General features: G+C 56.4%; 46 protein-coding genes and 1 pseudogene (2 of these 47 only partly in view). 31 read left to right on the forward strand and 16 right to left on the reverse strand.

From position 1 onward, the window contains the following. Together AC4LF3_RS16690 and AC4LF3_RS16695 are read left to right on the forward strand one after the other, a co-directional pair. Positions 1–679 carry the end of a M13 family metallopeptidase gene (locus tag AC4LF3_RS16690; RefSeq protein WP_491835899.1) on the forward strand. 1,367 nt of this gene lie to the left of the window's left edge, so only the last 679 of its 2,046 coding nucleotides appear in the window; the start codon falls outside the window, past its left edge; it ends in the stop codon at positions 677–679. Positions 680–745: 66 nt separating this feature from the next. Then, the gene (locus AC4LF3_RS16695; protein ID WP_491835901.1) at positions 746–1,399 is read left to right on the forward strand and encodes an HAD family hydrolase; all 654 of its coding nucleotides are present in this window, start codon (positions 746–748) and stop codon (positions 1,397–1,399) included. Here the strand turns inward: AC4LF3_RS16695 and AC4LF3_RS16700 are convergent, their stop codons facing one another. Beyond that, on the reverse strand, positions 1,400–1,582 hold the full coding sequence (locus AC4LF3_RS16700) for a hypothetical protein (protein ID WP_010795736.1): 183 nt from the start codon (positions 1,580–1,582) through the stop codon (positions 1,400–1,402). A gap of 122 nt (positions 1,583–1,704) precedes the next feature. On the opposite strand from AC4LF3_RS16700, the gene AC4LF3_RS16705 reads away from it, so the two are divergent. Further along, the gene (locus tag AC4LF3_RS16705; protein ID WP_491835903.1) at positions 1,705–2,187 is read left to right on the forward strand and encodes a GNAT family N-acetyltransferase; all 483 of its coding nucleotides are present in this window, start codon (positions 1,705–1,707) and stop codon (positions 2,185–2,187) included. Between the two features lie 325 nt (positions 2,188–2,512). Beyond that, positions 2,513–3,328, forward strand: a complete 816-nt coding sequence (locus AC4LF3_RS16710; protein ID WP_434154318.1) for a DUF1206 domain-containing protein — start codon at positions 2,513–2,515, stop codon at positions 3,326–3,328. Between the two features lie 39 nt (positions 3,329–3,367). On the opposite strand, the gene AC4LF3_RS16715 is transcribed toward AC4LF3_RS16710, so the two are convergent. The 3 genes from AC4LF3_RS16715 to AC4LF3_RS16725 all read right to left on the reverse strand — a co-directional run bounded on the left by AC4LF3_RS16715 (position 3,368) and on the right by AC4LF3_RS16725 (position 6,036). After that, the gene (locus AC4LF3_RS16715; protein ID WP_010795739.1) at positions 3,368–3,901 is read right to left on the reverse strand and encodes a 2,4'-dihydroxyacetophenone dioxygenase family protein; all 534 of its coding nucleotides are present in this window, start codon (positions 3,899–3,901) and stop codon (positions 3,368–3,370) included. A gap of 90 nt (positions 3,902–3,991) precedes the next feature. After that, positions 3,992–5,017: a UV DNA damage repair endonuclease UvsE gene (gene uvsE, locus AC4LF3_RS16720; protein WP_219651076.1), complete on the reverse strand. Its 1,026-nt coding sequence runs from the start codon at positions 5,015–5,017 to the stop codon at positions 3,992–3,994. A 125-nt stretch (positions 5,018–5,142) separates the two neighbouring features. Beyond that, on the reverse strand, positions 5,143–6,036 hold the full coding sequence (locus AC4LF3_RS16725; RefSeq protein ID WP_150346631.1) for a LysR substrate-binding domain-containing protein: 894 nt from the start codon (positions 6,034–6,036) through the stop codon (positions 5,143–5,145). Positions 6,037–6,178: 142 nt separating this feature from the next. On the opposite strand from AC4LF3_RS16725, the gene AC4LF3_RS16730 reads away from it, so the two are divergent. The 4 genes from AC4LF3_RS16730 (at position 6,179) to AC4LF3_RS16745 (ending at position 13,879) form a co-directional block, all read left to right on the forward strand. Next, positions 6,179–6,763 (forward strand): NAD(P)H-dependent oxidoreductase, encoded by a 585-nt coding sequence (locus AC4LF3_RS16730; RefSeq protein WP_010795742.1) that lies wholly within the window; start codon positions 6,179–6,181, stop codon positions 6,761–6,763. A 183-nt stretch (positions 6,764–6,946) separates the two neighbouring features. Further along, a complete protein-coding gene (locus AC4LF3_RS16735) occupies positions 6,947–10,027 on the forward strand; it encodes an autotransporter domain-containing protein (protein WP_491835907.1) in 3,081 nt (1,026 codons plus the stop codon). Between the two features lie 320 nt (positions 10,028–10,347). Beyond that, on the forward strand, positions 10,348–13,011 hold the full coding sequence (locus AC4LF3_RS16740; RefSeq protein WP_491835909.1) for a GAF domain-containing protein: 2,664 nt from the start codon (positions 10,348–10,350) through the stop codon (positions 13,009–13,011). A gap of 106 nt (positions 13,012–13,117) precedes the next feature. Beyond that, the gene (locus AC4LF3_RS16745; RefSeq protein ID WP_010795745.1) at positions 13,118–13,879 is read left to right on the forward strand and encodes a YkgJ family cysteine cluster protein; all 762 of its coding nucleotides are present in this window, start codon (positions 13,118–13,120) and stop codon (positions 13,877–13,879) included. A gap of 70 nt (positions 13,880–13,949) precedes the next feature. Here AC4LF3_RS16745 and gltP read toward each other — a convergent pair whose 3' ends face one another. Both gltP and AC4LF3_RS16755 read right to left on the reverse strand, forming a co-directional pair. Then, positions 13,950–15,296, reverse strand: a complete 1,347-nt coding sequence (gene gltP / locus AC4LF3_RS16750) for a glutamate/aspartate:proton symporter GltP (RefSeq protein ID WP_010795746.1) — start codon at positions 15,294–15,296, stop codon at positions 13,950–13,952. A 333-nt stretch (positions 15,297–15,629) separates the two neighbouring features. Further along, a complete protein-coding gene (locus AC4LF3_RS16755) occupies positions 15,630–16,007 on the reverse strand; it encodes a DUF6970 domain-containing protein (RefSeq protein WP_010795747.1) in 378 nt (125 codons plus the stop codon). 122 nt (positions 16,008–16,129) lie between these two features. Here AC4LF3_RS16755 and AC4LF3_RS16760 point away from each other — a divergent pair, with 122 nt between their 5' ends. From AC4LF3_RS16760 to AC4LF3_RS16770, 3 genes are all read left to right on the forward strand, one after another. Continuing rightward, entirely contained in the window at positions 16,130–16,333 is a 204-nt protein-coding gene (locus AC4LF3_RS16760; protein ID WP_010795748.1) for a hypothetical protein, read from the forward strand. Positions 16,334–16,691: 358 nt separating this feature from the next. Continuing rightward, positions 16,692–17,636 carry an extracellular solute-binding protein gene (locus AC4LF3_RS16765; protein WP_491835911.1) on the forward strand — a complete coding sequence of 315 codons (945 nt, stop codon included), beginning with the start codon at positions 16,692–16,694 and terminating at the stop codon, positions 17,634–17,636. Next, positions 17,608–18,393, forward strand: a complete 786-nt coding sequence (locus AC4LF3_RS16770) for a molybdate ABC transporter permease subunit (protein ID WP_173869037.1) — start codon at positions 17,608–17,610, stop codon at positions 18,391–18,393. Before AC4LF3_RS16765 ends, AC4LF3_RS16770 begins: the two co-directional genes overlap by 29 nt. A 188-nt stretch (positions 18,394–18,581) precedes the next feature. Here AC4LF3_RS16770 and AC4LF3_RS16775 read toward each other — a convergent pair whose 3' ends face one another. Together AC4LF3_RS16775 and AC4LF3_RS16780 are read right to left on the reverse strand one after the other, a co-directional pair. Then, positions 18,582–19,037 (reverse strand): DUF2267 domain-containing protein, encoded by a 456-nt coding sequence (locus AC4LF3_RS16775; protein ID WP_122041647.1) that lies wholly within the window; start codon positions 19,035–19,037, stop codon positions 18,582–18,584. 1 nt (position 19,038) lies between these two features. Further along, a complete protein-coding gene (locus tag AC4LF3_RS16780; protein ID WP_122041646.1) occupies positions 19,039–19,500 on the reverse strand; it encodes a DUF2267 domain-containing protein in 462 nt (153 codons plus the stop codon). Positions 19,501–19,717: 217 nt separating this feature from the next. Between AC4LF3_RS16780 and AC4LF3_RS16785 the strand changes: the two genes are divergently transcribed. Next, positions 19,718–21,076 carry an erythromycin esterase family protein gene (locus AC4LF3_RS16785; protein ID WP_491835914.1) on the forward strand — a complete coding sequence of 453 codons (1,359 nt, stop codon included), beginning with the start codon at positions 19,718–19,720 and terminating at the stop codon, positions 21,074–21,076. A 52-nt stretch (positions 21,077–21,128) separates the two neighbouring features. On the opposite strand, the gene AC4LF3_RS16790 is transcribed toward AC4LF3_RS16785, so the two are convergent. Next, complete coding sequence (locus AC4LF3_RS16790) at positions 21,129–22,199, reverse strand: SMP-30/gluconolactonase/LRE family protein (RefSeq protein WP_491835916.1); 1,071 nt, start codon at positions 22,197–22,199, stop codon at positions 21,129–21,131. A 303-nt stretch (positions 22,200–22,502) separates the two neighbouring features. On the opposite strand from AC4LF3_RS16790, the pseudogene AC4LF3_RS16795 reads away from it, so the two are divergent. The 3 genes and pseudogenes from AC4LF3_RS16795 to AC4LF3_RS16805 form a co-directional block, all read left to right on the forward strand. After that, positions 22,503–23,285 (forward strand): annotated as a pseudogene (locus AC4LF3_RS16795) (MCP four helix bundle domain-containing protein); the annotation flags it as partial. Continuing rightward, positions 23,280–24,143 carry a methyl-accepting chemotaxis protein gene (locus AC4LF3_RS16800; RefSeq protein ID WP_409438611.1) on the forward strand — a complete coding sequence of 288 codons (864 nt, stop codon included), beginning with the start codon at positions 23,280–23,282 and terminating at the stop codon, positions 24,141–24,143. The pseudogene AC4LF3_RS16795 and the gene AC4LF3_RS16800, both read left to right, overlap by 6 nt. A 349-nt stretch (positions 24,144–24,492) precedes the next feature. Next, entirely contained in the window at positions 24,493–24,819 is a 327-nt protein-coding gene (locus tag AC4LF3_RS16805; RefSeq protein ID WP_491836317.1) for a thioredoxin family protein, read from the forward strand. A 41-nt stretch (positions 24,820–24,860) separates the two neighbouring features. Here the strand turns inward: AC4LF3_RS16805 and AC4LF3_RS16810 are convergent, their stop codons facing one another. Continuing rightward, positions 24,861–25,904 carry a DUF748 domain-containing protein gene (locus AC4LF3_RS16810; RefSeq protein ID WP_010795759.1) on the reverse strand — a complete coding sequence of 348 codons (1,044 nt, stop codon included), beginning with the start codon at positions 25,902–25,904 and terminating at the stop codon, positions 24,861–24,863. Between the two features lie 253 nt (positions 25,905–26,157). Here AC4LF3_RS16810 and AC4LF3_RS16815 point away from each other — a divergent pair, with 253 nt between their 5' ends. The 15 genes from AC4LF3_RS16815 to AC4LF3_RS16885 all read left to right on the forward strand — a co-directional run bounded on the left by AC4LF3_RS16815 (position 26,158) and on the right by AC4LF3_RS16885 (position 48,205). Next, on the forward strand, positions 26,158–27,093 hold the full coding sequence (locus AC4LF3_RS16815) for an NADP-dependent oxidoreductase (RefSeq protein ID WP_491835918.1): 936 nt from the start codon (positions 26,158–26,160) through the stop codon (positions 27,091–27,093). A 333-nt stretch (positions 27,094–27,426) separates the two neighbouring features. Next, complete coding sequence (locus AC4LF3_RS16820) at positions 27,427–28,869, forward strand: TldD/PmbA family protein (RefSeq protein ID WP_491835920.1); 1,443 nt, start codon at positions 27,427–27,429, stop codon at positions 28,867–28,869. Further along, positions 28,869–30,221 (forward strand): TldD/PmbA family protein, encoded by a 1,353-nt coding sequence (locus AC4LF3_RS16825; protein ID WP_491835922.1) that lies wholly within the window; start codon positions 28,869–28,871, stop codon positions 30,219–30,221. The genes AC4LF3_RS16820 and AC4LF3_RS16825 overlap by 1 nt, the downstream gene beginning before the upstream one ends. Before the next feature lie 99 nt (positions 30,222–30,320). Next, positions 30,321–32,147, forward strand: coding sequence for an ABC transporter ATP-binding protein (locus tag AC4LF3_RS16830; RefSeq protein ID WP_491835924.1), 1,827 nt, complete (start codon positions 30,321–30,323; stop codon positions 32,145–32,147). Positions 32,148–32,790: 643 nt separating this feature from the next. Beyond that, positions 32,791–33,621: an energy transducer TonB gene (locus AC4LF3_RS16835; protein ID WP_150346617.1), complete on the forward strand. Its 831-nt coding sequence runs from the start codon at positions 32,791–32,793 to the stop codon at positions 33,619–33,621. Between the two features lie 45 nt (positions 33,622–33,666). Beyond that, entirely contained in the window at positions 33,667–34,371 is a 705-nt protein-coding gene (locus AC4LF3_RS16840) for a MotA/TolQ/ExbB proton channel family protein (RefSeq protein WP_019367444.1), read from the forward strand. After that, a complete protein-coding gene (locus AC4LF3_RS16845; protein ID WP_010795766.1) occupies positions 34,371–34,772 on the forward strand; it encodes an ExbD/TolR family protein in 402 nt (133 codons plus the stop codon). Before AC4LF3_RS16840 ends, AC4LF3_RS16845 begins: the two co-directional genes overlap by 1 nt. A gap of 159 nt (positions 34,773–34,931) precedes the next feature. Beyond that, a complete protein-coding gene (locus AC4LF3_RS16850) occupies positions 34,932–37,661 on the forward strand; it encodes a TonB-dependent receptor (protein WP_491835926.1) in 2,730 nt (909 codons plus the stop codon). 196 nt (positions 37,662–37,857) lie between these two features. Continuing rightward, complete coding sequence (locus AC4LF3_RS16855; RefSeq protein ID WP_491836318.1) at positions 37,858–39,693, forward strand: extracellular solute-binding protein; 1,836 nt, start codon at positions 37,858–37,860, stop codon at positions 39,691–39,693. Next, positions 39,693–40,766, forward strand: a complete 1,074-nt coding sequence (locus AC4LF3_RS16860) for a microcin C ABC transporter permease YejB (RefSeq protein WP_491835928.1) — start codon at positions 39,693–39,695, stop codon at positions 40,764–40,766. The genes AC4LF3_RS16855 and AC4LF3_RS16860 overlap by 1 nt, the downstream gene beginning before the upstream one ends. Beyond that, entirely contained in the window at positions 40,766–41,791 is a 1,026-nt protein-coding gene (locus tag AC4LF3_RS16865; RefSeq protein WP_491835930.1) for an ABC transporter permease, read from the forward strand. The genes AC4LF3_RS16860 and AC4LF3_RS16865 overlap by 1 nt, the downstream gene beginning before the upstream one ends. Then, on the forward strand, positions 41,791–43,407 hold the full coding sequence (locus AC4LF3_RS16870) for an ABC transporter ATP-binding protein (RefSeq protein WP_491835931.1): 1,617 nt from the start codon (positions 41,791–41,793) through the stop codon (positions 43,405–43,407). The genes AC4LF3_RS16865 and AC4LF3_RS16870 overlap by 1 nt, the downstream gene beginning before the upstream one ends. 14 nt (positions 43,408–43,421) lie before the next feature. After that, positions 43,422–43,910, forward strand: a complete 489-nt coding sequence (locus tag AC4LF3_RS16875) for a GNAT family N-acetyltransferase (protein WP_010795772.1) — start codon at positions 43,422–43,424, stop codon at positions 43,908–43,910. Beyond that, positions 43,907–45,049 carry an efflux RND transporter periplasmic adaptor subunit gene (locus AC4LF3_RS16880; protein ID WP_491835934.1) on the forward strand — a complete coding sequence of 381 codons (1,143 nt, stop codon included), beginning with the start codon at positions 43,907–43,909 and terminating at the stop codon, positions 45,047–45,049. The genes AC4LF3_RS16875 and AC4LF3_RS16880 overlap by 4 nt, the downstream gene beginning before the upstream one ends. Positions 45,050–45,058: 9 nt before the next feature. Further along, positions 45,059–48,205: a multidrug efflux RND transporter permease subunit gene (locus tag AC4LF3_RS16885; RefSeq protein ID WP_491835936.1), complete on the forward strand. Its 3,147-nt coding sequence runs from the start codon at positions 45,059–45,061 to the stop codon at positions 48,203–48,205. Between the two features lie 99 nt (positions 48,206–48,304). On the opposite strand, the gene AC4LF3_RS16890 is transcribed toward AC4LF3_RS16885, so the two are convergent. From AC4LF3_RS16890 to AC4LF3_RS16910, 5 genes are all read right to left on the reverse strand, one after another. Then, positions 48,305–48,778: a GNAT family N-acetyltransferase gene (locus tag AC4LF3_RS16890; protein ID WP_289926931.1), complete on the reverse strand. Its 474-nt coding sequence runs from the start codon at positions 48,776–48,778 to the stop codon at positions 48,305–48,307. Between the two features lie 15 nt (positions 48,779–48,793). Next, positions 48,794–49,348, reverse strand: a complete 555-nt coding sequence (locus tag AC4LF3_RS16895) for a LysE family translocator (protein WP_491835938.1) — start codon at positions 49,346–49,348, stop codon at positions 48,794–48,796. A 305-nt stretch (positions 49,349–49,653) separates the two neighbouring features. Beyond that, positions 49,654–52,203, reverse strand: a complete 2,550-nt coding sequence (locus AC4LF3_RS16900; protein WP_491835940.1) for a bifunctional diguanylate cyclase/phosphodiesterase — start codon at positions 52,201–52,203, stop codon at positions 49,654–49,656. A 963-nt stretch (positions 52,204–53,166) separates the two neighbouring features. After that, positions 53,167–53,883, reverse strand: a complete 717-nt coding sequence (locus AC4LF3_RS16905) for a class I SAM-dependent methyltransferase (RefSeq protein WP_491836319.1) — start codon at positions 53,881–53,883, stop codon at positions 53,167–53,169. A gap of 222 nt (positions 53,884–54,105) precedes the next feature. Continuing rightward, a complete protein-coding gene (locus AC4LF3_RS16910; protein WP_491835942.1) occupies positions 54,106–56,388 on the reverse strand; it encodes an MHYT domain-containing protein in 2,283 nt (760 codons plus the stop codon). 534 nt (positions 56,389–56,922) lie between these two features. On the opposite strand from AC4LF3_RS16910, the gene AC4LF3_RS16915 reads away from it, so the two are divergent. After that, complete coding sequence (locus AC4LF3_RS16915) at positions 56,923–57,453, forward strand: AAA family ATPase (protein WP_491835944.1); 531 nt, start codon at positions 56,923–56,925, stop codon at positions 57,451–57,453. A gap of 38 nt (positions 57,454–57,491) precedes the next feature. On the opposite strand, the gene AC4LF3_RS16920 is transcribed toward AC4LF3_RS16915, so the two are convergent. Next, positions 57,492–57,671: the 3' end of an NAD(P)-dependent alcohol dehydrogenase gene (locus AC4LF3_RS16920; protein ID WP_491835946.1), read on the reverse strand. The gene runs 888 nt beyond the window's last position; only the last 180 of its 1,068 coding nucleotides appear in the window; its start codon lies beyond the right edge, outside the window — the gene reads right to left on this strand; it ends in the stop codon at positions 57,492–57,494.

Raw genomic sequence — 57,671 nt, forward strand, 5'->3', positions numbered from 1 at the left:
CCTTGCCAAACTCGGCAAGCCGGTCGATCCAGATGAGTGGGCCATGACGCCACAAACAGTTAACGCCTATTACAACCCGCTGCGTAACGAGATCGTATTCCCGGCCGCCATCCTGCAACCGCCCTTCTTCAACATGCAGGCAGAAGATGCTGTCAATTACGGTGGTATCGGTGCAGTCATCGGCCACGAAATCAGTCATGGTTTCGATGATCAGGGCTCGCAGTTCGATGGCGACGGCAATCTGCGAGAATGGTGGACCAAGATAGACCGCGAGCGCTTCGCAAAGCGTGCGACAGCGCTGGCTGAACAGTACTCGGCCTATGAGCCGGTACCGGGCTATCACATCAATGGCCGCTTTACCCTGGGTGAAAATATTGCCGACCTGGGTGGCGTAACGATCTCCTACTCGGCGTATCACCTGTCATTGAATGGCAAACCTGCCCCTGTCATTGACGGCATGACGGCCGAACAGCGCTTCTTTACGGGATGGGCGCAGGTCTGGTGCACCAAGTACACACAACAGAACCTGCTCAACCGTCTGAAAACCGACCCGCACTCACCGGCGCAATACCGCACCAATGGTGTGCTGAGCAACGTGCCTGGTTTCTACGAGGCCTATGACGTCAAGCCAGACGACCAGATGTACCTGCCCCCGGACAAGCGCATCAAGATCTGGTAAGCCCCTTCCCTACCGGTGAGCCTGAGTCCTTTCAGGTTCACCCTTGGAGCCATTCAGGACATGCTGATGCTCAATACACTGATATTCGATCTCGACGGGACTCTGACTGATACCGATCCGGTTCATTACCAGGCCTGGAAGCAACTCCTGGCCCGCGAGGGACGCAACTTGAGTGAAGAGGACTTCAGGCGTCACATTTCGGGTCGCGCCAACGACGCAGTTTGCAAAGACCTCTATCCAGACAAGACGCCCGATGAGCACACAGTGATTGCAAACGAAAAGGAAGCCTTGCTGCGTGAGTTAGCCAACACACTCGAGCCCACCGCTGGCCTTGAAACCTTGTTGAGCTACGCGGACCAACAGGGATGGAAACGCGCGATCGTGACCAATGCCCCGCGTGCTAATGTCCACCATATGCTCAAGGCGCTTGGACTGGAAAACCGCTTTCCCCTGGTCGTGCTGGGTGAAGAGCTGGAACGTTCGAAGCCGGATCCCTTTCCCTATACCACTGCGTTGAATACGCTGGAGACCCAGCCCCGGCAGGCGCTGGTTTTCGAGGACTCTATTCCCGGCCTGACGGCAGCCAAGGCTGCCGGAATCGTTACGGTCGGTATTACCTCAACACTGACAGCCGATGAACTGCTGGCAGCCGGCGCCGATCTGGCAATAGCAGACTTCAACGACCCCAAGCTCTGGGAAATGCTGAAACGAACCGCCTGATCAGGCGACGGTATGCAACTCGGCCAAGGTGCTCATTTGCACTTGTGCCTCCTGACGCGTCGTGAACGGACCACTGATGCGCTCGCCATTGCGTACCAGATACCAGCAGACCATAAACCCGGCCTCCCGAAGCGCAGCAGGTACGGCACTGCCTACTACTGACATGATTTGAACAATGGGCATAAGGACCTCTATCTACTCTTAAGCCAGGCTTCACAGTACGCTGTGATTGATACCTTGAGAAATCGACAGGATTGATAGTGGTCATTAACGGTTCAAAGGTCCGACGAAATGATGGCCCTCTTTTGATTGAAGCCATTACCGCCCTTGACGATACCCAGCGCCAGGCGCTGCTCAGCCTTGAATTACACCCTGAGCAGATAGCCTTTTCAGGCACGCCTGAGGCTGCACTGGTGAGTCTTGAGGGGCAGTCACCCCGGCATGTACAAGGGTTCGCCTTATTGGAAGCAGGCCTGCCGGCAGGTCTGTTTCTACTCAAGCGGGCTCCCCTGTCTCCCCAGTGGGTCAGCGCCGATGCCTGCTCGCTCCATGCCTTGCAAATCGCGGCTCGCGCACAGGGCCGAGGGCTGGGCAAAGCCTGCCTGCGGGCGCTTCCCGAGCTGGTCTGCAGGCAGTGGCCCGATATCCGGCATATTCAACTGGCAGTAGACGCCCACAATGAATCAGCGCTGGGGCTCTATTTAAAAGAGGGATGGATCGATGAGGGCAGGACGTATAAAGGACGCGTCGGTCTGGAACGTCGACTGACCCGGAGAATAGACTGCTAAACAGCGGTGAAACGGAAAAACCCCGCCGTAGCGGGGTTTCGTTGACCATGCTCGACATCCTGTCAAGCTGCCATCCTGGCGGTCATATCGGATCCTTGATCTACCATGAGCGCTTCCGTGCGCTGCTCCGATGTAAATAGATTACGCCTCTCCCTTCGTTTCCCCTAGAGCCAACCGCTGAGAGTCCTTGTAAGCTTTTTCCTACAAATACTGGCCAATCGCCTTTCGTCCGTTTGGCTTGCTACCCCAGCCGTGAATACGAACCGCCGCCTCAGTCGCCGGGTCTTTTCCTGTATCCCTCATAACTACAGGAAACCTAATCAGCATGACTCCCAACCGAGGCCTTACCTGGCTGGCCCGTGGTGGCTACGCTGCCCGAGGCGTGGTGTACCTCATTATCGGTGGCTTCGCGTTACTGGCAGCCATAGGCTCAGGACAGCCCGTCGACAGTCATCAGAGCCTGCAAACCGTATTGGCGCAACCGTCCGGCAGTACCCTGCTCTGGATTGTGGTGATCGGGCTTGCAGCCTTTGCAGCCTGGCGTACCGTACAGGCTCTACAAGATTCGGATCATCACGGCACGGATCTCAAAGGATTAACGATCCGTACAGGGCTCCTCGCCAGTGGCGTGACATATGTCCTCCTGGCGCTCTTCGCCCTAGGCCTTCTGATCAGCGGTTTCAAAACTCCTGGTGAGGGCGGAGGCTCTGGAGGTGGTGGTCAGGCACAGGACTTTCTTTCACACCTGCTCAGCTGGGACCACTCCAATATAGTGATACGGCTGATAGCCCTGATTCCGCTGGGTGTAGGCATTGCCCATATCATCAAGGGGTGGAAGGCCTCCTTCGAACGGTATTTCGAGGCGGATGAAGGTGTCATGCGCATGGTACGCCCCGTCTCCCGATTCGGACTGATTGCACGGGGGGTGGCCTTTATCGAGATTGCCGTACTGCTGGCTGTCAGTGGCTCACGCTACGATGCAATGCACCCACCGGGAATCAAGGAGGCTCTCAACGGGCTTCAGAACTTGCCTTTCGGCCATATCATTCTGCTGGTGGTTGCGCTGGGTTTGATCGCCTTTGCGGTCTACAGCTTTGCCGAAGCGGTATGGCGTCGTATCAATATGAACGTCCCGGTATGACGTAGCGCCCTGCAAGGCAGGATCGCAGGGCGCTTTTACCTAGCGGAACAAGGTATCGACGTAATCTGCGCCGATACCGACGCGCTCGAAATGCTCCCGGCATAGCTTGATATAGTCGTGTACATCGAAATAGCCCGCGGCGTTGCCGTCCTGATCCAGCCAGATCAGAGGGCCCTTGACGATAAAGAAGACCCGCATCGGCTCATCATAATCATAAGCCACCAGCGTATGCCCCTCGCCAGGCGTTTCGTAAACGAAGTCGCCGGCTCTGGCCGTCCAGCCATGCTCCAGGTAGCCCCACTTTCCAGAGATGGTATAGGCAAAAACCTCATGGGGATGGTAATGACGGTTCACCAGGCCCGCCTGTTTGGCCATGAGAACATCGCACCACTTGTTCTCGGAGGGCGAGATCCATAACGGGCGACTCGAGACGGTATCGGTAAACGGCACGTAATAGCGCTCGTCTTCTGTCGGTGCGTCCTCAATGTAGACCTCAGGCCTGGCATCAGGCTTCAAGCTGTTGGGAATCGGCTGGAGTTCTTTCCAGAATTCACGACGGGCGAGTTCAGGCATGGCAGTGCTCCTCTTATTATTGTTCTAGTGACTATAGCCAGCTTACGGGGCTTTGCAGGCCAGAAACCGGAGAATGCCCAGGTTTGAGACCTAGGCAGCTTTTTGGACCATGTACTGTTCGTAGAAATCGATCACGGCGAGGTTTTTGTGCTTGGCTTCGAACATGATGTCGAACTCGTCTAGAAATGACTTGGCGTATTCGTTACACCAGCGGTTCCACATCCGGTCACTGTGACCATACAGGTCACGCTTGTTGACCTTAGTCAGCAGCTGTTCCATTTCAATCTTCTCGTCAGCCGAGATACCCAGCTCCATCAACATCTCCTGGGACTGTGAGTAGTGCATGGCCGGACGTACGCCCCGCCAGCTTTCGACGATGCGCTTTACCCGTGGGTCATGACGGTCGATGTAGCGACCTTCGTGAATCCAGCAGTGGTGGATATCCAGAACGACCGGAGCGTGGTCGGCTAGTTCAAGGCAGGCGTCAACACCGTATTTCTTTTCCTCGTTCTCAAAGGTTATGCAGTTGCGGGCCACGTCTGACAGGCGCGGCCAGATATGCAGGATGCCTTCGACGCCCAGCTTGCCCGCAATGTGGATATTGCATTTGAAATCCTGAAACTGCCGTCCATAGCCCATCATGCGGATCATATCGGCGTGGTATTCAAATTCGCGGATGCTGTTTTCCACCGTATCCGGGTTATCCGAGGCCAGCACGCAATACTGCCCCGGGTGCATGGAGAGGCGAATGTCATGGGTACGCGCATAGTCACCGATACCTTGGAACTGTTCGGAGATGAAATCCCGGATAGCCGTGGAGTCGTAGAAATAGGCATAACTGGGATGGCTGTAGAACGGCAGGATATCGCTGCTCATGCGCATCATGTGCAGGTGAGCCGGCAAGGAATTGACATACTGCAACAGACGCATCTGGGCCTGAAGATTGTGCTCGATCACATAGAGCAGCTTCTCTTCGGCCGCCTCGGTTGTCTGGCTGGACAGCCAACGTAGCGTGGTGGTCTTGCCATTGTAGAGCCGCTCGATGGCTTCGATCTCTTTTGCAGGCAGGCTTCTGTCGGGATGGCGGTAATTGCAGGCAAAGCCGATCCGGTACATGGCAAACTCCTTCGAGGCACGGACAGGCGTTGCTCATAGGCATCACCTGTTCTGGATAACATTTTATTAGGAGGCTGTATTCGGGCCGAAGTGCCTGAACAGCGATCGCTATCGGTCGACAGACGCTACAAGCGCTCGCGCAAATGCTCTGCAATAAAGTCCAGAAACAGCGTGATCCGCAGTGAAAGTTGGGTATTGCGGTAGTAGACCGCATTGATGATCTGAAAGGAGTCCTGCACCTGATCCCTCATGATCGGAACAAGCAGGCCCTGCTCGCGAGCCGACCGTGTCATATAGTCCGCCAGGCACACAATTCCTTGTCCGGCCAGTGCCAATGCCTGAATCGTCATCCCGCTTGAGGCGGATATATCGGGCGAAACCGCCAGCGTAGCGCCTCGCTCGTTTGGTAGCGGCCACTGATTGAGGTGATCAAGCTGGCTGAAACCGATCAAGGTATGTTTATGCAGGTCAGCGACAGCAAGCGGTGTCCCATGCCTATTCAGGTAGTCCGGGCTGGCCAGCAGGCTGAGCCGGCTCTGCCCCAACGGTCGCGCGTGCAGAGTAGAGTCACGCAATTCGCCGATCCGGATGGCAACATCCGTGCGCTGTTCCAGCAGGTCGATGAAGCGGTCATTCGTGTCCAGCTCCAGCGTAATGCCGGGATACTGTTCACGGAACAGACCCACCAACGGGACGACAACGTGATACATGAAGGACGGTGCCGCATTTACCCGCAAACGGCCTGCCGGCCGTTGCCGCCGGATCGCCAGTTGCTCCTCGGCCTCATCGACCGAGGCCAGGATGGCACGGACCTGGGTCAGGAAATGCCGTCCCTCATCGGTAAGCTCCAGACGCCGGGTCGTGCGACGTAACAGTGTGGTGTCAAGCTTTTGCTCGAGGCGGCTAAGAGCGCGACTCACGCCCGAAACGGTTTGTCCCAACTGGTCGGCCGCTGCGGTTATGGAACCCGTTTCGACAACGGTCTTGAATACCAGATGTTCTTCCAGCGTGGTTTTCATGCCTGCCTTCGCCCGTCATTCTTGATTTCAAATCAATTATCTTTTCCAGTTTATCTACTTTAACGACAAGCATGTGCGGAGGACACTGTACCGCTTTCTGGCGCACCCCTTTTGCGCCCTACCCGTTTAAGTGGGAGCTTTCATGAATATCTTGTTGATCAATGGCGGCAAATCGTTCGCCCATTCCGCAGGGCGTTATAACGAAACCCTGCACACTCTGGCTGTGGGCCACCTGAGCGAGCTGGGCCATACCGTCAAGGAAACCGTGATCGAGTCGGGTTACGATGTTGAGGCTGAAGTCCAGAAGTACCTGTGGGCTGATGCCATCATTTATCAGATGCCGGGGTGGTGGATGGGCGCCCCCTGGACCGTCAAGAAGTATCTAGACGAGGTCCTGACCGCCGGCCACGGCTCGCTATATGCCAACGACGGTCGTACCCGTAGCGATCCCACCAAGCAGTACGGCACCGGTGGCCTGCTGCAGGGCCGTCGCTACATGTTGTCCCTGACCTGGAACGCACCGCGTGAAGCGTTCGACGAGCCGGGCAACTTCTTCGAGGGCAAAGGTGTGGACGGTGTGTACTTCCCCTTCCACAAATCGCAGCAGTTTGTGGGCCTTGAGGCCCTGCCGACCTATCTGGCGAATGATGTCATCAAGGCGCCGGACATCGAGCGCCATCAGGCCGAATACAAGGCGCACCTGACGCGCGTATTCGGTCAGCAGTAATCAGTCTGCGTCAGCATGAAGCCCGGTCTAGACCGGGCTTTTTCATGGCCGCCTAAAAATCATCGCACAACCCAATTGTCATGTTCCCGCCACAGAACTGAAAAGCTGGCTACGTACGCTCCTCGACCTTTGTACCGCTTTGTAACTTTTCGTAAAGCTTCGGATACATGAAAGGAGTCGTTAGTGAGACCGTCAAACGTCAGTTCGTGTGTGGTCGCTTCATCGTTCGTTCTGTCCCTGTTGGCTGCATCAGTACAAGCGGCCGGTCGTGCCGATAACAACGCCATTAACGGTGTAGACCTGCTGTCTGGCTTCAACACGCTCTGGACACCCGGCGCCACGTGGAATACCGGTACGCCGACCGCGCTGGGGGCACCGATTCTTCAGCGTAACGTTCAGTATGTTGTGGACCTTTCCCATACTCGGACACGTGAGCAGGAAATCGCAGCCTATTACGATGACCGTCGCAACCAGAGCTATAGCGCCATCGATGGGCTGGGCTCACTGGCGGACGGATACCGCGCAGGTTCCGGTGCCTTTACCACTATCACCACGTTCGACGACTCCAACCAGACCGTCAAATACGACGACAAGGGTAACGGTGCAGGCGAGACCTCATCCGCCCTGGGCAAGGTTGTCCAGCTGGTCGGTGCGGTGCGCAACGATGCATCCACTACACCCGCCAAGAATGCCTATCAGTACCCTCGCCCCTGGCGCCAGACCCAGGAAGAGATTATTCAGCCCTCCCTGCGGCCGGCTCGCAGCAGCACTCCAGAAACGGACGGCGGCTTTCCCAGTGGACATACCAACGCGGCCTATCTTTCCTCGATTGCCCTGAGCTATGCCATCCCGCAGCGCTTCGAAGAACTGATGCTGCGCGCCTCGGAGGTAGGTAACAACCGGATCGTCGCAGGTATGCATTCGCCGTTCGATGTAATAGGCGGCCGTATCACCGCGACCTACTTTGCGATCGACAACCTCACCAATAACGCCCAACTTCGCAACGAGGCCTTTCAGCAGGCGCAGGCATACCTCACCGAGCAGTGCGGTGGCGATATCAACAACTGCATGGATCCAATCGACCCGGCAACGGACCGCTTCTCGCAACATGCGCAGGACAAGGCGCTGTATACCTCACGCATGACCTATGGCTTTGCGCCGGTAGGCCCGACAGACCTTGCGCCCGTGGTGCCGGTCAATGCCGAAGTGCTGCTGGAAACCCGCTTCCCCTATCTGGACGCCAGCCAGCGTCGTGATGTGCTGGCCAGTACCGAAATCTCGTCCGGCTATGTGGTCATCGATGAGTCCAACGGCTATGGCCGCTTGAACCTGTTGGCGGCTGGTGATGGCTACGGGGCCTTCACCTCCGACGTAACGGTCAACATGGATGCCAGCCTCGGCGGCTTCAACGCCAAGGATGCCTGGCGCAACAACATCAGCGGTAGCGGTGGGCTGATCAAGAATGGCACCGGCGAGCTGACGCTAAGTGGCGAAAATACCTATACCGGCGGCACGACGATCAATGGCGGTACGCTCAGGGGCTATGCCCGCGCGTTTGGCAGCGGTGCCATCACCAACAACGCCACCCTTGTGCTGGACCAGTCCGTCGACGATACGATGGGCAACACCCTTGCCGGTAACGGCTCGCTGATCAAGACCGGAGCCGGCTCGCTGGACCTGACCGGCAATAGCAGCTTTTCGGGTACCGCAGCAGTCAACGAAGGCCGCCTGGCCGTGAACGGCAGCCTCGCCAACTCTGCCGTTACCGTCAACCAGGGCGCGACCCTGGGTGGCAACGGTACGATCGGCACCCTCGTCGTGGCCCAGGGCGGCATCGTCGCGCCCGGAAATTCCGTCGGACAGTTGAACGTGAACGGTAATGTCACGCTCGCCAATGGAGCGGTCTATCAGGTTGAAACCAACGAGGCCGGCCAGACGGATCGCATCGTCGCGACCGGTAGCGCTACGATCGATAACAGCACGCTGTCGCTAGTCCAGAGCGGCAACTGGCAACCCTTGACGCGTTATTCCATCCTGACAGCCAATGGCGGGGTTACGGGCACCTTTGCCAACGTCACCTCCAACTATGCCTTCCTGACGCCCACGCTCAGCTACTCTGCCAATGGTGTTGAGTTGGCGCTGGAGCGAAACAGCACTGCCTTTGCCTCCCTGGGCACGACCCGTAACGAGCGCGCCGTTGCGGCTGGGCTGGATAGCATCGTAGCTGGCAGTGCGTTGTGGGATCAGGTGGCACAGTTGGACACGGCGACGGCGCAGCAGACCTTCCGTGCGCTGTCGAATGAACTGCACGCCTCTACCCAGACAGCATTGGTCGAGGACAGCCGTCTGGTCCGTAACGCCATGACGGATCGCCTGCATAATGCCCAGGTCTCGGCAGCTGATACCGCGCCGGGCATACAGAACCTGATGGGCGATAACGCTAGGGGTGTGGTCTGGACGCAAGCCCTTGGCGCCTGGGGCAAGACCGATAGCACACATAACGTCTCAGGTCTGGATACGCACACCACCGGCATCCTGTTCGGCGCTGATGCACCGCTTAACGATACCTGGCGCCTGGGCGCGCTGGCAGGTTATAGCCACAGTGACTTCGACCTGCGCCACACCTCGGGCTCGTCCAAGAGCGACAACTATCATCTGGGTCTGTACGCCGGCGCCCAATGGGATGCCCTGAGCCTGAAGCTGGGCGCGGCGCACACCTGGCATGACATTGATGCCAAGCGCACCCTGTCCGTTCTGGGCAGTGCCGATCGGCTGTCGCCTAATTATGATGCAGGCACCACACAGGTGTTTGGCGAACTGGGTTATCTGATCAGGCAGGATCAGGTGACGCTGGAGCCCTTCGCGGGCCTTGCCCATGTCCGTGTGCATACCGACAGCTTCCATGAGCGCAGCGGTGCCCTGGCGCTGGATAACAAATCCCAGGATACAGACGTGACCTTCAGCACTCTGGGCTTGCGTGCGTCGACTACGGCCTCGGTTGGCAGCGTACAACTCAAGCCCAGCGCAACTCTCGGGTGGCGGCATGCCTTTGGCGACGTAACGCCTGAGCACAAGGCAGCGTTCGAGGGTGGCAATACATTCACCCTGGAAGGCGCACCGATTGCTCGCAACGCAGCCGTTATCGAAGGCGCAGTGGATATGGCCCTGAACGAAACGGTCAGCGTAGGGATCAGCTACGGCGGCCAACTCAGCAGCGATACCACTGATCAGAATGTCAAAGCCAACCTGAGCTTGCGCTTCTAAGCATCTGGATGGCCTCTCTGGAGGCCATCTCCCCACCTGACAACGAAATGGTTTGAGACCATAAAACTGTGACGGTCGTCAGATCTGTATTGCCAGCCTCCCCTCCTGCCAGTAGATTCCGCGCCCAATGCCCATCGGCTGTAGATGAAGTTGTTGGTAAGCCTGATGAGTAGCTGCGCGCCTTGATCGCCCACGCGCGCCCTGCGGCCTGTTTTTAACAGAGCGAAGCCACGTCAAGCAGCCCAACATCCTCCTCATATACCCAAGGTCCCGCTAGCCGGCGGCTTTGTTTCTGCCTGCCCCGTTGTAGAGCCGTTTACATGTTGGATGTCGAACTCAATTCAATCAGGCCGCAGGATGCGCTCACTCCAGACGTGGATCGCTTTGAAATCCTCAACCGGATTGGTGCCCGCCTGGCCGCCGAACTGGACCTGGACAAGCTGGTGCAGGAAGCGACCGATGCAGCCGTTGCGTTGATTCATGCGCAGTTCGGCGCGTTCTTCTACAACGTGCTGAACGAGCAGGGTGAAAGTTACATGCTGTATGCGCTGTCGGGTGTACCGCGCGAAGCGTTTGCTAATTTTCCCATGCCGCGTAACACCGCCGTCTTTGCGCCAACCTTCAAGGGCGAGGGCATCGTACGCTCTGATGACATCACCCAAGACCCCCGTTACGGAAAAAGCGCCCCCCATGCTGGAATGCCTGAAGGGCATTTGCCAGTGCGCAGCTATTTGGCCGTCCCGGTGGTTTCACGCTCCGGCGAGGTACTGGGCGGCATGCTGTTTGGCCACGCCGAGCCCGGCATGTTTACCGAAGAGCACGAATACCTGCTGGATGGCATTGCCGGTCAGGCGGCCATTGCCATAGACAATGCCCGTCTCTTCCGCAAAGCCCAGAACGAGTTGGCCGAACGCAAGCGGGCCGAGCAATTGGCACATGAGCGCAGCAATCGCCTAGAGCTGCTGTCCGAGGCCATCGAGAAAGCACCTTCCGCCCACACGCTGGAGGAGCTGATCGAGATCGTGAGTCATGCAGCACGTCGGCTTTCCAATGCCGATGGGGTCGCGATTGTGCTGCGCGAAGGCGATCAGTGTTTCTACGCTGCCGAGATCACGCCTGAACCGCTGTGGAAGGGTCAACGGTTCGCCATTACCGACTGCATCTCCGGCTGGGCCATGACTCACCTGGAAACAGCAGTGATTCCCGATGTGCAGGATGATCCCAGGCTGATCAAACGCTTTTACACGCCTACCTTCATAAAGAGCCTCGTGATGGTGCCCTTGGTCAGCGATGGACGCGCTACCGCTGCCATCGGCGCGTACTGGGCCAGACTCCATACGCCTGAACCGGCCGAGATTGCTACGCTTGAAGCGCTGGCGCGCGCGGCCGGGGCCGTACTCAAGCGCCTGGAGGCGGAGCAGGCACTGCGCAAGCTGAACGAGACGCTGGAAGCGCAGGTAGCCGAACGCACCGCCGACCGGGACCGGATGTGGCGACTGTCAACAGACGTCATGCTGGTGGCCCGCTTCGATGGCACCATTACGGCGGCCAACCCGGCCTGGAAAACACTGTTTGGCTGGAACGAAAAGGAGCTGATTGGCCGCTCCTACTTCGACTTTACCCATCCTGATGACAGGCAGCGCACCCTGGCCGAGACAGAAAGTCTCGCCAAGGGAATCACCACCATGCGCTTCGAAAACCGATACCTGCGCAAGGATGGCAGCTACGGTTGGCTGTCCTGGATTGCCGTTCCGGATGGCACACTCATCCATGCCGTAGGTCGAGAAATCACCGCAGAAAAGGAGCAGGCCGAAGCGCTGCGAATGGCTGAAGAAGCCTTGCGTCAGTCGCAGAAAATGGAAGCGTTGGGACAGCTAACGGGTGGCATCGCCCATGATTTCAACAACCTGCTGACCGGCATCATCGGCTCGCTCGATATCATGCAGACCCGCTTGGCCCAGGGCCGTGTCGAGGCTATCGAGCGTTACGCCAAGGCCGCGATGACCTCTGCCAACCGGGCAGCCGCGCTGACTCATCGCCTGCTGGCCTTTGCACGCCGACAGCCGCTGGACCCCAAGCCCGTCAATGTGAACAAGCTGGTTGTCTCGATGGAAGACCTCCTGCATCGCACCCTGGGCGAGAGCATTCAGATGGAGATGGTCACTGCGGGCGGGTTGTGGATCACCCTATGCGATGCCAACCAGCTGGAAAGCGCCATCCTCAATCTGGCGATCAATGCGCGCGATGCCATGCCCAACGGCGGCCGTCTCGTGATCGAAACCTGCAATGCCCATCTGGATCAGGCCTATACGTCACGGCAACGCAATATAAAGCCTGGACAGTATGTGTGCATCTCCGTAACCGATACCGGCGTCGGCATGCCCAGGGAAGTCATTGAGCGAGCATTTGATCCCTTCTTCACGACCAAGCCCATCGGACAAGGTACGGGGCTTGGCCTGTCGATGATCTATGGCTTTATTCGCCAGTCCGAGGGCCATGCCACTATCTATTCTGAAGTAGGCATCGGTACAACGGTAAAACTGTATCTACCGCGCTTTCAGGGCTCGCACGAAGAGGATCGTGAAGAAACAGGCCTGACCGACGCCTACCGCACCGAGCACGGCGAGACGGTGCTGATTGTCGAGGACGAGCCCATTGTTCGCGAGCTGATCGTCGAGGTCCTCAAGGACTTGGGGTATAAGGCCTTGCAAGCCCATGACGGACCGTCCGGGCTCAAGATCATTCAGTCATCCCAGCCTATCGATCTGCTTATCACCGACATTGGTTTGCCCGGCCTCAACGGTCGCCAGCTGGCTGATGCCGCCCGCGAGCTACGCAGCGACCTGAAGGTTCTGTTCATCACCGGCTATGCTGAAAACGCGACGCTGGCGAGCGGCTTTCTGGAGCCCGGTATGGAAATGGTCACCAAACCCTTTGCCGTGGAAAAGCTGGCCATTCGTATCCGCGAGATGATCGAGCACTAACAGGTTCGCCAGCCCTTGCAAGGCTGGCGCGCTAATTGCTCGGAAGAGGTTTTCCTGGCGGCGGTGCCTGTTTTCCGCCGCTCGTTCAACCAGTTCTGGGTCCGACATGAATACTCGATTCGCCTGTAACGGCTGCGGCAAGTGCTGCAACGATCATCACGTCCCTTTGACGCTTCAGGAAGCCAAGGCCTGGGCAACCGATGGCGGCCAATTGATCATTCTGGTCGAAGGCTTTCTGGACAATGGCTACGGAGTGCCTGTCAACCAGCGTGAGCATGTACAACGCCGTTCGCTACCGGTTCGTTGCGGCAATACACAGGCCTACGTCTCTATCACCTTCGCCGCGTATAACGTTGGCCCGTGCCGCAACCTGGACGACAGTAATCGCTGTTCGATCTATGAGCGTCGCCCCTTGGTCTGCCGGATCTACCCCATGGAAATCAATCCGCATATTCCGCTGCGCCCGGATTTAAAGGACTGCGCGCCTGAAACCTGGCAGTCCGGCCCTGAGCTGATTCATGGGGGGCGCCTCATGGATACAGAGCTGGCAGCTCTGATCGAGCGCTCCCGGCAGGCGGACCGCGAAGAAGTAGGCGCAAAGGCGGAAATCTGCCGTTTGCTGGGCATTCGTACCATGGCGCTCAAGGGGGATGGCTATACCGTTTTCCTGCCAGACCTAGGTGCCTTCCTGAATGCAGTGGATCAGGTAGAGGCCAGCCCTGAACAACCCTGGCCGCCGCTTGAAGAGGAAGAGTGGTCAATGCGGGTTTCGAGCGATGACCTTGCCAGCCAACTCGAAGAAACCGGTGCCATGATCGCTTCGGCCCTGGAAAACATCGGGTTCATCTCGCTCAGCAAGGTATCCTGACAGACGAAAAACGGGCCGGTCACCAATCTGCACCCAAAAAAGAAGCCGCTTTTCAGCGGCTTCTTTTCGATCAGGATTGTGCAATATCCGACTTGGTCATGTTGCCGTATGCCTGCGTCTTATCATGACGCCAATGCGGCAGGGAGTTCCAGTAACGCTCGCCTTTTTCAGCGTCGTACAAACCTTCCCAACGGGCAATGACCAGAACCGCCAAGGCATTACCGATCACGTTCAGGGCCGTACGCGCCATGTCCATGATGCGGTCCACGCCGGCAATGAATGCCAGACCTTCCAATGGAATACCCACGCTGCCCAGGGTAGCCAGCAGCACCACGAAGGACACACCCGGTACACCGGCGATGCCCTTGGAGGTCACCATCAGGGTCAGGACCAGCAGAAGCTGCTGACCAAGGCTCAGATCGATGCCATAGAGCTGGGCGATGAAAATGGCGGCAATGCTCTGATACAGCGTCGAGCCGTCCAGATTGAAGGAATACCCTGTCGGAACCACAAAGCTGCTGATCGACTTGGGCGCACCATAGGCTTCCATCTTTTCGATGATACGCGGCAGTACGGTTTCGGAACTGGCCGTGGAATACGCCAGGATCAGCTCGTCCTTGAAGATACGGATCAGCTTCATGACCGAGAAGCCGAACAGCTTGGCCACCAGCCCCAGCACCACCAGGGCAAAGAACAGGATGGCGACATAAACCAGGATCACCAGCTTGGCCAGCGGCAGCAGCGAGGAGAAACCAAAGTTGGCCACGGTTACCGAAATCAGCGCGAACACACCGATGGGCGCGTAGCGCATGATCATGTGTGTAACCTTGAACATGGCTTCGGAAATGCCCTGGAACACACGAACCACGGGCTCACGCGTACTGTCAGGTAGCGCGCCCAGGCCCAGTCCAAACATCACCGAGAAAAAGATGATGGGCAGCATCTCGCCACGGGCCACCGCAGCAAAGATATTGGAAGGAATCAAGTTGAGGATGGTCGCTACGAGCGCATGGTCGTGCTGAACCTCCTGCGTGGTCTTCTGATACTGGGAGATATCCACCGTACCCAGGGTAGACATGTCGATTCCCGAGCCAGGCTGGAAGAAGTTGGCCAGCATCAGTCCCACCACAATGGCAATCGTGGTGACAATCTCAAAATACACGATGGTCTTGAGGCCGATGCGCCCCAGCTTTTTCGAGTCCCCTACCCCGGCGATGCCTACGATGAGGGTGGAGATCACGATGGGTATGACAATCATCTTGATCAGGCGAATGAAGATATCGCCGCCTGGCTTGAGAACATTGTCGATCCACCAGGCTTTTTCGCCGCTGAAGTGGTTGAGAAGCGCTCCGACTGCAATTCCCAGGGCAAGACCGATGAGAATCTGCCAGGCAAGACTAAGCTTGGGCTTGGACATGAATGTATATCCCCGTTGTTCTAGTTTTGGCGTTGTAATGGAAGGCGCCAGAAAAAGAGAATTGGCGCAAAAAGGCGGCCATCATTGGCTGACGAGACACTACCGTCTAATGCCGCTCCTATCTGCCCTATACCGATTCGGCATGGGCATGCCTCTTGATTTCCTTTAAAAACAAAGAGTTGGCTAGTCTACCACAGGCCAAAACAAACACAGCCGTCTAGAATATTTCTGAGGAATAGATCAGCTAAACGGTATTTCAAGGCCGTAGCCGCCAGGATCCGTACGCGGGCAATCACTTTTGCCGATGTTCAGGCTCAAGAGTACAACGGCACCCTAGTTCCTGGCAGGCGTGCGGCTGGCCTTGGAGGAGCGATCGTCCTGCCAGAGAGGCTCCATGCGCTGGCGATCCAGACTGAACGCAGGGCAGCGCCTATCACCACCGGCGATGCCACCGCTGGGATAACACCATAACGTACCGTCAACCCGGTAGAGTTCACTGGGTATGTCACAGCAGGCCGGAGAAACGTAATAAGCGGTCTCTCCCTCAAACGTCGTCCTGAAAATACGTCTGGGTGGATTGGCCTCAGGCAGCGCCTGTAACGACTTGATCCTGGCCTTTAACCAGTCCGGGGTATCTGCGGACTCCGTTGGGGTAGACACTTTCGAGCATCCTGCCACTGTCACCAACAGTAGTATCCATGCGATTCTCATGCAGCATTCCCTCTATTCATCGTTACGTCATTAAAGCAGATGGGCGAAAGTGCCGGAGGATCGCTCCGGAACTCGCCTTCGGGTGCAGGCTCGAAATAACGCACCCATCCGAGGACAACATCATGCACAAGACTCTTGCCTCTGCCGTCTTGCTGGCCAGTGCACTTGGCTTGGCCGCTTGTGAAAAGACTTCCGAAGACAACAAGACTGGCAGTCAGCCTACCAACGAGCAGGCGCAAGGCGCCGTGTCCAGCCCTGCCAGCGAGCAGGGCGTCAAGCAGGAACTGGCACCCGCTGCCAGAGCCTCTGACGAGAAGAAGCCCTAACGGTCGACTTACAGGCGTCTTACTCACGCAATAGCAAAAGGCTTACATCGCATGCCTGTAGTCAGCGCTATTGCCCGCGCCTTATCCTGCGTAATCTACACACATCGGACTGCAGCGCAGGAAGCGCTCAGGGAGATCAAGGATGAATGACCACGCCAGGATGGCAGCTTGCCAGGGATGTCGAGTATGGTCAGCAAAACCCGCTTCGGCGGGTTTTTTATTGCCTGCAAAAAGGTGCTCTTCCAACCGCTTTCGGACAGGTGGCCTCAAGCACGTTCAGCGCTGGCGCCGTCACGTTCATTGACAGCGCGTTGAAAATCCTTATCGCTATATAGCTAACTATATAGCGATTATGCAGATGAACCTCACTCTGAAAGCTCTTATTCCTTCACGCCTGCTGGGCGTTACACTTGTGTCGCTCCTCTTCTCGACCTCCCCTGCCCATGCGGCTGATGATTTTCGTGTGACCTATGCAGGGTCGATGGGCGTGGTGATGGATAAGTCGCTTGGCCCGGCTTTCGCGCAACGTGAACAGGTCAATTACCAGGGACAAGGCCAGGGCGCCTATGGCATGGCTAACTTATTGGCGTCCAGGAAAGTGGTAGCGGACGTTTTTGTATCCATCACGCCTGGGCCGATTGCCGTTCTGCAAAAGGCCGGGCTGGTCGATACCGCCGAACCGGTCGCCAGTACCAGCATGGTGATCGCCTACAACCCGAAGGGAAAATATGCCGAGGCATTTCGCGCCGCTAGTGAAAATCCGACGCAGGCGACTCCTTGGTGGAAAGTCCTGCAGACACCATCACTGCGCTTTGGCCGCACCGATCCGGTAACCGACCCCCAGGGACAAAACATTATCTTCACGCTGATGCTGGCCAGCCGGTATTACCATCAGCCTGATCTGGCTGAAAAGGTACTGGGCAACACGCGAAATCCGCAGCAGGTATTTGCCGAAGGAGGGCTGCTGACGCGGCTGGAAGCCGGTCAGGTCGACGCAGCCTCCGGCTATGAAAGTGCTACGCGCTCAGCCGGTTTGCCCTATATCAAGTTGCCGGACGAGATCAATCTGAGCAATCCGGCCATGGAGGCAGACTGGTACAACCAGGCCACCTTTGAGATTACCGACCCGCAAGGCAAGCGTAAGACACTCCATACCCAGCCGCTGGTGTTCTATGCCGCCGTCTTAAAAAACGCACCTCATCCTGAACAGGCTCAACAATTCATTGCGTTCATGAAGAGTCCGGAAGGCCAGGCGCTGTTCGAGAAAAACGGTTATGACCGCCCGAAAGGTGGGTCGATCTGAGTTGAACGCGCTCTGGTTGGGGATACCGGCGGTCCTTCTGTTGATCATCCCTTTCATGACACTGGTACTGGTCACGCCCTGGTCAGGCTTTCACCTTGCCTATGGCGATGGCCAGGCAGTGGCCGTATCACTGGGCATGAGCGCTATCTCATTGCCGATAATCATTCTGCTTGGCCTGCCCCTGGCCGTATGGCTGGCCAGGACTCGATCCGTGTGGCGAGGCGCAGTGGAAGTGGCTGTTCTCGTACCCCTGCTGGCGCCGCCCCTGGCGCTGGGTATCCTGTTGGTATCTGCCTACGGAGCCTATGGTTCGCTGGGGGAAGTGCTCTCTGCCATTGGCCTTGAACTCAATAACAACGCAGCCGCCTTTGTCCTGGCACAAATTTACGGCGGACTCCCCTACTTTGTACTGTCGGCTCGCTCGGCATTTGAGCAGGTGCCGGTAGAGACCGAAGAAGCCGGTAGAACGCTGGGTGCCTGTGCCTGGCAGATCTTTCTGCGGCTCACCCTACCCCAGGCAGCCCGCGGGCTGGCCGCTGCATTGGCCATTACCTGGGTAAGGGTGATAGGCGAGTTTGGCATCGTGCTGGTATTTAGCTATTTCCCGCAGGGGATTCCAGTCAAGCTGTTCATCAACCTGCAAAACGAAGGCGTCGACTCGGTATACACCCTGCTGTGGGTTCTGCTGATCACTACCCTTCCCCTCCCACTGTGGTGCGTGATGTGGGCGGGCCGCAGAGGAGCCGCGAGCCACTAGCACAGCGTTCTGCCTGCTGTCCTGAGCGCAATGGTCCGTGCCTTTTAACGGGCAAAAAAAAGCCCCAACAGGTGGGGCAGAAAAAGAAGTCAGGCAGCGAAGGAGGGTGGAAAGCTGCCTGCCTGATCACTGTATCGACACGGTTTGCCAGAGCTTGAGCCGCATTGAGTCAATTACCTAGAAAAAACTCAAACCGCTCCGTGTCCTGGATAGGGCAAGGGCTCATTGCTCCATAAACTGCGCAGGTCGAATGGCAGGCGTCCGGCAAACTCGGCCACGACTTCAGCCGGTATTTTCTTGCACATCACTTCAAGGGATGCCTTGACGCCGCGCTCGACCGAAATGTCGAGGTTGCGAAACACAGTTTCCTCAATGCGGCCCAAAAACTCGCTACGGCTTGTAGCCGGACTAGGTGCTGCTGGGCGCCAGTTCTCGAACATGGCCCCCTTCAATGGAATGGGTAGACACTTGGCCAGACGCGCGACCTGATCAGGATCGAGCTGCCGACGGACCGCTTGCAGCGTGCATTGCAAAGAGGTCATGGCAAGACGCCGGTTTCGAGTTCCCATACGCTCATCGACGTCCGCGATCCACTGCAAGGCCTGCTTTACGGACTGGTCCAGCTCTTCAACGTTGATGTGCATCTTACGCTTCCCCTTCCCGAGTGCCGGGCACACCGGTGTCTTCCGGCCAAAGGCTACGCAGCGGCATGGGGAACAGGCTGGCGACCTTGGCGACTTCGTTGGGGTCTATACGCTCATACAGGACACGTAGCACCGACTTGGCCGCCTTGTGCGGATCCAGATCGATCGAGGGTGATACAAGGCTGCTGATCTTTTTCAGGAAGGCGTCCTGGGTTTCTTCCTGGGTGGGTGTGCCCGCCGGATGGAAGTTCTCATAAAAAATACCGCGAATCATGAGGGGCAACTGGGCAGCCAGGTGAGCCGCGTTATCGATTCCGATACGGTCTCGTACCGAAAGCAGTACAGCGCGCAAGGCATGATAAGCCGTCTGTCGATCAGGAGCGCCCAGGTGCGTGGCGATATCGTCAAGCCACAGGTTCGTTTGCTGAATAGTTCGGTCCAACACCTCGACATTGGATGACATAGAGGTCCTCCTCGTGATTGCAGGATGAATTCGGTTGACCGTGCGTCTGTAATAATGTCGCAACGAAGCGGAGCCCCTGCCGATGACTGGTTTGGACGCCAGTGCGTTGGTCGCATGGCTGGAACATCCCCCTGCCGAGCCCTGTCTCTGATATAGGCATGACCGTACCCTACCGCCCATGGATAAAGGGCCTCACTGCATTCGCGAGGTAACAACCATGAGCGCACCGGCCAGAGAACGACTGCAACGCTTCCTGCGTCGATCATCCACCTCGGATCAACACACGATCGACATGCTCAGGCGCTATGCAGAACCGCTTCCGGACCTGGAAAGCCCTGATTTTGGCCCTCTCTTCGATCGCTACGCCGATGCACGGGTGGTGTTGATCGGCGAAGCCAGTCACGGCACATCCGATTTTTATCGGACCCGCGCCGCCATCACCCGCCACCTGATCGAGCACCATGGTTTTTCGATCGTGGCCGTCGAAGCGGACTGGCCGGACGCCGGCTACATAGATCGCTACGTGCGCGGGCGAACAAACGATGACTGGAAGGCAACGGGCTTCAAGCGCTTCCCCACCTGGATGTGGCGTAATACGGACGTAGAAGTCTTTACACAGTGGCTACGCGGCTATAACGAGCAACGAGCCCCTGAGGACCGGGTAGAGTTTCGTGGCCTGGATGTCTACAGCCTGCGCAACTCCATCGCCGAGGTGCTGGATTACCTGGGCAAAACCGACCCGGAACTAGCGAAGCAGGCCCGGGAGCGCTATAGCTGTCTTTCCCGTTGGCAGGACGAGCCGGCTATCTATGGCCACCTAGTAGAGCGTGCCGGAAAGGACTCCTGCGAAGACGCAGTCGTCAACCAGCTGCACAGCCTGCTCTCCACCCGGCTTGAAGAGCTTGCGCAGGATGAAGAAGACTTGTTCAACGCCAAGCAGAACGCTCGAGTGGTCCGGGCGGCAGAGCAATACTATCGGGCGATGTACCGCGGTTCGGTCGCCTCCTGGAATCTACGTGATCGACATATGTTCGATACCCTGCAAACCCTTCTGGAGCACCGTGGCCCGGAGGCAAAGGCCATTGTCTGGGCACACAACTCCCATGTGGGTAATGCCGATGCGACTGCCATGGGCTGGCGCGGTGAATTCAATATTGGTCAGCTGTGCCGCAGCGCCTACGAGCGGGAGGCCGTCCTGATTGGTATGGGCACTGACCGGGGAACCGTCGCGGCAGCAGACGACTGGGATGGCGAGATGTATATCAAGCAGGTTCGTCCTTCCCGTCACGACAGCTGGGAACATCGCTTCCTGAAGGCGGGTGTACCGGTGTCTCTTACTGATTGGCGGGACTTCCGGCGAGAGGATCTGCGTGAGGCCTTGGGTGAGCTAAATCTCAACCGCGCCATCGGCGTCATCTACCGACCTGAAACCGAGCGCATGAGCCACTACTTCGAAACGGTACTGGCCGATCAGTTCGATGCCTTCGTCTGGATTGAGGAAACCCAGGCCGTTACGCCGTTGGGCGATTCGGAAGCGGCAGGTTCGGCAGACGAGACCTACCCGTTCGGCCTGTAACCTTCTTTGGCCAGGCGCGACGGCATTCTGCGCTTGGCCAACCTCATGCCGCTCAGCTGTGACGGGCAGCTGTTGCATTCACATAGGTGGCATAGAGTGACTGCCCACCCGTAATGAACAGGCGGTTGCCCTTAGGCCCACCAAATTCCACATTGGACACTGTTTCCGGCAGATGCAGGGTAGCCAGTGGCTGGCCTTCAGGCGAAAAGACGCGAACACTGTTGTTAGCCGTATCTCCAGCCCAGCTGCACCAGAGATTGCCATCACTATCGCAGCGGAATCCATCGATTACACCATTCTTTGCATCGATCAGGACACGCCCCCCATCGAGCTTGCCGCCCTCGCCCACGTTAAACGCCCGCAGATGGCAGGGCTTGCTCGGATCACCGCCGCCGGCCGTATCACTGACATACAGGCGCTTGCCATCGGGTGAGAACGCGATACCGTTCGGACGCTGGAAATCTCCCACGGCCACCTGGGCCTCGCCACTTTGTGAATCGATGCGATAGACATTGGTCGGCAGCTCAAAGTCTGCCTTATGGCCTTCGTATGCCCCCAGGATTCCATAGCCCGGATCGGTAAACCAGACGGCGCCATCAGCCGCAACGACCACATCGTTCGGCGCGTTGAGCTTTTTGCCCTGGAACGCGTCCAGCAGTACCGTGATTGTGCCGTCATGCTCCAGGCGAGTTACCCGACGACTGTCGTGCTCACAGCTGATCAGCCGTCCTTCCCGGTCACGCGTATGGCCATTGGCATTATTGGACTGGGCGCTATACACCGTGACGCGACCGTCATCCTCATTCCAGCGCAGGATTCGCCCGGTAGGAATGTCACTGAAGAGAAGACAGCGCCAATCCGCCATCCATACGGGGCCTTCCGTCCAGCGACCGCCGCTCCAGAGGCGCTCTACCATCGCATTGCCCAGCCGCCCGGTAAATGCCTTGTCATGAATCTCCCAGGCAGGATCAGGCATGACGGTAGCCGGTGTCCCGTTCCAGTCACGGGTGAGGCCAAACGGATCGCCGGAGGGGGTATTGGTAGCTGCCAGCGCACTGCCAGCCGCCAGCGCTGCGGCCGAGGTGAGTGAAACAGTAAGAAATTCGCGACGCGCGAAAGCCATTCTGCATTCCTTATTGTGATTGTTAGAGGAAGTCGTCAAACGCCCACCCTAGAGAGGACGAAGCAAATAGTCTGACTAAAGAACTGTAGAACAGCGCGATATAAATGCCATCCTTTCAACAGCATTTCGCCAACCATCCCTCATTACAACTCAAGTTTCCCGCCTTCCAGTCGATGTATGACGAAGGGTGAGCAATGGGCGTAACCCAGCTAAACGATGCCCTACGCCCACTAAATACGTTTGATTACTCATGCTAGAGCGATGATGTTCAGACCTCGCTCACCTTTATTTCAGGGACACACCATGGCCTGGTTTGCCAATGCAAGACTTGCAACAAAGTTGCTAATTGCCTTTCTTTTATGCGCACTGATCACCTTGGCGGTCGGCCTGTTGGGCAAACAGAGCATCGACTCGCTCTCCGATGATCTGGACAACGCCATCCACAACGATCTGGCCTCGGTACTAGCAATCAACACGCTCTACCGAAACGCCATTGCCCATAACCGCGATCTCTACAAAGTGCTGGCACTCAAGGCCGCGAATGCGGAACCCGCCGAAGTTCAAATAGCCCTGGACTCGCTGAAAGAGAACGGCGGGACGGTTGATAAAGCATTCGTGGATTATCGAGCGACCCCTCTGGATGGCGAGGAAAAGGCCGAAGGCGACAAATTTGCCAACGATTGGCCCGCCTATACTGCCAGCGTGGACAAAGTCATCTCGGCACTAAGTCGGGGGGAGCTTGAGACCGCTGTGAAGATAACCAACAGCGAGACCTATCCGGCTTATCGCAAGGCTGTTGGCGAGCTGAAGAACATTCTGACCATCAACATCAAGCAGAGCGAAGAAAGTGCCGCCGATGCGATGCATACGCAGAAAAGCGCCAACCTGACGCTGCTCACGGGCATTATCATCGCCTTCTTCCTGGCCATTGGTCTGGGTCTTCTGATCACTCGCATGATTACTCGCCCGCTGCATTCGGCGGTGGATAACGCCAAGCGCATTGCCCAAGGAGATCTGACCCAGCATATTCAGGCTCATACCCAGGATGAGACCGGTCAGCTACTGGTGGCACTGTCCAACATGCAGGGCAGCCTCAAGGACACCCTGCAGGAAATTGCCCATGCCTCCCATCAGCTGGCATCGGCAGCCGAAGAGCTCAGTGCGGTAACCGAGGAAAGTACCCAGGGACTGACTCGCCAGAATGACGAGATCCAGCAGGCCGCCACGGCAGTCAACGAGATGACCGCTGCGGTGGAAGAAGTGGCACGTAACGCCGTTTCGACGTCCGAAGTTTCTCAGGCCACCAGCCAGGACGCCATGACCGGCCGCAATCAGGTACAGGAAGCCGTAACGGCCATCAATGTCATGACATCGGAAATCACCGCCTCCACTGACAAGGTTGGCACATTGGCTGGTCAGGTGCGCGATATCGCTAAGGTGCTGGACGTGATCCGTGCCATCGCCGAGCAGACCAACCTATTGGCACTGAACGCCGCGATCGAGGCGGCCCGTGCCGGTGAGCAGGGTCGTGGTTTCGCCGTGGTAGCCGATGAAGTGCGTGCGCTGGCCCATCGCACACAGGCCTCCACCGGAGAGATTGAAAGCATGATCAGTACGGTACGCGCCGGGGCGGATCAGGCAGTAGAAGCCATGGTGAAGAGCCAGTCGCTGGCCACTAACACCCAAAGCCTGGCGATTGCTGCCGGCGATGCGCTGACCCGGATCACCGAAGGTGTATCGCAGATCAACGAGCGCAACCTGGTAATTGCCAGTGCGTCCGAAGAGCAGGCCCAGGTCGCCCGGGAGGTCGACCGTAATCTGGTCAACATCCAGGACCTGTCGGCCCAGACTGCCGCAGGGGCTAACCAGACCAGCGCCTCAAGCCAGGAACTGTCCCGCTTGGCGACCTCATTCAACACCATGGTGGCACGCTTCAAGCTGTAACGCGGTAATACTGGAAAGCCCGCTTCGGCGGGCTTTTTCATGCGCGGTACTTTTTAGCAGGCAAACAAAAACCCCGCCTAAGCGGGGTTTTCTGACCGGACTCAATGTCCTTATCGAGTTTGCCATCCTGGCTCGGTCATCATCCTTGACCTTCGTATGAGCGCGTCCTGCGCTGCTGTCCGATATGTGTAGATTACGCACAGGCCCGGCAGCGTCATAGCGCCAACTGTGGTAATGCTGTGTAAGCCTTTTGCTATATCGCTGTAGGACATGGCAACGGCTTTCGAGATATTCCCTGGCGATCGGTGGTCTGCTGTAAGGTATCCCTTGACGCTTCAGGAGTCCCCTTATAGCCATGAACACTACCTATGCTGCGCAGGAGCCCAGCCGCAATGAGGTCGATGCGCTCGAAGGTGCCACGCTCATCGAGTTCGGCGCGCCCTGGTGCGGCTTCTGTCGGGCCGCACAACCTTTGATCGAGCAAGCCTTCCAGGATCACCCAGCTATTCGTCATCTCAAGATCGAGGATGGCAGCGGCCGGCGACTAGGCCGCTCCTTCAAAGTCAAGCTCTGGCCTACGCTGATCTTCTTTCGAAACGGCCAGGAAATCTCTCGTCTGGTGCGTCCCGCCAATACCGACGATATCCGGCAGGGCCTGGCGGGCATTGATCAGTGACTGGCAGGCAAGGCGAAAGCACCCTTCGCCTTGCCGCCCGGCTAATGAGCCCCTGGTACCACCGAGTCGATAAACTGCTGCCGGAAGGATGCCTTGGGATCGAGCCGAAGCTCATTCGCATTAATGACGCCTGCCAACCGCAACGTGACCCCGTCGTCCGGATCCTGTGGGTCATCCTGATCAGTCAGTTTGGCCGCCACACTGGCGATGCCTTCCTTCAGAGTGCCCAAGACGCCTTTTTCCTTTACGTCCTTTTCCAGCGAAACCATTTTGAGGTTTTCGTACCGGGGCTTCGTATAGGCCGTGAAGTTACCCTGTTGCGCCGAGACGTGTGTTCGTGAAGACAGCGTGCCCTGCTCTACATCGATATTGGCATAAGCCCGGAAAAAATCATTCAGCCGGCTGAGCGGCAAATCATCGATTGCGCTGTCCATCTCAAACGTCGGGTTGGGCGACAGACCATCCAGACGCAAGCGGGTCGTCATGCTGCCGGCCCCCATGGGATTACCCGTCATTTCTGATTCTGCCCAGAGCGGATCATCGACATTGTCTGCATTGGCCAGATTACGAGTAACCGACTCTATGTTACTGATGTAAAGCGTCACGGGGCGTTCTGGACGCTTGTCGATCAATTGAATTATTCCATCATGGATTTCCGACTGATTCGGCGGTAGCGGCGATAAGGCATCGACCTGTTGCAACCAGCTCGAATCGATTCCAGTCTGACTATGACTTTCGCTATCTGCTAGTACAAAGGTCAGCACCGGGCGATACATGTGCATCAGTCCCACAGGTTTTGCATCGACAAACTTTCCCCATTGGGTCCAGCTATCGATGCGCTCAGCCTCGAAGAACGGCTCCGGCACTGCACCGTTGGACTTTTCGATCCGAACGTTCTTGAGCGTGTAGCCGCCTTTCAACAGGCTGACGTCCACGTCTTCGATGGTGGCTCGATACCCCGGTATTTCGTTGAGCGTCTGCTCTACGTAGCGGTGGATACCATAAGGTGCTGCCAGTCGCGCCAGGACAAGCACGGCGACTACAATAAGCAGCACAGGAAGCGTTTTATCAGACGTACGTTTCATGAAACCTCTAGCAGACAGTCATCATGCGGTAAGCACTAGACCCGCAGGAGTCGCCTGAAATTTGTCTGGCCAGACGACCGGCATGGCTCGAAAACGGGAAAAACGCCTTGATTCAACGTGTTTTATGACAAGCGAGACGCTAACTACTTCGCACCTGAAGCAGGTCAATGCAACTCTTGCATTGAAAAGAACCTAACAACATCACCTATCAGACGGCCACGGCGGCCGCTCTCCCTACTTCATGGAGAATTCGATGAAAGCTGTTCAGATTCACTCCTATGGCGATGCCAGTGTCCTTACCTATACTGACGTGGAAAAGCCGACCCTGAACCCCGACGATGTATTGATTCGTGTGGTGGCTTCCTCGGTCAATCCCGTCGATTGGAAAATCCGCCAGGGTTATCTGAAGGACATGCTGCCCTACGACCTGCCTGTGACCCTGGGCTGGGACGTTTCCGGCATCGTTGAAGAAGTCGGTGCGAGCGTTACTCGCGTCAAGAAAGGCGATGCGGTCTATTCCCGCCCGGACATCAAGCGCAATGGCACCTACGCCGAATACATCGCGGTGCGCGAAAGCGAAGTGGCCTGCAAACCCAAGACGCTGTCCCATGCCGATTCCGCCTCCCTGCCCCTGGCCGGTATCACGGCTTGGGAAGCCATCGTGCATGTGGGCCAGACCCAGCCGGGTCAGAAGGTACTGATTCATGCGGCCTCAGGCGGCGTCGGCACACTGGCTGTACAGCTGGCCAAATGGCGCGGCGCTCAGGTGATTGCCACCTGCTCCGAAAAGAACCGCAAGCTTGTCGAATCCCTGGGTGCTGATCAGGTCATCGACTACAAGAGCCAGAAGTTCCAGGAGATCGTAAAAGACGCCGATCTGGTTTTCGATACCCTGGGCGGCGAGGTGCAGGAAGCATCGTTTAGCGTGCTCAAGCCTGGCGGCATTCTGGTTTCCATCATTGCACCGCCGTCGGAAGAAAAGGCCAAGGCCCACAATGTCCGCAGTGCGTTTATCTTCATCGAGCCCAATGCCGAGATCCTGCAGGAGCTAGCACGTCTGGCAGACAGCGGTCATCTGCGCCCGGTCGTGTCGGCCGAGTTCGCACTAAAGGACATTGCCAAGGCCCATGAGGCAAGCGAATCCGGCCGTACAGTAGGCAAGATCGTCATCCACGTGGGACAGCCCTGATCCCACTGCTGGACGCAGGCCACGCTGCGTCCAGTCCTTTCATGGTAGTTTCATACCGTTCCCTCCCCGACCCGTCTATTCTTTCCCCTCAGCATTGCTGAAACAGCTCGATCCCGTCTAAACCAAGGCATACAGGCATTTTGCCTTGATTAAACCTGGCACAACTTTTTCATAGACCCCAGCTCTCTTGGATGAGAACAACAAAAGGAGCGGATCAGGCACCAACACGGTTCCTTTTCTGTTTTGGCGGACTTGAACGAGTCCAGACAAGTGCACGGTAGAGACTCAAAAGGTCTGTACCCGGGCGCTTCGGATATGAGGAATACCCTCGCTATGTTCGATGTGACTGCGTCTTTGCAACAACGCTTCGCCTTACTTCACAGTCGCGCTGACACCTGGTCCCTGCGTTATGTCAGCGAAACCACCCATGCCTTGAGCGTCACCCGAAATGTCATCGATCCGCCCTTCTTCCAGAGGGACGAAGGCGCAATGGTCTATGTTCGCCTGGATGGGATCGAGACCTATGCAGCAACCTCGGACCTCACCGTAGCGGGTCTTCAAAAAGCCCTCAAGCAGGCCGAGCAGTATGCCCAGGTACTGGCCCGGCATAGCCTGATCGACTTTACCGATATGCCGGTGGCCACGGCCAGGGCGGATTACCTTTCGCCCAACCTGGACAAGGCCTTTCCCGATACCCGCGAATGGCTCGACATCCTGGCGGCGGAGTCTGCTTCCGTTCCGGGCAACGAGCGCTTCGTGGATTGGTCCGCCCAGCTCAACATTGTCGAGACCGAGCAGATCTACCTGAACAACCACGGCGCCTGCGTACGGCAGGCCCAGCGGTTTCTCTTCCCCGACATGCACGTTACCGCCTATGACGGCACCGATACACAGACCCGTACCCTCGGCTTTGGCCGCTTGGGTCAGCAAGGCGGTCGGGAAGCGGTGGAGCGCATCGGGTTGATCGGCTGCGCACCGCGCCTGGCCGATGAGGCGCTGCAATTGCTGCTCGCGCCGAACACACCCAATGAGACGCTTGATCTGCTGCTGATGCCTGATCAGATGATCCTCCAGATTCATGAGTCCATCGGTCATCCGCTGGAGCTGGATCGCATCCTGGGCGATGAGCGTAACTATGCGGGAACGAGCTTTGTCACACCCGACATGTTCGGAAATTACCGGTACGGCTCCGAGCTGCTCAACGTAAGCTTCGATCCCGACATTCCCGAAGAGATTGCCAGCTACAGCCATGACGATGACGGCAGCCCGGCGCGTAAGGCGTTGTTGATTGAAGGCGGTATTCTCAAGCGACCCTTGGGGGGTGCACTTTCACAGCGACGCAGTGGCATGGCAGGCGTCGCAAACAGCCGGGCCTGCAGCTGGAACCGCCCTCCCATCGACCGGATGGCCAACCTGAACGTTGAGAATGGCGACCAGTCCCTTGCGCAGCTGATCGCCAGGATCGAGCGGGGCGTGCTCATGGCCAGCAACCGCTCCTGGTCCATTGACGACGCACGTAACAAATTCCAGTTTGGCTGCGAATGGGGGCAGATGATCGAGAATGGGCAGCTTACCCATGTTGTGAAGAATCCCAACTACCGCGGCGTTTCCGCTCAGTTCTGGCGTAGCCTGTCGGCAGTGGGCGATGCCTCGACGCGCGAAGTCATGGGTACCACCCATTGTGGCAAGGGTGAGCCCAACCAGGCTATTCGGGTCGGCCATGCGAGTCCCGCCTGTGTGTTCAGCCACGTCGATGTATTCGGAGGAGAAGCCTGATGCCTATAACCCCACTCGCCTCCACCGAAAAGCCGGCCGATGTCTTCGCAGCCCTAGTGGACTGGTTGCGTACCGCTGTATCAGCTGAAGAACACTTCACGCTCTGGTACAGCGCTGAAGCATCCGATTTTATCCGCCTCAACCATGCCAAGGTCCGACAGGCCGGCCATGTTCAACAGGCGGAGGCAACGCTCAAGCTGATCCAGGGTGAGCGCCATGCCAGCTTCAAAGTAACGCTATCAGGTAACCCTGCGGCCGATCGCAGCGCCCTGCAGGATGCGCTGGCTTCATTGCGCAAACTCGTGGCGGCCCTGCCGGCAGATCCCTATTTGCTGATGGACACCAGCCCCTGGCGCAGTGAAAACATTCAGTCGGGTAATCTTGCGTCAGCAGAGGAAATCGCCGAGCAGGTCAGCACACTGGCGGGTGCTCAGGACCTTGTAGGCTTTTATGCCGGCGGCCCTGTCTATCGCGGCTTTGCCAGCTCATGGGGCAGCCTGGGTTGGCACGAAGCCAGCAGCTGCACCTTTGACAGGAGCCTCTTCGAGCCGCAGGGCAATGCCGTCAAATCCATGTATGCCGGCACTTCCTGGGATCGCGAACAGGTGGCCGCACAGATGGACAGCGCCCAGCGTCAGCTTGCGCACTTCAACAAGCCAATCCGGCAGCTTTCGCCCGGTGAGTATCGTGCATACCTTGCTCCAGCGGCCTTGAACGAGGTGGTAGGCCTGCTGAACTGGGGCAGCTTTTCTGCCCGGCAACTGGCAACCAAGCGGAGTGCACTGCAAAAACTGCACAGTGAACACATGCTGCTCAGCCCATTGGTAAGCTGGACGGAGCAGGCATCTGGCTCACTGGCTCCTGCGTTCACCCCGGCCGGGTTCCAACGGCAGGACCAGCCGCTCGTCGAGGCTGGCAGGATGGTTGGCCAGCTCGTCAGCCCGCGCAGTGCACGTGAGTACGGTCTGACGCAGAACGGCGTCGGCAATGGCGAAAGCTCACAATCGCTGGTGATGAAAGCTGGGGATCTGGCTGATGACGCCATTCTGAAAACCCTGGATACCGGGCTGTATATCGGCAATCTCTGGTACCTGAATTATTCGGATATCACCGTGGCTCGTCTGACCGGCATGACGCGCTTTGCCTGTTTCTGGGTAGAAAATGGAGAGATCGTCGCGCCAGTCAGTACGATGCGCTTTGATGACAGCGTCTTCAATTTCCTGGGCTCCAGCCTGGAAGCCGTGACCCAACGGCGCGACCTGTGCGTCAGCGACAGCACCTACGGTCAGCGACATACCGACTCAACCCTGTTGCCCGGCGTTTTGACCAGCCGATTCACGCTCACGCTCTAGCTTATCCCCGCTTTGCCCGGTCGCCTCCTCCCATAGCAGGTAACCGGGCCGTTTTCGCTGTGATTGTTGCTGATCTTTCGACTTAGCCAGGACTATCCGATGTCTGACGATCCCGCTGAACCCCTGACGATTCCACCCGGCACGCCGCGGGCGTTTATCTGGCATTACAACCGGCTGTATCCTGGCTGGAATATAGCCATCGTTCTGCTGCAACTCTGTGCAGCGGCCTGTACCACACTGATTCCCTATGCCATCGGTGAAATCACCGGCGCTGTCAGCCAGGGACTTTGGAGCAGCACCGATGTACTGGAGGCCTGCCTGCCCTACCTTCTGCTGCTGGCCGGATTGGCATTAGGTGAAATGCTGTTCTCACGCACCATGAGTATCTGCATGATCATTGTGCGGCCGATGCAGAAACGCCGGGTCACCGGCGATCTTTTCGCCTATCTGCAACAGCACTCCCACCGCTATTTCAGCGAACGGTTTGCTGGCAGTCTGTCCCAGCGCATCAGTGAAGCCAGCGTGGGACTGCTCGAAATCAACTATATGGCCGTGGTGGAGCTTATGCCGATTGCGGTGACACTCATCGGCTCGCTGTTGTTGCTGGCTACGGCGTCCGTCTGGTTGAGCCTGAGCCTTTTGGCCTGGATGCTCATTTATGTCACGGCCTCTTACCAGATGGCCAGACGTGCTCAGGTGTTTGCCCATGCCCATTCTGAAGCACGCAGCACCACCTCCGGCAAAGTAGTCGATGCTGTCACCAACCTGAGCAGCGTTCGGCTTTTTGCCAGAAACCAGTATGAGCGGCAGTACCTGGACCGTTATCTTTCCCGGGAAAAGCAGGCGGCCCGTCGCTCATTCTTCTTCATGGAACGGGTGCGCTGGTTTCAGGATGCCATGGCTTTAGTTCTGCGGCTGGGTCTGATCATTCTGGCCTTGTATCTTTGGCACATAAACCGAATCGATGTCGCTCAGTTCGTCATGGTCGCCAGCCTTGGCTTATTGATCGTGGCCAACGCCAAATACCTAAGTTATCAGTTCCTGCACTTTTTTGAGTCGAGCGGCAATATTCAGAACAGTGTCGATACCTTAATAAAACCCCATGAATACCCGGACCGAGAAACGGCACAGGACATAAAAATCGAGCGCGGCGATATTGAGCTTGAAAATGTGACGTTTGGATATTCGGCCACCCGCCCTATACTCCAAAACTTCTCACTCAAAATACCGGCCGGACAACGCGTGGGGATAGTAGGGTATTCCGGCTCAGGAAAGTCCACATTATTAAATTTGTTACTTCGCCTATATGAACCGCAAGAGGGCAATATTCGAATTGACGGCATTGAAATACGCGACATGACATATGAGTCGCTTTACCGACAAGTAGGTCTTATTCCCCAGGAGCCTGGTTTATTTCATCGCACGTTGAGTGAAAACATCGGATATGGAAAAGAAAAAGCCAAACAGGATGATATTGAAATAGCGGCACGCCGTGCACATGCCCATGATTTCATTAAACACATGGAGCAGGGTTATGAAGCATTGGTAGGTGAGCGTGGCGTTAAACTCTCCGGCGGCCAACGGCAACGTATCGCCATTGCCCGGGTACTGATAAAAAACGCTCCGATTCTCATTATGGATGAAGCGACATCCAGTCTTGATTCGGAGACGGAGCGCCTTATTCAAAACAGCCTTGATGAAATCATGGGCAATAAGACCGTTCTGGTCGTTGCACATCGTCTATCCACCATTGCCCACTTGGATCGAATCCTGGTGATGGATAAGGGGCGAATTATCGAAGACGGCAGCCACCATGAGCTCCTGGCCAGGAAAGGTGCCTACGCCAACCTTTGGGCCCATCAGGCAAATGGTAGCTTTGGTGTGGAAATCACAGCGACCGAGGATGAAGTCGCCTCGGTAAAGTAACACGTCCTGCAGGCTTTCCTTCCGCTTAACCGTGCCTTAGCTAAGGCACGGTTCGTTTATAACCTCATCACTATTTATTTTAATTAGTTATCAAACGATGCGGAATACTTGCAATTTGATGAACAAAATTTAATGACCAACCAGTCATATCAAGGACACTTATCATCAACTTATAAAATATTTAATGAGTTATTAAATGGCTTCAGTTTAGTCTCACCCTGCCTGCTCTAAAAAAGAGATGACCGCACACAAACAGTGCAGTTACACAACAAAAAATGTATCTAAGCTGACCCCAAAAAGTCGCTTGACCGTATAAATGCTCCAATTTTGCGACCATTCAGCAGCCATTCAGAAATTTGATAAATTTTCGTTACATTGGCACATGCATTGCTCAGTAAAAGACGTTGATGATTCTCACCAACCCGCTGGGAATTAAGATGAAAACAACAACGCCGTACTTATCGGATTGCCTCAATGTGCTGAACGCACTTTTGGTAACTAAGGGCCAAAAGCCCTGTTCGACTGATGCAGCCAATACTACAACGTAAGCAACGTCCTAACTAATTACGACGCGCTGTTACTTGGAGCGGGCCTTTATTGGCTCGATGGCTTCGTGTTGTCGATTTAATGCAGAGGACGTTTGATGGGTAATGCTGTTACTAAAGTTGAAGCCGGAGGGCTTCATACCAATAAGGCGAGCCAAACTCAGGTATTAGATATACCGTTCAAACCGAACCGTTCTTCGTTACGTAGTGTATCGCGTCGAGACTTATCGCTATTGGCAGGGTTATCTCTTCTGCTTCATGGCGGTATCTGGTGGTACATCAATAACGCGCCGGCTGAACAACTGGAAACACCACCCAAGATCCCCGAAATGGTCGTGGAATTTTCTAGCCCTACGCCGCCTGCGCCGGAGCCACCTCCGCCCCCGCCTCCTCCTCCTCCACCGCCGCCTGAGCCCGAACCGCCCAAGGTCGAGGAGCCTGCGCCGCCGCCGGTGGACGAGAATGCCGTCAAGCCACCGCCCAAGCCCGAGAAGCCAAAGCCCAAGCCGGTTGAAAAACCCAAGCCCAAGCCTAAGCCCGTGCAAAAGCCTACACCGCCTGCGCCACCCGCGCCGCAGCCAACCCCTGCGCCACCGGCTCCCAAAGCGCCGCCTGCACCGCCCGCCCCACCGGCGCCGGTCAAGGAAACCGCTGCGGTTTCAGGTCTCGCCAGCCTGGGTAATCCGCCGCCTGAATACCCCTCGCTGGCGTTGCGCCGGGGTTGGGAAGGCAGTGTCACCCTGCGTATTCGTGTTCTGCCCAATGGGCGAGCCGGCAGCGTGGACGTGACCAAGTCCAGTGGCAAGAAGCAGCTGGATGATGCAGCGGTAGAAGCAGTACGCGGCTGGAAATTCATACCGGCCAAGCGCGGCGATACGCCTATCGAAGGCTTCGCCACACAGACCATTGATTTCAAGCTGCCTCAATAACCAACGGCCGCTTGTACCGACAAGACGATTTACGAGGGTAACGATATGAACAGCTCACTGACTTCCTTGATTGTTCCCGGCGTACTTTGGGCGCTGATTCTGTTTTCCGTAGTGACCTGGGCGATCCTGCTCATCAAGGGTATCCAGTTCACCAAGCAGAAAGGCGAGAACAAGCGCTTCCAGAAAGCCTTCTGGGCGGCGCCGGATCTGCTCACTGCCGCCGAGCATTCTGCGCAATACCCAGGCGCTCTAGCCCGTATCGCCAACAGCGGCTTTGCCGCACTGGTCACCACCGAGTCCCCCAAGAATACCCAGCAGCTGGCCCAGACCATCAACCGATCGGATCGCCTTGAACGCAACCTGCGCCAGCAGATCCAGAAGGAGCGGCGTGCATTGGAAAGTGGCCTGGCGATTCTGGCCAGTATCGGCAGTACCTCGCCCTTCATCGGTCTGTTCGGCACCGTATGGGGCATCATGGAAGCCCTGCAGAGCATCGGCGCTTCCGGCTCTGCCAGCCTTGAAACCGTGGCAGGCCCTATCGGTCATGCCCTGATCGCGACCGGTGTGGGGATTGCCGTCGCGGTTCCTGCGGTGCTGGTCTACAACTTCTTCCTGCGTCGCCTGAAGCTGGCCGCCGCCCTGATGGAAGACTTCGCCCACGACTTCGACAGCCTGGCCCAGCGCAGCGCCTTTGTGGTGACCCGCCAGCCGATATCCCACACTGCCGCTGACATGAGGGAGGCTAGCTAATGTCCTTTTCAACCCAAGACAGCGATGAAGTACTGAGCGAGATGAACGTCACGCCCCTGGTGGATGTGATGCTGGTACTGCTCGTGGTGTTTATCGTGACGGCGCCGCTGATGACCAATGCCATCAAGGTCAACCTGCCCAAGACCGACGCCGTCGCTCCGGCCGAGCAGAAGGACCCGGTGATCGTCAGTGTAGACAAGGACGGCAAGTTCTATCTGGACAAGTCCGAGCTGCAACCCGAACTCCTGGAGACCAGCCTCAAGGATGTGAAAGCCAAGGACCCGGAAGTGCGCGTCCGGCTGCAAGCCGATGAAGGCGTGAATTATGGACAGGTCGCCAAGGCCATGGCGTCCATTGAACGTTCGGGAATCACCCGCATCGCGGTCATGACCTCCCGCTAGATCCCCCGCTGTACAGCCGTCCCGCTTGCGCTTGCGTAAGCGGGTTGGGGAACGGCTGCTTCAAAAAAGAGAAATCGCCCGGGAAGGCACAACCCACCGGCGCGCAGGCGGCCCATAAAGCCACACAAACAACGCCTCACCTTTGGGGATGAAAGAGTGATGATGAGAGATATAGCCAAACCGTTTGCTCCCACTCCGCTCGTCGCGGCCGTACATCGGTATCGATTCATACCGTTGTGCCTGGCCCTTGGCGTAGCACCGTTGGTCCATGCGCAGCAGGCGACGGAAGAGGAAGCGCCTGATTCGACCGCAGCTGCTGTTGCTGCTCCAGCCGTAGCACCTACCGCTGCGGCAGGAACAACGCAACTCGAAAGAGTGGAAGTCACCGGTACAGCGGTACGTCGCGTAGATGCAGAAACCGCTGTCCCTGTGACAATCCTACGCTCGGAGCAATTGAGGAAAGAAGGCGTTAACACGACTGAAGAGCTGCTAACACGCATCGTTGCCAGTCAGTCTACCCAGAGCTCTAGCCAATCGGTAGGCTCTAGCACAGGGGGAGCCTCATTTGCCGACTTGCGTGGCATTGGCTCCAACAAGACGCTGATTCTGCTTAACGGACGACGTCTGGCCAACAACGCCATCGATGCATCAGCCGTTGACCTGAATACTATTCCCTTTGCTGCTATTGACCGCGTGGAAATTCTGCGTGACGGCGCCTCTGCATTGTACGGTACCGATGCCATCGGTGGCGTAATCAACTTTATTACCAAAAAAAGTATTACCGAAGGACAGGTTAGCGCCAGCTTTGATAGCCCTACTCACTCTGGCGGAGGTGAAAGCCGGTCCTTTGACGGTAGTTGGGGTTTTGGTGACCTGGACAATGATAATTTTAATGTCTTTGGTGTTTTCAACTACGACAAGCAGAATAATCTTTCAGCGGCGGATCGCTCCTTTACCAAGGACTACGAGCCTGGACGTGGATTGAATAGTACCTCTGGTACGACCTATCCGGCTAACTATGGTCAGAACGGCAACTACACTAACCCCTTGGCTACTGCCGGTTGCAATGGGCCAAACCAGATCAACCCTGGTACTGGAACTTGCCGATTCAGCACACGAAACTACATCGATGCCGTTCCAGAGACTGAAAAAACATCTTTCTTCGGTAAGGCTTCTACTAAGTGGGCGGAAGATCAAACTGCCAGCGTGGATTACTTCTGGGCTCGCAATGACAATACCACCACTATTGCGCCTGCACCACTCACTGATATCTCAGTGAATCCGGGTACAGCCTTTTATCCTGGCAATGGCATCACGCCGCTGACTCCTGGCTTTGCTCTCGACCCGACTCAGCCTGTTGATGTGAACTGGCGAGAGTCGGCAGCCGGTGCGCGTATCCAAAAGGATCAGAACACCAGCCAACGTCTGCAGCTGACATTTGACGGTAACGTCGGAGGCTGGGATTACAACATTGGTACCTCCTACAATGAAAATAAGGTTATCAGCAGCCTACGTGGCGGCTATCTAAATGATGATTTGGTTACCGAAGGCATAGCTAATGGCATCCTTAACCCTTTTGGAGAGCAAACTCAGGGGGGGATTAACTTCATTAATAACGCTGGCGTACATGGCGACTACCAGACGGCCGTAGGTCGCGTAAAAGCGATTGATGGACGCATCAGTCGTGAAATCGGTGATTGGTTCGGAGCAGGCCCTGTAGGTCTAGCACTTGGAGGTGAATTCCGTAAAGAAGAATTCCATAGCGACGTCGAGCCATTTGCAGGTTTGGTTGACAGCCTGGGGGTTGACCCTGACTCCAGCGTTTCAGGTGATCGTAACGTCAAGGCTCAGTATGCCGAGATTAACGTTCCCGTTCTGGAATCACTAGAACTAGGCGCAGCTATTCGTCACGATAAATACAGCGATGTAGGTAGCACAACCAATCCGAAATACAGCTTCCGCTTCCAACCGATTCGTGAACTGGTTGTTCGTGGTGCCTATAGCGAAGGCTTCCGTGCACCTTCACTATACGAGCTGTATAACCCTAACTACACGACCTTCACATCTGGCTTTTATGATGATCCACGCCTCTGTCCGGGTGGTACGCCTATTGCCGGTGCCAACCCTGGTCGCGATTGTAGCCAGCAGTTCCGCAACCGTACTGGCGGCAACGAAGATCTCTCGCCAGAGAAAGCGCGTAACGTGACGTTGGGCTTTGTTTACCAGCCAGTCCGTAATTTATCAGTAGGCTTGGACTTTTATTGGATCAAGATTTCCGATCAGATCGCCGAATTTCCAGAGTCCTCTGTATTTGACAACCCAGATAGCTATGCTGATCGCTACATTCGCAATCCGGATGGCTCGCTTCAGTATATCCAAACTGGTTTGGCTAACTTGGGTAAGGTCAAGACTAGCGGCATAGACGTAACACTGGATTACCGATTCCCTGCAACCGCCTACGGCAACTTTGGCTTATCCATGCAGGGTACTTACGTTGATCGATATGACTATCAGGAAACCATCAACGGTGCTTACTTTGACAACGTAGGTGACTTCCAGGGTATCGGTGTTATTTCTCGCTGGAAACACTCTCTGACCGGCAGTTGGAGCAAGGGTCCGTACCGTGCCTCTTTAACCAACCGCTTCCAGACGGGCTACCGCGATTACGATCCGGAAACCCATAACCGAGTGTCGTCCTACTCTGTATGGGATCTCTCAGCCGGTTACACCTGGAGCAAATCTCTGGACATCGACGTAGGCGTGAAGAACCTGTTCGATCGCGACCCGCCCTTCTCGAACCAGGCATACACCTTCCAGAGCGGCTACGACCCCCGCTACACCGACCCACTTGGCCGCACGCTGTTCACCCGTGCGACCTATCACTTCTAACCTCTTTGTCTGTCTCCAGCCGCCTTGGCTGGAGACAGGTATGCTTCAGGACAGGACGGTATAACCACTCGTGCAGGCCCTTGCCAGTATCCCCTATCAATTAAGGTTGATTGCCTGAACCGAGCGTCAACGCGTGTCGTTCATAAGGAGTGAAGCGGTGTTTTCAACAGGGTCGATCCACACGTACAGCCGCTTGATGGTACTGCTTGTTTCCTGCCTCGTTTCATCGGCGTTATTGGCTACGCCCCACAGTTACATGACGGTCTATGGCGACCCGCCCAAGTACCCTGAGGGCTTTAAGCATTTCGACTATGTGAATCCCGACGCGCCCAAAGGAGGCTCGCTCAGACGCTCAGCCAAATCGATCGACCGTTTCAACTTCCTGCTGCCCTATCTAGACAAGGGCACTGGCGTCGACCAGATCAATGCCTGGGTCTACGAGCCGCTGGCCTATCGCTCGCTGGACGAGCCCTATACGGTGTATGGCCTGATTGCCAAACAGATGGAGCGCGACCCGGAGAACCGTTGGGTACGCTTCTTTCTCAACCCCAAGGCACGCTTTCATGACGGTATGCCCGTTCTGGCTGAGGATGTTCGCTTCACTTTCGAGACCTTGATGACCAAGGCGAGCCTGAGCTTTCGGCAGCTGTACGGTGATGTAAAAGACGTCACCGTCGAAAATGATCGGCAGATCCTGTTTACCTTCAAGACGAACGAAAACCGCAGCCTGCCGCTGGATCTGGCGTCCATGCACATCCTGCCAGCGCACTGGTGGAAAGACCGGGACTTTGCCAACGGTAACGGCTTTGAGCCGCCGCTGGGGAGCGGACCTTACAAGGTCTCGCACGTCGATCCGGGCCGTACCGTCGCATTCGAGCGCGTCAAGGACTGGTGGGCAAAGGATCTGCCGGTGACGCGAGGGCTGTACAATTTCGACACGCTCACCGTCGACTTCTTTGCCGACACCGATGTCGCCCGCGAGCTCCTGCTGGCCGGCGCGTACGACTACAACCGCGAGTACTCCGCCACAGGCTATACCATCCGCTACGACAGCCCCGCCCTGCGCGATGGGCGCTTGCAGCGAGACATCCTGGCGACAGGAAAGCCCGTCCGCGCTCAAGGCTTTGTCTTCAACCTGGACAACCCCTTCTTTCAGGATCGCCGCGTCCGAGAGGCCATTGCCATGCTCTGGGATTTTGAGTGGACCAACAAGCAGCTCATGCGCAGCTTCTATAAACGCCAGCAGAGCTACTTTCCCAAGACCGAAATCGCTGCCACACAGCTACCGGATGCACAGGAGCTGAAAATCCTCGAGCCCTTTAGAGGCCAGATACCGGATGAAGTCTTTACCGAGGTGTTCCAGCCGCCCAAGACCGACGGCTCGGGCTTTATTCGGGACAAGCAGCTCGAAGCCCTGTACCTGCTTGAGTCCGCCGGCTGGCATCCCAAGGGCGACCAGCTCGTCAACGCCAACGGCGATCCCCTGATCTTTACCTTTCTCAACGGGCAATCCGGTTTTGAACGGATGGTGCTGCCCTTCAAGCGGACGCTGGCACAAATAGGCATTGAGCTGAATATTCGCAACGTGGACACAGCGCAGTACATCAACCGCACCAACAGCCGTGACTACGACATGATCGTGACCGGCTTTCCCCGGGGAGGCGATCCCAGCGCATCGCCAGGGCGGGAACTCTTTGATTATTACGGCTCCGACAGTGCCAACCGGGTGGGTAGCTCCAACGCCATCAACCTGAAGAATCCAGTAGTCGACCGGCTTATCGAAGGCGTGGCCAATGCCAGAAGCCGGGATGAGATGGTGCATTACGCCCGCGCGCTCGACCGGGTGCTGCAATGGGGTTATTACATGATTCCGCATTACTACTCGGACGGCGAGCCCAGCGTGTTTCGCAACCGTTTCGGCCGGCCTCGTATCGCGCCCGCTTATGAAGAGGGCCTCGACACCTGGTGGGAAGTCAGCCCAACCCCGCTCACCAACGAGCAGATGGCCGAGCGGCTACAGGAGAAACTCTAATGGCAGCCTACATTCTCAGGCGTTTGCTGTTTATTGTGCCCACGCTTCTGGTCATCCTGATCGTCAACTTTGCCATTATCCAAGCGGCTCCCGGCGGGCCGGTGGATCAGGCTATTGCTCGCCTGCAAGGGATGGGTAGCCAGGGCGGTATCGCAGGAGGCAGCCATGACGGAGCGGCCGGAGCCTCTTCCGGCTCGCGGGGCAGCCGAGGCCTGGACCCTGAGCTGATCAAGGAAATCGAGCGGCAGTACGGCTTCGACAAGCCACCGCTTGAGCGCCTTTGGCTGATGCTCAAGAACTACGCGCACCTGGATTTTGGTAACAGCTTTTTCCGTGGTGCCAAGGTAACGGACCTGATTCTGGAAAAGCTGCTGGTATCCCTTTCACTCGGCTTCTGGGCCACACTGATCATTTACCTGATCTCGATTCCGCTCGGGATACGCAAGGCGATCCGTCATGGCAGCGCATTCGATATCTGGACCAGCACCGCCATCATCGTGGGTTATGCCTTGCCGGCCTTTCTGTTCGCCATGTTCCTGATCGTGGTGTTTGCCGGTGGGAGTTATTTCAGTCTGTTTCCCGCCGTAGGGCTTACCTCGGAGAACTTTGACCAGCTCAGCCTCGCGGGCAAGGTAGTGGACTATTTCTGGCATCTGGTGCTGCCTGTTTCGGCGCTGGTCATTGGCGGGTTCGCTACCCTGACCATTTTGACCAAGAACAGCTTTCTGAACGAAATCAGCCGCCAGTATGTTGTCACGGCGCGGGCTAAAGGGCTTACTGAGCGCGGCGTGCTGTACAAGCATGTCTTTCGCAATGCCATGCTGCTGGTCATTGCCGGTATTCCCCAGGCACTGATCGAGGTTTTCTTTGCCGGCTCCCTACTGATTGAAGTGATCTTTTCGCTCGACGGACTGGGTCGCATGAGCTACGAGGCGGCGCTCTACCGTGACTATCCGCTGGTGTTCGGCTCGCTGTTCATCTTCACGCTGTTTGGCCTGCTGATCAAACTGGCCGGGGACATCTCCTACACCCTGGTCGATCCACGCATCGACTTTTCGGCGAGGAACGCCTGATGCTGACACTGTCTCCCTTGAGTCAACGCCGCTTTGCCCGCTTCAAGGCCAACCGTCGCGGCTGGTGGTCGCTCTGGATATTCTGCGCATTGCTGGTGACTTGCCTATGTGGCGAACTCATTGCCAACGACAAACCCTTGGTGGTGGGCTACCACGGCTCGCTATATTTCCCGATATTCAAGCGCTATACCGAAACCGAATTTGGCGGCCAGCTGCCCTTCCAACCGGACTACCGCAGCGAATACGTACAGAAACTGATAGAGGACCAGGGCGGCTGGATGGTCTTTCCACCCATTCCGTTCAGTGACGATACGGTGAACTATGACCTGGCCGTTCCAGCACCCAGTGCGCCGTCGGACACGAACTGGCTGGGCACCGACAGTCAAGCCCGTGATGTGCTGGCACGAGTAATTTTCGGCGCACGCATCTCCATCCTGTTTGCCTTGGCACTAACCGCTGTCAGCGCTGTGATCGGGATCACCGCAGGCGCTTTGCAGGGCTATCACGGGGGCTGGGTAGACCTGCTGGGGCAGCGCTTTATCGAAATTTGGTCAGGCCTGCCGGTTCTGTATCTGCTGATCATCCTGTCCGGCTTTGTGGAGCCTAACTTCTGGTGGCTGTTGGGCATCATGGCGCTCTTTTCCTGGCTGGCGCTGGTGGACGTGGTACGGGCCGAGTTCTTGCGCGGGCGCAGTCTGGAGTACGTCAAAGCGGCACGGGCGCTGGGGCTGTCTGATCGCAAGGTCATGTGGCGGCACATCCTGCCCAACGCGATGACCTCCACGCTCACCTATGTTCCCTTCATCATTACCGGTGCCATTACAACGCTGACCGCCCTGGACTTCCTGGGCTTTGGCCTGCCGATCGGCACCGCGTCGCTAGGGGAGCTGGCCAACGAAGGCAAGCAGAACCTGCAAGCACCCTGGCTGGCGATGACCGCTTTTTTCGCCCTCGCCTTGATCTTGAGCCTGCTGGTTTTTATTGGCGAAGCCTTCCGTGATGCATTCGACCCGAGGGCCGTGTGATGACCGAGAATCTGATTGAAATCCGCGATCTGAGAGTGGCCTTTTCCGGCCAGGAAGTCGTACACGGTATCGACCTGGATATTCGCCGTGGCGAATGTCTGGCGCTGGTAGGCGAATCTGGCTCGGGCAAATCCGTCACGGCTCACTCGATCCTGCGCCTGCTGCCTGCCTCCATTACCACAACCTCCGGCGGCATCTGCTACAACGGTGAAAACCTCGTGACCGCAGACGAAAAGCGTCTGCGCACCCTGCGCGGCAACCGTATCGCCATGATCTTTCAGGAGCCCATGACATCCCTCAATCCGCTGCATACTGTGGAGCGGCAGATCAGCGAGGTATTGGCGTTGCACAAGGGCTTGGGCGGCAAGCACGCGCGTGCACGGGTGATCGAATTATTGGAACTGGTCGGCATACGCGAACCGCTCAAGCGGCTCAAGGCCTACCCGCATCAGCTCTCGGGTGGCCAGCGCCAGCGGGTGATGATCGCCATGGCGCTGGCCAACGAGCCGGAATTACTGATCGCCGACGAGCCCACCACAGCCCTGGACGTGACCGTGCAGCAGAAGATCCTCGAACTCCTGAAGGACCTCCAGGCGCGCCTTGGCATGTCGTTGCTGCTTATCAGCCATGACCTGAATTTGGTCCGGCGCATTGCCCAGCGTGTCTGTGTGATGCGTAACGGCGTGGTAGTTGAGCAGAACAGCTGTCAGGCCCTTTTTTCCGCACCTCAGCATACCTATACCCGCATGCTGATCGATGCCGAACCCGACGGCGGGCCGGTAGCAACAACCAGCGATGCCTCGCTGATACAGGCGCAGGATGTACGCGTCTGGTTTCCGCTGCCCAAACCGTTGTTCAGCCGCCAGCGCCACTATGTCAAGGCGGTAGACGGTGTGAGCTTCGAGCTAAAGAAAGGCCGTACCCTGGGCATCGTGGGCGAGTCCGGCTCAGGCAAGTCCACCCTGGGCCAGGCGATTCTGCGACTGGTGCAGGCCCAGGGCGGCATTCGCTTTCAGGGGCAGGCGATCGAAACCTTCAACGCCAGGCAGATGCGTCCGCTTCGTCGCCACATGCAGGTTGTGTTTCAGGACCCGTTCGGCAGCCTGAGCCCACGGATGTCCGTCGAGCAGATCATCCGTGAGGGTTTGGATATCCATGAGATCGGCACACCCAAAGAGCGGGAATCGGCGATCATTCGGGTCTTACAGGAAGTAGGTCTCGATCCTGAAACACGGCACCGCTATCCTCATGAGTTTTCGGGCGGCCAACGCCAGCGTATCGCCATCGCGAGGGCGCTTGTGCTGCAACCCGAGCTGATATTGCTGGACGAGCCCACGTCGGCTCTGGATCGTACCGTTCAAAAGCAGGTTGTCGACCTGTTGCGTAACCTACAGGCGATCCATGGGCTAACGTATCTGTTCATCAGTCACGATCTGGCCGTGGTTCGGGCATTGGCCCATGATCTGATTGTCATCAAGGATGGCAAGGTCGTAGAACACGGCGAGGCTTGCCGGATCTTTCAGGCGCCACAACACCCGTATACTCAGGAATTACTGGCGGCGTCGGTCGCACCATTGGAACGCTCAGGCGAGATCGTTGACCGACAACGGGCCTGAATCAAGGAGGACTCATGACCATTACCCTACGCGCTATCCGCGAGAGCGATGCCGAGGCTTTGGCATCGATTCTGAACCAGCCGGGCACGCGCCGGGGTACGCTGCGCCTACCCTACCGACCCACTCAGAGCATGAGCGACTGGATCAAGCAGTACCCCGCTGAAGACGTTCGGGTACTGGCCGAACAGCAAGGCAACGTGTTGGGCTTTGCAACGCTCAACCGTATGAAAGGCCGGCGGATTCATGTGGCGGAGCTGGTCATTGCGGTTGGGGATGACCACACTGGTAAAGGCGTGGGAACCCAGCTGATGGCGGCACTGATCGATGCCGCCGACAACTGGATGAACCTCAAGCGTGTTGAGCTGACGGTATACACGGATAACGCGCCGGCTATCGCCCTGTATGAAAAATTCGGCTTTGTTCACGAGGGCACTCAGATCGCCTATGCCTATCGTGACGGTGCCTACGTGGATGTCTATTGCATGGCCCGGGTGAGAGCATGAAGGATGTGGTAAAGGGCGCGCTGCTGGCACTGGCCGTGTTGCTCCAAGGTTGTGAACCCACCGAAAAGACAGCCGAAACGCAAACGCCAGCCGTCCCGAAGGTGGACATCGCAACGGTTACGCCCTCGACGGAGCCGCTGACCACGCGTCTCACCGGCCGGATGGAGGCCTATCGTACGGCGGAAGTCCGTGCCCGCGTGGAAGGTATCGTGGAGGCTCGCACCTACCAGGAGGGCCAGGAGGTCAAAGCCGGTACGTTGCTGTTTCGTATCGACCCGGCCCCGCTCAAGGCCGAGTTGGCTGCGGCAGAAGCCGAGCTGGCCCAGGCACGGGCGGCTGCCGATGCCGCTGAAGACATTGCCAAACGCTCCAGGCAGCTGATGGCCGATGAGTCCATCAGCGCCCAGCAGTACCGCAAGGACTTCTTTACCGAGAAGCAGGCACGGGCTACCGAGAAGGCAGCCGAAGCCAAGGTACAAAGCGCCCGCCTGAAGCTCGCCTATGCCAACGTGACCTCGCCGATTGCCGGCCGCGCACGCCGGGCCGAGGTCACGGAGGGTGCACTGGTCGGTCAGGATGAAGGCACCAAGCTAACTACAGTCGAACAGATCGATCCGATTTATGTGAATTTTGCCCAGCCCATGGCCGACTCCCTGGGGCTCAGGCAGAGCCTTCAGCAGGCCGACAAGCGCGAGAAGCCCATCCTGCGCCTGCGACTGAGCAATGGCTCGACCTACCCCTTGAACGGCACCCTGCTCTTCTCCGATTGGGCCGTGGATGAGAAGACCGATACGGTAGCCATGCGGGCTGTTTTCGATAACCCCGACCATCTGCTGCTGCCCGGAATGTATGTGCAGGTCGAGCTGCAGCAGCCCGGCCAGACGCAGGCCGTTCTTATTCCCCAGCAGGCCCTGACACGCACCCGTGAAGGCGCCTATACCATGGTTGTCGACGAGACCAACCACGCCCACAGCCGCCCGATTTCCGCCGATACGCTCGAAGGCAATCAATGGCGCGTCACCGACGGTCTGAAAGCTGGCGAGCGGGTCATCCTCAGTGGCAGCGCCCTGAAGGACGGTCAGGCCGTAGAGCCCAAGCAAGCCGCCCTGACGACCCAGCCCGTCGCCTCAAAAGAGTAAGCGCAGACCATGTCCTCGTTTTTCATTGCGCGTCCGGTGTTCGCCTGGGTCGTCGCCATCATGATTTTTCTGGGCGGCGGCCTCACGGCGCTGCGTCTGGCGGTAGAGCAATACCCCAACGTCTCGCCTCCGCGGGTAGGCATACAGGCCTATTACCCAGGCGCATCAGCCGAGGTTATCGAGCGCACTGTCACCTCGGTGATCGAACGCGAGCTGAGTGGTATTGAGGGACTGCTGTACTTCGCCTCCGACAGTACCGCCACGGGCGAGGTGGAAATCGGCCTGTCCTTCGAGCCGGGCACCAATCCGCAGATCGCTTCCATTGAAGTGCAGAACCGCATCAAGCGCGTCGAGGAGCGTCTGCCGGAAAGCGTGCGGCGCCAGGGAATCGAAGTGGACAAGAGTGGTGACAACGACCTGCTGTTCGTCACGCTTCTGGCAGATAACCCGAACATCACGCATATCCAGATGGGCGACTACGCCACTACCGTGGTGCGCCCTGCCCTGCTGCGTGTGCCCGGCGTGGGCAAGGTGGAGGTCTATAGCCCCGAATACGCCATGCGGATCTGGCCGGACGTCCACAAGCTCACCGCCATGGGCGTGACCACTTCAGATATGGTCAGCGCTATTAACCGCTATAACGAGCGCATTACCCTTGGCTCCATTGGCACGCCTCCGGTGCCCACCAATACCACACTCACGGCCCCGCTGACGGTTGAGGAAACTCTCGATACGCCGCAGTCCTTTGGCGCGGTTCCCTTGCGAGTCAACCCGGACGGGTCGGCCCTGCGCATTCAAGATGTGGCCCGTGTCGAGCTGGGCGGCAATTATTACACCTACCCCTCCTACGTGAACGGCAGGCCTTGCGGCGCTATTTCCATCAAGCTTGCTCCCGGCGCCAACGCCCTCAGTACGGCACAGGCTGTAAAAGCCACGCTGGCGGAGCTGTCCCAGCAGTTCCCACCGGGCATGCACTACCAGACGGCGTTCGATACGACGACCTACGTGCATATGTCCATCGTGAAGGTGGCTTATACGCTGATCGAGGCGATGGTGCTGGTCTTTCTGGTCATGCTGGTGTTTCTGCAAAACCTGCGCGCCACGCTGATCCCGTCCATCGTGGTACCGATTGCCCTGGCCGGCACCTGTGGCGCCATGTTGGCACTGGGTTTCTCCATCAACGTGCTGACCCTGTTCGGCATGGTCCTGGCCATCGGGATTCTGGTGGATGACGCCATCGTAGTAGTGGAAAACGTCGAACGCATCATGCGCGAGGAAGGACTGGCTCCCCGCGAGGCAACGCTCAAGGCCATGCAGCAGATCAGCGGGGCCATTGTGGCGATTACGCTGGTGCTCACGGCTGTGTTCATTCCCATGGCCTTTTTCGAAGGCGCTACGGGCTCGATCTACCGGCAGTTCTCCGTGGCGCTGGCCGTGCCGATGGCCTTCTCGGCATTTCTGGCGCTCACGCTGACGCCCGCCCTGTGCGCAACGCTACTCAAACCGGCAGCGACCGATACGCTCAGCCTGGGCAGAGTGGGCCGCTGGGCGGCTTCCCTATCGACAGGCTATCAACGCAGCCTGGGCGGTGTCCTGAATCGCCCGGTGCGCTTCGTGCTGCTGTATCTCGTTCTGCTGGCCGTGCTGGCGCTTCTGTTCAGCCGCCTGCCCGGCTCCTTTGTGCCGAACGAAGACAAGGGCAGTTTTGCCACCGTCGTGCTGCTTCCCACCGGCTCGACGCAGGAAATGACGCATCAGGTGGTAGAGGAAGTGCAGGCCTATCTGCACAGCGATCCTTCGGTCGGCCAGCTCTTCACCCTGCAGGGCTTCAGTTATTTCGGCGGCGGCGAGAACGCTGCCATGATCTGGCCCACGCTCAAGGACTGGTCCGAACGCAAGGCGCCCGATCAGCACGTCGATGCCATCATCGCACGGCTAAACAAGCACTTTGCCAATGGCGTCGCGTCGATCCCCAACGTCACTATCCAGGCCTTGAATACCCCGCCTCTGCCCTCCATGGGACGCACCGCCGGTATCGACATGCGTCTTCAGGATCGCGCAGGGCTTGGGCACGAAGCCTTGCTGGCCGCCAAGGACAAGCTCCTGACACTGGCACGGCAGAATCCTGTATTCGCTACCGCCACCTACTCAGGGCAGGACGACACGCCGCAGCTCAAGGTTTCCATTGATCGTTTGAAAGCCCAGAGCATGGGCGTCTCGGTGGATGAGATCAATTCGACCATGGCTACCCTCTACGGCTCGCTCTATGTGGGAGATTTCATCCATGATAATCAGGTCCGCCGAATCGTCATCCAGGCGGAGGGCAAGGACCGGCAACAGCCTGACAGCCTGCTCCAGGCCCGGGTTCGCAATGCTGACGGCGAGATGGTGCCGCTAAGCACCTTCGTGACGCTTAGATGGACAGTGGGCACGATGGCTATCGAGCACTTCAACGGCTTCCCGTCGCTCTCCATCAACGCCACACCGGCGGCGGGCTACAGCACCACCCAGGCGATGGATACCATGGCACGCCTGGTGGGCGAGCTACCCACCGGCGTCGGCTACGAATGGGCAGGCCAGTCCTATCAGGAGCGGCTGTCCGGGGATCAAACACCCCTGCTGTTCGGCCTGTCCATTCTGGTAATCTTCCTGTGCCTGGCGGCGCTCTACGAGAGTTGGTCGGTACCTTTTGCGGTCATCCTGGCGATTCCGCTAGGCATCATCGGTGCGGTCATGGCCACTACGCTGCGCGGACTGCCGGACGACCTTTACTTCAAGGTCGGCCTCATCACCATCATGGGCCTCACTGCTAAGAACGCCATCCTCATCATTGAGGTAGCCCGCGAACTCCAGCATGAGGGCACTCCCTTGCGTCAGGCCATTCTGGACGCCGCCCGGATGCGCCTGCGCCCTATCGTCATGACGTCCCTAGCCTTTATGTTCGGCGTGCTGCCCCTCATGTTTTCCCAGGGCCCGGGATCGGCCAGCCAGCACGCCATTGGCACCAGCGTTTTCGGCGGCATGCTCTCGGCCACGCTGCTGACCCTGTTTTTCGTCCCGCTCCTGTATGCACTGGTCATGCGCTTCAAACGGCGCACGACCTCTGCTGCGTCTTCCTCCCCTACGGACAGGACGGCCCATGAGCTTACGCCTTGATGCGCTGCTTTCGCACTCTTCAGACCCTGCCAAACACTTGGATTTCCAGTGGGCGGTAGACCGGTTGATCTGGCTTTTAAAGAATGAGCCGCTCGGCTGCTAACCGGCTTGCTCGGTCAGGATCAATCGCATGCCGATGACATCCACATCCGAGCGCAGCTCCACTGGTTTGAAGCCGAGCTTGTGGTACAGCGACTGTGCCACGGCATTGTCCCGGTAGACGCGCAGCGTAACCATGGAAGCGCCTGTGTCCGCCACAGCCTGCCGAATCAGTTGCTCGCACAACTGCTTGCCATAACCGTGGCCCCGCCAGTCAGGCGAGACGATAATGCGGCACAGGTGGACGGTATCGGGCGAGACGGTTCGGTATTGCCCAAAGGCAAGCGGCCGGTTGACGCCCTCTACCAATGAAAAGCTCTTACCGGGCACCTCCAGCAGTTCCGGCAACTCAGTGGCGGTGAACGGATATCTAAGTTGGGGCCCTGCCCAGCGCGCGCAGGCGTCAGCCGTAGGCACCCAGGCAACCAGTGCCTCGTAATCACTGGGAATCGGTGCGCTTAGTGTGGCAGTCATAGTGCAAACCTCCTCTTAGGCCTGCCGGGCCATCAACAGCTTTACGCCCAGCCCTACGAATAACGCGCCGCTGGCCCGCTTGATCGCCGTGACCCAACGGCTCGCGGAAAGCCGCCTGCTGAGCCTGGACACACTAAAGCAATACACACAGTGTACCGTCACGACAATCATGGCGATGGTCAGGTACATCGTGGTGAACTGTACAACCAATGACCGTCCCGGCTCGATGAATTGCGGCAAGAAAGCGGAAAAGAAGATAAGCGTTTTCGGATTGCTGATTGATACCAGCAGCGCTTCGCCAAAAACCTTGGGCGACGAGACACGGGGCGCAATAGCTGGTGTGACCGTAGACGATCCGGGCTGACGTTTGAGCAGCTGCACAAAACCAAGATAGATCAGATAAGCCGCTCCGATCAGCTTCATCGCCAGAAACGCCATCGGCATGGCTGCCACCAGAGCGCCTATGCCAAGCGCCACAAGAATGATCACGAATAGCTGCGCCGTCAGGTTACCTGCCAGGGTCGCCAGCGTTCCCCGTGCGCCATAGCGCAAGGTATTGCGAATGACCAAAAGGACGTTGGGCCCGGGAGAAAGCGTTGTTACCAGGTAAGCAACACAAAAGACAAACTAGACATGCAGCGTCATGGAGCTCTCCACAGGATCACAGATGTTACCGCATCACTATCGTGACACTTTACCTGCCCTGCCAAGAGAATGCTGAAGTTCGAGCTTGGGTGATGAGAAGGTTAAGACCCTCATTTCAGATCAGGCCCTTTATGTATTCAGTGAGAGCCTTTTTGTGTAGCCCTTAGGGCATACATCAAGCGATACGGCATGATGATCAAGACGTCAAAACCCAGAATTGGCAAGGATAGTCAGTCGCTCGTCACTGACACCTTATCTACGTAAGCAAGTAGCTCAGGCCACGGTAGCGGTTTTGCGAATAGATAACCTTGCGCCTCGTCGCACTGAGCTTTGCAAAGGAGCTCCAGGGTCTCCTTGTCCTCTACGCCCTCTGCGACGACATGGAGCCCTAGCGCATGGGCCATGTCCGATAATGCCTTCATGAACCCTGATGAATTGGACTCACAAACATTGGGTGCGATGAACGTACGATCCAGTTTGACAACATTGATAGGAAATTGGCGCAGATACGATATGCCGGCATGTCCCGTTCCGAAATCATCAACCGCCAATAGTACACCGAGTGATTTCAAGTCCTCCATGGCCAGGGCTGATGCTTCGATGTCGTGAATGAAAGCGCCCTCAGTCAGTTCGAGCTCCAACTGCTCTGGCGACAGGCCTGCTTGGTTCAAAGCACTTTTGACCTTCTGAGTCAGATTGGAGCACATCAATTGTTTGGGCGACAGGTTTACTGATACGCACAGGGCGTAACCCATACGCAAACTTAAGGTCTTTATGTCAGCGCAGGCTTGTCTTAGCACCCAGGCTCCGATTTCGTTAATCAGACCGGTCTCTTCAGCGATTGGAATAAAATCTAATGGCGAAACCAGGCCGCGCTCCGGGCTTTTCCAGCGGATCAGTGCTTCGAAGCCCTTGAGTTTCTCATCGGGTAAACTGACCCTCGGTTGGTAGTAGAGTACGAACTCGCCTCGGTCAAGCGCGCCTTGAAGAGCAATCTCCAATGCCATGCGGTCTTTCATGGCAGTGCTCATTTCTTTTGAGAAGAAGCTATAGCGATTCCCTCCGTCTGCCTTGGCCTTGTACATAGCGATGTCAGCATTTTGTATAAGAATGTCGTTACGCTGACCGTCATCTGGGTACAGGCAGATCCCAATTGATGCATTAGAAAAAAGCTGATTACCACCAACGTATACGGGTAAGGCAACAATGCCCAACAATCTTTTTGCCAGTAATTCCGCCGAAGTTTTTCCATCATTGGCATGCGCTACGATTATGAACTCATCCCCACCTAGACGAGCGACTAGGTTACCTGTCAGAAGCGCGTCCTGCAGGCGCTTGGCAATGATGCAGAGCAGCTCGTCACCTGCCTTGTGCCCCATCGAGTCATTGATGCGCTTGAAACGATCGAGGTCAATTAGCATGATTGCGATACGCTCGGTGGGCGAGGTGAAATCGAGTAGCTCCTGCAAATGCTCGTTAAGGTATGCTCGGTTAGGCAAGCCCGTCAGAGCGTCGTATGTAGCCATGTGACGGAGACGGTTCTCGGACTGCTTGCGTTCGGTAATATCCACGTAACTACCTGCCCATTCCTTGACCGCACCCGAGGAGTCAAGAATGGGCACGGCGTGCAACTCCATTTCTCGGAACTCGCCATCGGCACGCTTCAAACGCACCTCGGTGTGAATAGGGGTAGCCTCGTGGCGCATACGGGAAACTAGATTTAGCATAATGTTGCGATCATCTGGATGAATCGCATTGAGCCACCCCATCCCATCCACTTGTTCGGGAGTGAAGCCTGTAAATCTGGCCCACTCGAGCTGAGGCGTAAAGACTTCGACGTCTTTGGACGTTGTCCAGACGATGGCATTCGTTGCGTTCACCAATGAGCGGAAGCGCAACTCAGCCCTGTTTCGCTCTTGTGTCTCACGATAGCGCTCGATAATCAGTGAAGCGGTATTGGCCAATAGCTCTATCGAGTAAAGCTCCCAGTCGGTGGGGCTTCTCATTTTTCGGCTATAAAGCGCCATTATCCCCTGCACAGTACCTTTGGTTGAGAGCAGAGGTACTGACCAACAGGAGCGAAATCCGTAGGGTGATACCAGGTGAGAAAACTGACGCCAGCGTTCGTCATTCTCGATATCTGTGGCGATTATTGTCTTGGCAAAAAATGCAGCGGCCCCACAGGAGCCAACATCTGGTCCAATGGCTAAGCCATCAAGCGATAGACTGTATTTAGCTGGCAATGATGGAGCCGCGCCGCTTCTTAAATGCTTCTGATCCGTATCGAGCAGCATAATGGACGACACTACCTTGCTACCAATTTGCTCCTCGGCCAGATTGCACAAAAGCTCAAGGACCTCTTTCAGCGGAGCGCTGGTCATGGCTAGCTCAAGAGCTTGCCTTTGACCTTTGGCGATGATGTCGGCACGTTTACTCTCAGTAATGTCTTGAGTAAATCCATACAACCGCTCGATGCAACCAGCTTGTCCCTCCGAGCAGCCGTTGACAGCAATCCAGCGTATGTCACCCTGACTTGTGACAAAGCGGCATTCGTAGCGAAAGCGGTTGGCCTTGAGCAAGATGCTTTTAGTAATACGCTTGGCCACATCCCTGTCTTCAGGGTGCAGAGCCTCGAAAAAGAGCTCTATGCTGCCTATATCTTTGAATATCCCCGGGTCGGTCGAAAAGGTCAGTCTCCCCGTCTGGATATCTAGCTCCCACTCGTGAACGTCGTTTTTGCCGAGCGCAAAATGGAAACGTTCTGGAATGTTTGCAAGCAAACGATTAAGAGCTGCGGTTATAGACATGCTCAATCTGCACCCAAAATAGGTAAAGCTATAGATACGCTGGAAGTGAATCAGTGCCCGAAAACGTGATACGCAGGCTATATACATCTTCATCCAGTTGGCATCTCACTCTTACGCACTTACTTTGTTCAATAAGCAGCAAAAAGCCACTAGATCGATATAGGCTGTGACTGTTCCCTGCCGTGTCGGATGAAGATTTCAATTCTTCAGGCTGCAACCGGCGCGGGATGAAATTTACGCAAGCCTCTATTGGCAGAAGCGACAGACCTTGGCTTTAACTTCTCTTTTAACGTCAGTTCAATACATATGCCGTAATGAGTAATAGCCTTCGCCTCAGCGTACCCAGTATTTCTAAGCACAACGACATTCGAGTCGTTGTCTAGGTCTAGCATTTTTTGCAGGCGGCACATAGCAGTACGGGTACATGGGTAGTCTCGCTTGTATCGGTCTAATCCAGTGGTATCTCCCATGCAGGCTGACCCTTGATAGGTATGCCTGCTAAGGGACAGCTGATGCTGGCGACACGACCGAGGTACTCTGAACCCATGCCGATGATGAAATGGATTTTCGCGGCCATCTAAAGCTGACACGAGTCACCGTCGTCAAGATGCGGTCGCCATGGGAAAGGCTGGTCCGCTATACCCTCTACTAACGGGACAGCTCCCTCATCCAGTCTACGACCTTGTAGAGAAGCTACATACTGACAGCAAGGGATCACTGATCGAATCGCACGTAAAGGAAAAGCAAGAAACGGCTCGGCCAGCACCGCTGGGGTAGTGGGCATACCCACGCCTGGTGGGCTGATAGGGATAAACTGCGTATCCAGTTTGAACGCGGGCTCGATATTCACCGAACCTTATTATCCCTAGCCTGCAGCTTCATCTGTCTACATTCATTGGAGGGGTTTGTTAGCGGCTCTAAGAGCCAATGACTGTTTTAGATTACCTTATGTGTTACCCAGGCGCCCCAGAAAAGGCTACTAAAAAAACGCTGGAAGTCACTAAATCCGGCTTCATACAAAAGGCCCTGAACGGCGGACTCGGAATGAGGCGGATCTGCTCCTTGTAAAATTTTGCCGAGCTTGGCTCTGACCTCATCTGCAGTAGCACCCTGCTGCCGCCAGCGCTCACCCCATACCTTGAGCAAAAATGGTTGATCTGCATAGGCATAGTGGTTAGCTGCCACAACCAGCGGGGCACCCGCTTTCAAGCGAGTCTGGATCGAGCGCAGCAACTTTTTCTTGGGATCATCTCCCGGAATATGATGCAGCACACCGATCAACGTCGCAGCGTCATATGCCGTATCGGTTGGTAGATCCTCAACCGTGCCCAACAGCAATTGAACCTTATCCATCAGCCCATGTTTTTTTAACTGCTCGGCTGCGGTCTCCAGCATGGATGGCGATGGATCAACAGCAACGAAGCTCCACGTTGGCTCAAGGGCCGACAGCGATATGATTTCTTGTGCAGTACCTCCCACACCAACCACCAAGATACGTGCACACGCAGTATCTCCAAGGCTAGCAGTCAAGACACAGGCAGCTAGATCATGACAGGCTTCATAACCAGCAAGAGCAATTCGGCTCTGTTGTCCATATTCATTAGCGCGGGATGAGTCGAACTTTGCAGCAGGATTTTCAGGGCTGTGGTCCATAGAGATTCTCCAGTTCTCAAGACACTCTATGGCCAATTGCTCAATAAATAAAAATCGGTTTTTTTATATTATCCATTCCTCTTGGGAATGAATAATATTTGGTTGCGCTCATTAGAGAGTTTTTTAACCGCTCTTGGTATAGCTGCAAGGCAGAGAATTACCTTATCCAGGCTTGGAAAGTGGCGGATGGAGATATCTATGATGCCTCCATCCGGTTGGTCATTACCGAAATGGCACCACTACCGCTTTTTTAGGTGCGACACTTGCCTCATTGAGTATTTTAGCCAACACCCGTTGAGTAAAGGGTTTTGCCAGCTTTGGTAGTGCTGTATCTGCATAAGAAGACAGATCGACATAACCACTCATAAGCAGGATTGGCAAATCAGGCCTTTCACTTCTTACCATTTCGGCTAGTCGCGTCCCGCTTATCTCCGGCATGACCAGATCAGTTAGCAGGACATCAAGGCGAGGCTCCTGCCTTAAGATTTCCAATGCGGCAGTACCTGTGGCAGCACTGAGCACGGCGTGACCGAGATCTTCCAGCATCGCTACGGTATTTCTCAGAACAAGCGTGTCGTCATCCACCACAAGGATTTTCAACGATTTGTCTGACGGTTCGGCGCTGTTTAAGCCCTTATCAATAGCGAGAGCGGGCTGATTGATGATGAGCTCCACTTCAGCTGTAGGGAGCCATAACTCAATCGTCGTACCCTGCCCTTGTTTACTGTTAATCAGAAGTTGTCCCCCCGATTGCTCAGCCAACCCCAGCGCCATGGAGAGCCCCAAGCCCGTGCCCTTGCCAACGGCCTTTGTTGTGAAAAAGGGCTCGGTAGCTCTGGCTTGGGTTTCTTTATCCATGCCTTCTCCCGTGTCGGTTACAGAAAGGCAGACATAGCGACCAGGCTTTAAACGACTGAGGGAAGCATGGTTTATGCTCCGCTCTATGGCGGTAAGGCTAATCGTACCGCCCTCTGGCATAGCATCTCTTGCGTTTACCACAAGATTCAACAGAACCATTTCCAGCTGATGACCATCCACGTAAGCTTTGGACAACGTGAGGGGAAAATGGATGTCAATCTGAGTACCATTCCCTACCGAGCGCTCAAATAATTGACTCATACCGCGAATAAGGTCCGGCACTTCAACAGCTGCGGGGCTAAGTTGCTGTTTGCGAGCAAAGCCTAGCAAACGCTGCGTGAGGTTAGCTCCACGCTCAGCCCCAAGCAGTGCGTTTTCGATCAGCGCAAGCCCTTTAGGGTCATTTACCATGCGTTTGCGCAAAAGCTCAAGATTGCCCATGACCACCGCCAATAGATTGTTGAAGTCATGCGCGACGCCACCCGTTAGTTGGCCTATGGCTTCCATTTTCTGGGACTGCCGCAAAGCCTCTTCAACCCGTTTACGCTCGGTAATATTGATAAGGCCGCCTAAAACATACAGGAAGGCGCCTTGTTCATCTTGCTCGATGCGTGCAGAGACCAATACGTCCAGAACCTCATCTGCACGAGTAACTACCCGGCACTCAAGATCCTTAATCTCACCTGTTTGGAACAGACCTGGCCAGTCATGCTTGATGAATTTACGTGCCGAGGCTTCCGTCATAAAGTGACTCAGAGGCTGGCCAATCACATCCTTTCGCTCATAATCAAGCAACGTCAGCCAAGCCTCACTCACTGACTCAAGTCGCCCGTCTTCATCCAGGGAATAAAGTGGAAGCGGCGTTTTTTTGTAAAGCGATCGGAAGCGGGCCTCGCTTAATCGGAGTAAGTCGGCTTCCCGCTGCGCCATAAAGGCAACACGCTTATCGTACATAGCGGCAATTAATGCCAAAAAAAGGATAAGTAGCGTTGAAGCAGAAACAGCAATAGCAAGCGTAACCTGATCAACGTTGCCGTAATAATGAGTCATGCCAGAGGGCATAGTGACGTTAAAACTTGCCCCATGCATCGCTGTGTAATGCATACCTGATATAGCGATGCCCATGGCAAGTGCAGCTAGCATTCTTGCCAACAGTCGATTCGTCCTTCTGGAAAGCCACAGCGAAACGACAGACGCACCTATGGCTATCAGAATCGAAACGCCTACCCAAAACGGATCGTTATCGATGCTTCCAGGCATGTCCATTGCTGCCATGCCTAGATAATGCATACTGGCAATGCCTAACCCCATAAACAGACCGCTCGCTAACAGACCTGCTTTGGATTTGATGTGATTGGCTGACAGAAAGCTGACGCTTGTTACAGCGACTGGGACAAGTAGCGATATAACCGTTAGATAGACGTCGTACTGCATTGGCATTTCCGGCATCTCAAACGCTAGCATGCCGACAAAATGCATCGCCCAAACGCCACCCCCCAAGGCGGTCGCTGCCGTTAATAGCCAGTAATGACGTGCCCATCCCATTGCGGTACGCGCACGTCCAGCAAGGTCTAAAGCAGTAAAGCCTGCAGTTATGGCAATAAGAATCGAAAGACAGACAAGAACAACATTGTAGGAACCATGCATCTTTGGATAGATCTCTTACTCCGGGCAAATGACTTTCCACTAATATGGTCATTGCTTGAGATAAGGAACGCTTTTCTGTCACTCCCTTGATCAAAGCCCTAAAATTTTGATCAGATGCAAGATCTGTTCCCCGGTACTGAAGGATTGGAATTTCCGGCTTTTCAGTAGTCTATTCTGCTGCTTTTTTAGCTAACTGCATTACTGCTGTCCGAGCCTGCCCGCCTTTAATTAAGAAACCTATCTTAAAAGGCGATCTGTCAAACTTCTGAACAGAGGCCAGAGATAACAGCCCGTTACAAGTGGATTAATCAATCTTAGTAGCTGGCTAGCCGCGACGGGCGAACTGCGTATCCGATTTAAGCGCAGGCTTGATACTCCCGAGCACTCTATTTCTAGTCTGCAGCATCAGCCGGGTGTGCTCATCAGAAAGGCTTTGTTAGTCGCTTTAAATATTCCGGGATAACTATCAAACAATCGCACGGACCGTGTAGCGCTTTTCTGCCATACCCTCATCTCCAAGGTGGAGCCTGCTTTGTGAACATACTGATTACGGGCGCCTCGGGCTCTGGTACAACAACGCTAGGTGTCGCACTGGCCACACATCTGCATGGCGTGGCCCTGGATGCAGATGGCTATTACTGGTTACCCACTGAAACACCCTATACCCAGCGACGCGACAAGTCCGAGCGTAATGCGCTGTTGATTAAAGACATGCAGGTCAGTGAGACGGTGATTATTTCCGGCTCGATCATGAACTACGGGGACTCCCTCGAAAATCTGTTCGACCTGATTGTGTTTCTTTACCTGCCCGCTGAAATCCGCATACCTCGCCTCAAGGCACGGGAGGAAGCCCGTTTCGGCTCAGCCAGCCCCGAGTTTCTGGACTGGGCTGCTCAATACGATAGTGGTCCCGCGGTTGGGAGCAGGAGCCTTGCTAACCATACCGCCTGGCTGTGCCAGCGTACCTGCCCGGTGCTTAGGCTGGAAGGCGATATGACCGTGGAGGCACGCGTAAGGTGTGTTGTGGCTGAACTCAAGCGACTGGCCTTTTTACCCCACCCATAAAAAAGCCCGCACAGGGCGGGCTTTTTGTCTGTTGGTGATCAGGCGGCGACAGAAGCGGCCTCTTCCAGCGAGGCCATATCGATCACGAAACGGTACTTCACGTCCCCCTTGAGCATGCGCTCGTAGGCTTCGTTGATGTCCTGTATCTTGATCATTTCGATGTCGGAGACGATGTTGTGCTTGGCACAGAAATCCAGCATTTCCTGGGTCTCGGCAAT

The sequence above is a fragment of the Pseudomonas sp. C2.3V genome (assembly GCF_058536325.1).

What these genes read in the sequence shown, in the direction of transcription:
- AC4LF3_RS16840 (WP_019367444.1), top strand. Translation starts at nt 33,667, where the DNA reads ATGAACAGCTCACTGACTTCCTTGATTGTTCCCGGCGTACTTTGGGCG.
- AC4LF3_RS16905 (WP_491836319.1), bottom strand. Translation starts at nt 53,883, where the DNA reads ATGGACCACAGCCCTGAAAATCCTGCTGCAAAGTTCGACTCATCCCGC.
- AC4LF3_RS16730 (WP_010795742.1), top strand. Translation starts at nt 6,179, where the DNA reads ATGAATATCTTGTTGATCAATGGCGGCAAATCGTTCGCCCATTCCGCA.
- AC4LF3_RS16875 (WP_010795772.1), top strand. Translation starts at nt 43,422, where the DNA reads ATGACCATTACCCTACGCGCTATCCGCGAGAGCGATGCCGAGGCTTTG.
- AC4LF3_RS16740 (WP_491835909.1), top strand. Translation starts at nt 10,348, where the DNA reads ATGTTGGATGTCGAACTCAATTCAATCAGGCCGCAGGATGCGCTCACT.
- AC4LF3_RS16745 (WP_010795745.1), top strand. Translation starts at nt 13,118, where the DNA reads ATGAATACTCGATTCGCCTGTAACGGCTGCGGCAAGTGCTGCAACGAT.
- AC4LF3_RS16760 (WP_010795748.1), top strand. Translation starts at nt 16,130, where the DNA reads ATGCACAAGACTCTTGCCTCTGCCGTCTTGCTGGCCAGTGCACTTGGC.
- AC4LF3_RS16790 (WP_491835916.1), bottom strand. Translation starts at nt 22,199, where the DNA reads ATGGCTTTCGCGCGTCGCGAATTTCTTACTGTTTCACTCACCTCGGCC.
- AC4LF3_RS16820 (WP_491835920.1), top strand. Translation starts at nt 27,427, where the DNA reads ATGTTCGATGTGACTGCGTCTTTGCAACAACGCTTCGCCTTACTTCAC.
- AC4LF3_RS16725 (WP_150346631.1), bottom strand. Translation starts at nt 6,036, where the DNA reads ATGAAAACCACGCTGGAAGAACATCTGGTATTCAAGACCGTTGTCGAA.
- AC4LF3_RS16885 (WP_491835936.1), top strand. Translation starts at nt 45,059, where the DNA reads ATGTCCTCGTTTTTCATTGCGCGTCCGGTGTTCGCCTGGGTCGTCGCC.
- AC4LF3_RS16815 (WP_491835918.1), top strand. Translation starts at nt 26,158, where the DNA reads ATGAAAGCTGTTCAGATTCACTCCTATGGCGATGCCAGTGTCCTTACC.
- AC4LF3_RS16800 (WP_409438611.1), top strand. Translation starts at nt 23,280, where the DNA reads ATGCAGGGCAGCCTCAAGGACACCCTGCAGGAAATTGCCCATGCCTCC.
- AC4LF3_RS16695 (WP_491835901.1), top strand. Translation starts at nt 746, where the DNA reads ATGCTCAATACACTGATATTCGATCTCGACGGGACTCTGACTGATACC.
- AC4LF3_RS16830 (WP_491835924.1), top strand. Translation starts at nt 30,321, where the DNA reads ATGTCTGACGATCCCGCTGAACCCCTGACGATTCCACCCGGCACGCCG.
- AC4LF3_RS16910 (WP_491835942.1), bottom strand. Translation starts at nt 56,388, where the DNA reads ATGCATGGTTCCTACAATGTTGTTCTTGTCTGTCTTTCGATTCTTATT.
- uvsE (WP_219651076.1), bottom strand. Translation starts at nt 5,017, where the DNA reads ATGTACCGGATCGGCTTTGCCTGCAATTACCGCCATCCCGACAGAAGC.
- AC4LF3_RS16845 (WP_010795766.1), top strand. Translation starts at nt 34,371, where the DNA reads ATGTCCTTTTCAACCCAAGACAGCGATGAAGTACTGAGCGAGATGAAC.
- AC4LF3_RS16880 (WP_491835934.1), top strand. Translation starts at nt 43,907, where the DNA reads ATGAAGGATGTGGTAAAGGGCGCGCTGCTGGCACTGGCCGTGTTGCTC.
- AC4LF3_RS16865 (WP_491835930.1), top strand. Translation starts at nt 40,766, where the DNA reads ATGCTGACACTGTCTCCCTTGAGTCAACGCCGCTTTGCCCGCTTCAAG.
- AC4LF3_RS16835 (WP_150346617.1), top strand. Translation starts at nt 32,791, where the DNA reads ATGGGTAATGCTGTTACTAAAGTTGAAGCCGGAGGGCTTCATACCAAT.
- AC4LF3_RS16855 (WP_491836318.1), top strand. Translation starts at nt 37,858, where the DNA reads ATGGTACTGCTTGTTTCCTGCCTCGTTTCATCGGCGTTATTGGCTACG.
- AC4LF3_RS16860 (WP_491835928.1), top strand. Translation starts at nt 39,693, where the DNA reads ATGGCAGCCTACATTCTCAGGCGTTTGCTGTTTATTGTGCCCACGCTT.
- AC4LF3_RS16775 (WP_122041647.1), bottom strand. Translation starts at nt 19,037, where the DNA reads ATGCACATCAACGTTGAAGAGCTGGACCAGTCCGTAAAGCAGGCCTTG.
- AC4LF3_RS16755 (WP_010795747.1), bottom strand. Translation starts at nt 16,007, where the DNA reads ATGAGAATCGCATGGATACTACTGTTGGTGACAGTGGCAGGATGCTCG.
- AC4LF3_RS16890 (WP_289926931.1), bottom strand. Translation starts at nt 48,778, where the DNA reads ATGACTGCCACACTAAGCGCACCGATTCCCAGTGATTACGAGGCACTG.
- AC4LF3_RS16870 (WP_491835931.1), top strand. Translation starts at nt 41,791, where the DNA reads ATGACCGAGAATCTGATTGAAATCCGCGATCTGAGAGTGGCCTTTTCC.
- AC4LF3_RS16825 (WP_491835922.1), top strand. Translation starts at nt 28,869, where the DNA reads ATGCCTATAACCCCACTCGCCTCCACCGAAAAGCCGGCCGATGTCTTC.
- AC4LF3_RS16770 (WP_173869037.1), top strand. Translation starts at nt 17,608, where the DNA reads ATGACCGCCCGAAAGGTGGGTCGATCTGAGTTGAACGCGCTCTGGTTG.
- AC4LF3_RS16850 (WP_491835926.1), top strand. Translation starts at nt 34,932, where the DNA reads ATGATGAGAGATATAGCCAAACCGTTTGCTCCCACTCCGCTCGTCGCG.
- AC4LF3_RS16700 (WP_010795736.1), bottom strand. Translation starts at nt 1,582, where the DNA reads ATGCCCATTGTTCAAATCATGTCAGTAGTAGGCAGTGCCGTACCTGCT.
- AC4LF3_RS16710 (WP_434154318.1), top strand. Translation starts at nt 2,513, where the DNA reads ATGACTCCCAACCGAGGCCTTACCTGGCTGGCCCGTGGTGGCTACGCT.
- AC4LF3_RS16715 (WP_010795739.1), bottom strand. Translation starts at nt 3,901, where the DNA reads ATGCCTGAACTCGCCCGTCGTGAATTCTGGAAAGAACTCCAGCCGATT.
- AC4LF3_RS16780 (WP_122041646.1), bottom strand. Translation starts at nt 19,500, where the DNA reads ATGTCATCCAATGTCGAGGTGTTGGACCGAACTATTCAGCAAACGAAC.
- gltP (WP_010795746.1), bottom strand. Translation starts at nt 15,296, where the DNA reads ATGTCCAAGCCCAAGCTTAGTCTTGCCTGGCAGATTCTCATCGGTCTT.
- AC4LF3_RS16765 (WP_491835911.1), top strand. Translation starts at nt 16,692, where the DNA reads ATGAACCTCACTCTGAAAGCTCTTATTCCTTCACGCCTGCTGGGCGTT.
- AC4LF3_RS16810 (WP_010795759.1), bottom strand. Translation starts at nt 25,904, where the DNA reads ATGAAACGTACGTCTGATAAAACGCTTCCTGTGCTGCTTATTGTAGTC.
- AC4LF3_RS16785 (WP_491835914.1), top strand. Translation starts at nt 19,718, where the DNA reads ATGAGCGCACCGGCCAGAGAACGACTGCAACGCTTCCTGCGTCGATCA.